Origin of the sequence: Enterococcus sp. OL5 (assembly GCF_006491895.1) — a bacterium.
Lineage (GTDB): Bacteria > Bacillota > Bacilli > Lactobacillales > Enterococcaceae > Enterococcus_D > Enterococcus_D innesii.
On record NZ_VHIL01000001.1, the window covers coordinates 1 to 57,671 of the forward strand.

A 57,671-nucleotide genomic window follows, 5' to 3' on the forward strand; every position below is an offset into this window, starting at 1 on the left:
GAACGGGTTTCTGTTTTTACATAGTTCAAAAAGCGAGGCAATAAATTTTCGTACATAAATAATTCTCCTATCTATAGTCAAATGGATTTGTTGAAGTGGTGGAAGGAACAAAGGTCACAGCCCAGTTCTCTTCTGCTTTCCACTGGTTGAATTTCTCAATAAACCGAGGAATACATTCCTTTTCGATGTTGTGCCCTGGATCGATCCCGATCAACCCATTGGCTTGCATGTCATGGGCGAAATGGTAACTGATATCGCCAGTGATGTAGACATCCGCTTGATGGCGTAAGGCATCCGAATAAAACGATTGGCCACTGCCGCCGCAAATGGCGATTCGCTGAATTTTTCCAGGTGCATCAGGAAAGCTGACGAGGCGTAAAGCAGACAAACCAAAGCATTCTTTGACACGTGCAACAAACTGATCAAGGGAAAGAGGTTCAGCAAGGTTACCAACCCGCCCGATCCCATAAGTCTTCGGCAAATTGTCTAAGGCATACAGATCATAAGCCGGCTCTTCATATGGATGCGCGGCGATCATTGCCGAAAGCACCTTTTTCTCGATCGTTTCTGGAAAAATGACTTCGATTTTCGCTTCTTGCACCTGTTCTTCTTTTCCAATCTCACCAATCGCTGGATGAGCAGCTTGTTGCGGCGTAAAGCGACCGGTGCCAATCAAGGAATAGCTGGTATTTTGATAATTGCCTTGCTGACCGGCGCCAGCTTTACCTAATGCCTTTCGTAACGCTGGTGCCGATTCAACAGGGGTAAAAACAGCTAGTTTCTTCATTTTTACTTGATGGGTTTGCTTCAAATACGTGTCGGGTTCAACTTCTAATAGTTCACAAAACCAATCGTTCAAACCATCTTCAATAATATCCATATTGGTGTGGGCAGCGTAAACGGCGATATCATGCTTGACGAGATCCATCAACATCTTTTGTTGCGGATCATCTGTCAGCAAGCGGTTCAAAGGCCGAAAGATCGGTGGGTGTTTGGCAATGATCAAGTCGATCTTTTTCTCGATGGCTTCTGCCACCACTTCTGGACGTACATCAAGAGTCATCATGACTCGCTCGAGCGGTTTGTTTAATGTGCCAACATGTAGACCAACAGGATCGCCTTCTTCTGCCAACCATAACGGGCAGTATGCTTCAAAGCGTTTGATAAATTCTTGACCAGAAATCATGCCAACACCTCCTTGACCCATTCGATTTGTTCCTTCAATTCATTCATTTTCTCAGCAGGTGGTTCTTTGGCTTTCTCTAACTCTTTGACCACTCGTTGACGCTGCTTCAATTCATGCTGCCATTTTTTTAGGAAAACTGGATTTTTTTCTTTTAATAAAAAAGGACCAAAAAATAATTGCTGGGTCGTGTACGTCGCTTTTCCAGTTTCCGCAACGATGATTTCATAATTTTTATCATTTTCTTCTAACAGCACTTCATGAATGATCGTAAAATTGTGATCAACAAGCCATTCCCGCAAGGTCCTTTCGCCAACATTCGGTTGTAAGACCAAACGTTTGACCCCCGCTAAGCGATTTTTCCGGCTTCCTTCTTCTAAAATCGAACGTATCAGTGTGCCGCCCATTCCAGCAACAACAACCGTGTCGATCTCATCTGCTGGCTGAATAGCGTCCAATCCGTCTGCTAAGCGCACCACGATCTTCTCTGTGAGCCCGTTTTTACGTACTTGTTTACTGGCAGAATCATAAGGTCCTTGAACGACTTCTCCAGCTACAGCATAAGTGATTTTGTTCTGCAGCATTAATGCCACAGGTAAATAAGCATGGTCGGAGCCGATGTCGGCGATACGTGCTTGGTCGGGAATTTGTTCGCCCACGCAAGCCAAACGATCCGATAATGCATGTTCGTTCATATTGTCACTCCTTCTTTCGTAGTATAACACGCTTTCCAAAAATAGAAAAAAATGTGCGTCTTGACTGTGGTGCCATTGCCAAGGCGCACATTGCATTAATCCTTCACTAATTCAACCTTTTGAATCGAGTTGCCGGGAATTTGCGGTGGGATCGACATCGTCATGATCGGGACGCCTTGCAGCGACACTTGGACCTTGTCTCCTTCAACTAACTCCTCGATCTCTCCTGAATAGGCCTCGACTGGGACATGGAGAATGACCCCATCATTTTGAAAACTTTGGACGACTTGATCCTCATCTTCAACAGCCGCTACGTCTTTCAAAAATAATTGAAAGGTATCATCCGAACCTGCTTGGGCATCTTCTTGGATAATACCAGTAAAAACCGTCGCTGTTTCGCTCTCTGAAGAATTATTGGCAACGGAACTAGCATTCTCACTTGATTCAGAAGGCGTGTTATCGCCACTTGATGCATTGTTGTTTTCGGGACTGCCACAAGCCGTTAAAAGCAGCACTGTTGCTAAGGACAAGCCTAGAATCAGTTGTTTTTTCATCATCTTCTTCCTCCAGTAATAGTCATTTTTTAGGCATCATTTCGTCGATTTTTGCCCGTCATTTGGATCTCTTGTGTCAAGTAACGAATACGCTCCATAATACGTTTGGCTTTCAATGGTTCGGATTCGCCGCGTTGCGTTACCGAAAGATGCTGTTCCAACTCATGCATGGTAAAATTCGAGGTGAAGAACGTCGGGAGTTGCTCTTGCATTCGGTATTGCAGAATCACACCGAAGACTTCATCACGAATCCAACTACTCATCGCATCCGCACCGATATCATCCATCATCAAAATGGGGGCTTTTTTCACTGCATTCAGCTTATCCCCCACCTGATCTTTGCCGATTGCTTGTTTCATCTCTACTGCAAATGTCGGGAAGTGAACCAATGTCGTCGTATAGCCTGCCTCCGCTAAATCTCTGGCGATCGCGCCAAGCAGATAGGTTTTTCCGATCCCAAAACTCCCCACAAAGTACAGTCCTTTATGAAACTCCTGTGGATTGGCTGTCAACTCACTAATAAAATCAACGGCAGCTGCGATGGCCTCCATTCGGCCAGGCGTTTGCTGATAATCTGCAAAACTTGCTTCTTGTATATCTTTAGGCATATCCATCGCTTTGATGCGACTGCGGATCTCTTCTTGTTTCTGATATGCCAGTAGTTCTTTCGTTGGTACATAGGTGACGTCAATAAAATGAAAATTTAACGCTAAGCGCGGCTCATAGCCCGGTGCGATCATGGATGGATCATTGATGCGGAATTTCCGCTTTTCTTGGACGAACTCATACAGTTTCGCATAGCTTTTTTGAATATCTGCTTCGGTCAATACCTCTTCATTTTCGGCAATAAACGCTTTAACATCAGGATCTTGTAAAACCTCTGCCATCATTGCTGAAAACTGATCACGGTAATTGCGTTTATCCAATAGTTTTCCTAAGTTTTTCCCTACATCTTCCATTACTTGTCACCAGCTTTCTTATGCAAGTAGTTTTGCAGTTTTTTATCTAATTCTGCTTGTCGCTCTGGTGTTAATGCTGTCTCTTCCACTGGTTTTTCAGCCCAAGAAGGCAGCTTTTCTTCGCGAATGATTTTTTTTCCGTTGGTTTGTGGTCGGCTGCGCTTTTCCTTGGCACTTCGAACAAGACTCCGGACATGTTTGATCGCATCTTCTGCCGTACCGATTTTTAATTCTGACCACTGAGCGGCAATATTATTCACATAATTTCCTGACAAAGCGGCGTTGTTTTGGACTACCAAAACGTAATGAACCAAAACATTGATCACACTATTCGGCAATGGTGATCGTTCGACAAGGCTTTTGATCAACCATTGTTCTGAATCTGTCATAAAACTGTTTTTCTCCGCTTTGATCGCTTTTAAAAAGGCGATTGGCGCATTGTTTTCACTTTCTTGAATCAATAATACATCATTTTCTGAAAAACCATTCTGCTTTAGTGTATTGAAGCGGCGTAATTGGCTTTCTGCTTGAGGATCTTCCCTTTTTGTTGTTTTCGTGAAGGTCTGCCGCGATTTTTTCATGATCGCTTGCTCCAGCTTCTTCTGATCGATCTCGCCTGTTGTCAAAGAAACATTGTCCGCCATCAAATCCAACAATTCCAACACATCATAGCCGTATAAAGAATGGTATAGAACTAACTTTTGTCGAAAACTTGGCGTGAAATTAGCGGCACGGATATACCGGCGCTGCGCTTCATATAAAAGAAAGTCCCAATCCAACTGCTTTTCGTCAAGCACCAAGTTCGCATTGGTTTCCTGAAAAGAATCACTGACTGCCTGTAGCGTTTCTTCCTGGGAAGCAAAACGAGCGGTATTTAACCCATAAGCGGCTGAGAAGGATTGAGTCACTTCCTGATAATCGGTTAAAGAACATTGTTTTGGTTGATACAGCTTGACCAGTTGATTAAATTTACGCTCCCCGACTCTTTCCAACAAAAGATAAGCATACAATTCATCTTGAAAAAACGCTGCTGGATGAACCGGTTCTTGCAACCAATACAGATACGAGCACCCGTTTTGAGCATCTGCTTTCTCATACGACTTTAGCAAGCCGATGCCCTCTAAGTTTTGCTTGGCTTTTATGAAGCGAGGCATTCCGGCATTCATGGCATTCAAGATATCTAAATGCACCGTCGTTATCGCCTCCTCACCATAAAAGGTTTGGGCTTGGACATCACTTGCGAGTGTCAAATACAATGCTAAAGCATCACTTTCAATAATTGGTTGATACAAATAAATGAGGGCGTCTTTTCCTTCCGTTGTAAGTGGACGGCTTTTAAACACTTTGTACGTTTGATTCGGTAAACTATTGCCCACTTGCTGTCCCCCTCTATTCTTGTGGTTCTTTCGCTTTCTCGACAATGTCTTGCAGTTCTTTTAAGAAAACTGACATGTCTTTAAATTGCCGATACACACTGGCGAAACGAATATACGCGATCTCATCTAAATCAACTAAATCTTCCATCACATATTCACCAATTTGCGTAGTTGAAATTTCGTTTTCTCCAAGAGCACGAACACGGCTTTCAACATGATCGACGATCGTTTCCATCTGATCCATTGTCACTGGTCGTTTTTCAGCAGAACGAATCAAGCCCCGTAAAATTTTTTCTCGGTTAAATTCTTCACGGGCACCATTTTTCTTGATTACAAGAAGGGGTGCCTCTTCAATACGTTCAAATGTTGTAAAGCGATAGCCGCAATTTTCGCATTCACGACGACGGCGAATCACACGTCCATCATCGGCTTGTCGACTATCAACTACCCTCGAATTGTTATGATGACATTTTGGACATTGCATAGTTCCACCTCATTTTCTCTCTTATGCGCTTACGTTTTCACGTAAAGTCATCGATTTCTATGATTAATTATAACATGAAATCCATTGGTACAATAGCCAAAGTGGTTTATTCTGTTCATTTAATACAAAATTTAAATAATGTTATAACTGTTGTTTTTTTCAATGTAAAAAAACGACAGAAATCTTTCTGCCGTTTCATTTCGTTATTTATCTTTCATTTGCAGCAAAGAAACAAACTCATGCAAATTCTCCGGCTGCTCCAACTGCTGATTACACTGTTGACTATCACGGCAAATATAATTTCCGCGTTTCGTATACGTCCCATCGCCGTTGCTCTTGGTCAAAGAAAGAAACATTGACACATTTCCTTCCTGCTGGCACAAGGGACAAATTCCTTTTTTGACTTCCGTTGACACATGACCGTGAAGCCCTGTAAACCCTTGTTCAGTGGCTATGATCATAAACTTACTTTGACTACCGATATCATCCCAGGCAAGATAAGTGGTTTCCTTCAAATCCACGGAAGCAAAATCAGGTACTTTCAGTTTTTTTACTTTCCGAAACATTTTTTCAATTTGCTTCGTTGTCGGCACCTGAAAGGGGCGAACGTATTCTTTAAGTTCAGCTAACAGCTCGTTACTCCGGCTGATCGTCATTCCTGGTTGGAAGAAAGCAGTTAAAATGGCTCGGGGTGCGGTTTCTTCTTCAGGAAAAAATTGTTCAATTGCATCTTTGGTCATCGATTCGACCGTTTTGATCGTTCGAGGGTCATTGACCGATTGATAGGTTCGGACTAATTGGTACACTTGGTGTTTAATCGCGTGAAATTGGTAAGGTTCAATCATTGAAAAGCCTTCTTTCTATTTTCTCATTTATTCTCGCGGCTGTTCTACTTTCTTGACAGTCGTACACAATGCATAAATTAGCATTTGATGACCACCTCCCAATTTCTTTGCTTCTCGCTATGCGATCTTAATGGATTATAATGAGATGTTGAGCAATTGTCAACTGAGCAGTAGTCTCTTGACTCTTCATCCACTCTGGTTAACAAAAAAATGCCTCGTCTAGAAGACGAAGGCATCCGTGTTCAGTTATAATTTATCTTCAATTCCAGTATAATGTTTCAGCTGGTCTGCATCTCGACGATCGGCAGAAGAAATTTTATTGGCATCAGGATTTTCAGCTCGCAACAATTCTTCACTGCTGACATTTTCTGGGGTAGTTCGATCATTGCGGGCATCGCGCTCGTCATTTTGATCTTCTAATTCGTTGACTCTTTTTTGATCGTGCTCTTTCTTGATCTGTCCTTCGTGTGCTTGTTCTTTCCCAGAATGGGCAAGTTCTTCATTATTGGTCCATTCACCGATTTTTTCTTTAGCCTTGCCAACGATCACATCTTTTTCGTCTTTAAAAGTACCCATAGTTTTCATCCCTCCTGTATAGTTTCATCATAACAAGCATTCTGAATTCTGACAAAAGATATGAATGCGATACCAACCGACCAGCGAAATTTGGAAGGATGTGTTATAATAGCAGGTATTATTTTCTGAATATTCTTATAAATGGAGGTGAAGAACCTAATTAGGTTCAATTATCGATGACAGTCCTTGATTTTCAACAGGTTTCATTCATTCGCAACCAGCAATTTTTATTAGAAACTATCAATTGGCAAGTGAAAAAAAATGAACATTGGGCGATTTTAGGCCTGAATGGCGCAGGCAAAAGCTTACTATTGCAACTGATAACAGGAAACTTATGGCCTTCTTCTGGTCAACGAACAGTCCTAGGTGAACGATATGGCAAAACATCTGTCCCGGATCTTCAACGGCGCATCGGTTGGGTTAGTTCCGCTTTACAAAATAAATTTTATGGACGAGATCTTACTGAAGAGATCGTTCTATCTGGGCTTTATTCCAGTATTGGTCTTTATGAAACTTATGATGAAAACCAATTAGACCAAGCAAAAGCGCTTTTGGCTGACTTGGGTCTGACTCATCTGATCCATCGTTCCTATCACGTCCTTTCTCAAGGAGAAAAACAATTTGTCATGATTGCACGTGCCATGATGGCACAACCAGAGATCCTGATTTTGGACGAACCTTGTACGGGTCTTGATTTATTTGCGCGAGAAGAACTGTTAGCACGATTGGAGGCTTTTTCAAAGCTGACAAATACACCCACCATTCTTTACGTTACCCATCATACAGAAGAGTTGCTACCGATTTTCACTCATTTGCTGATGCTAAAAAACGGCAAGGTCCATGCTGCAGGTAAACGAGAGGCCATTTTTACTGAGGAGGTTCTCACTACTTTTTATGATCAGCCGATCCTTCTTCACCCCTTCACAGGTGACCGAATCATTGTGACACCCAAGTAAGAGGTACGCATCAATGCATGGTAAACATTAGACACACAATGATTTTTGCCACAAGTCAACTTTTTTCAGAAACGATAGTTCTTTGTAGGATTACGAAGATTTGCTGTTGTACAAAAAAAGACAGCAGGTTTCCTTTGGTGAAAGGGAACCTGCTGCTTTACCTATTTGTTTATAGATGCAAACCAATCATCGATCTGCTGATTGAGTTGGGCGATCGTTCCTTGATTGTCAAAGACAATATCGGCCCGTTGTTTCTTTTTCTCAATTGACAGCTGACTGTCGATTCGTTGTTGCGCTTCTTGCTCAGTCAACTGATTGCGTGCCATCAACCGCTCTTTTTGAATGGCTTCTGGCACATAAATGACTGCGGTTTGATCCATGTATTGGTCATAGTCGGCTTCATAAAGCAAAGGAATGTCAACGATCAACAATGGCACTTCCTGCTTTTTTTCTTCGATCTGAGACAAAATCTCTTGTCGAATAAAAGGAGATAACGTCTGATTCAGTATCCGGCGTTTCTCTGGATCGTTAAAAATCAAAGCACCAAGGGTTTGCCGATCTAGGTGTCCATCATCGGTCAAAATCTGCGGACCAAAGGCTTGCGTCACCGCCTGCAAGCCCTCCGTATTCGGTTCAACGACTTCTCTTGCGATGATATCGGCATCAATAATCGGTAAACCCAGTGATCGAAAATGCGCGACTGCGGTACTTTTTCCGGTGGCAATCCCCCCCGTGACTCCTAAGACAAAACTCATTTGCTGGACCTCACATGCAATTTTTGGCACTGAGGACAAAAATGTGTCCCCCGTTGGGCAACTTTGATCTTGACGATTGGTGTACCGCATCTGCCACAAGGATTGCCCGTCTGGCCATAGACATTTAATGACATTTGGAATTTCCCGGCTTCTCCTAGTGCATTGAGATAGGTACGAATGGTGGTTCCGCCTGCTTCAACAGCTCGTTCTAAGACATCGATAATTGCTTCATGCAGCACATCTACTTCAGTTGGCATTAATGAATCCGCTGGTTGCTCTGGATGGATTTTCGCTTGCCACAGCGCCTCATCTACATAAATATTGCCCAAACCAGTAACGAGCTTTTGGTCAAGCAATAACGGTTTGATGGCTTTTTTAGACCGCTTCAATCCTTGTTCAAATGCTTCTAATAAAAACAACTCAGGCTTAGGCTCAGGACCTAATTGCATGATCCCTTTATAGGCTGCGCTTTGGTCTTTATCCACTAAGGTCATACGACCAAATTTTCTTACATCATGATAATTTAACTGACTGCCATCTGTAAAATGGAAAATGACATGTGTATGTTTATCAACAATTGGTTCTGACTCAAAATATTCATACTTGCCTTCCATTCGCAAATGTGAGATCAAATCATAATCTATCAATTTAAAAATCAGAAACTTTCCGCGTCGTTCGAATTTTTCAAAGCGTTGCCCTTTCAAAAGCGCCGAAAAGATCGGCACTTCAGGACTTTCGATGATTCGCGGCCACAGGATCTCGACCGATTCGATCGTTTTATTCAAAACAAGTTTTTCAAGTCCTTTACGGACCGTTTCAACTTCTGGTAATTCCGGCACCTCTGTTCACCTCATTTATTTAGCATCGTACCATGTTTTGCCCCAATTGCTGTCTGTCAGTAAAGGGACATGCAATGCAACGGCTTGCTCCATCACTTCTTTCACTAAAGCGTCAAGACGAGGCAATTCAGATTCAGGTACTTCAAAGACTAATTCATCGTGTACTTGCAGCAGCATCGTTGCTGCTAATTTTTCTTCTTTCAAACGTTTCGCCAGATCGATCATGGCAATTTTTAAGATATCCGCCGCACTGCCTTGAATCGGTGTATTGATGGCAGTTCTTTCGGCAAAAGTTCGAATATTGAAATTGCGCGAATTGATATCAGGTAGGTAACGACGGCGATGATACAAGGTTTCAACGTACCCTTTGTCCTTCGCCTCACGAACGACATCCTCCATATACGTTTTCACCCCAGGATACTTTTCAAAATACGTATCGATGTATTGTTGGGCGGCTTTTCTGGTGATTCCTAGATTCTGGGATAAGCCATAATCAGAAATACCATAAACGATACCGAAGTTGACTGCTTTGGCTTGACGACGCATATTTGGTGTCACATCTTCTGCTTTTTCGATACCAAAGACTCGCATCGCTGTGCTTGAGTGGATATCTTGACCTTCGATAAAGGCTTCTTTCAAATGGGTATCATCTGAAATATGTGCCAACACCCGTAATTCGATTTGAGAGTAGTCAGAAGAATAGATCACCCAATCAGCTTCGCGTGGCACAAAGGCTTCGCGGATCTTTCGACCTTCTTCTAAACGAATCGGAATATTTTGTAAGTTTGGATCGACAGAACTTAAACGACCAGTTTGGGTCAAGGTTTGCACATATCGTGTATGGACTTTGCCATCTCCTTGGATCACTTTTAATAAACCTTCTACATAGGTTGATTGGATCTTAGCGATTTGACGATAAGTCAAAATGTCTTCAACGATCGGTGCTTGCTCTTTTAGTTGTTCTAACACATCGACTGCGGTCGAATAGCCAGTTTTGGTTTTTTTGATAACTGGTAAGCCCATTTTTTCAAATAAAATCACACCCAATTGTTTTGGTGAGTTTAAGTTGAAGGTTTCACCAGCTTCGGCATAGATTTTTTCTTCAATTTCATGCAACCGTTGCGCAAATTCGCCCTTCATCTGATGCAAGCGAGACGCATCAACTTTGATTCCAGTGATCTCCATCTCAGCTAAAATCATTGATAAAGGCAATTCCATTTCTTCAAATAGCGCTGTTTGATTCTTCGCTGCCAATTCTTCTGTAAGTTTTGGGGTTAGGTTTGTAATCGCCGCTACTTTACGGGCTAAATGAGCAAAGAAGTCTTCCTCATCCGCCGGCAGCCCTTTTTTCGCGCCTTTTCCATAAATCGCTTCATCCGATTGGATCGCATCATAGCCATAGTGAGCGGCAACACCTGCGATGTCATTATTCGTATCATTCGTGTCTAAAAGATAAGCTGCCAATAAAACATCAAAAGCGATTCCTTTTGGTGCTGTCGTGTACCGGTTTAACGCCACGTACGTGCGTTTGGCATCATAGACGAATTTTTTACGTTTCTCGTCTTTTAACCAATCGGTAAAGACTGGACTTTCAAACAATTCTTCACGATTGCTGACATAAATTTTTTCTTGATTGCCCCAAGCAACACCGACGATGTCTTCCAAATGATAGTTATCCCCCATCATCTCGACATACAATGCTGTGTCTCCCTGGAACATATCCTCCGTTACTTCTTCAACGACCGAAAACAAAATGTCTTCCATCTCAACTGGTTCAGCTGTAATCTGCAGCTTATCTAAGAAGCTATTAAAGTTCATTTCTTGGTAGAATGGCACCAATTTCTCTAAATCTTTGCCTTCATATTTGAGTTTGTCGACATCGACCTCAATGGGCGCATCCACATCGATGGTTGCTAATTGTTTTGAAAGAAAGGCGATCTCACGATCATTGATCAAGTTTTCTTTCATCTTGCTTTTTTTCATTTCATCGATGTGTTCATAGATCCCCTCAACAGAGCCATATTCTTTCAATAGCTTGATGGCTGTCTTCTCACCAATTTTGGTGACGCCGGGAATATTATCGGAAGCATCGCCAGCTAGTCCTTTCATGTCGATGATTTGTAAGGGCGTTAGGCCGTCATATTTTTCAGCCACATGAGCGGGCGTATAACTTTCAATTTCGCTAACTCCTTTGACCGTAATGTCAACTTTCACGTGCTCCGTTGCCAGCTGGGTCAAATCGCGATCGCCAGATAAAACGACGACATCAAATAGCTCTTTATCGACTTTATTTGCCAATGTGCCAATGATATCATCGGCTTCATAGTTATCTAATTCGTAGTATTGAACACCTAACGCGTTGATCAATTCGCGAATGTAAGGCATTTGTTCTTTAAATTCCCCAGGGGTTTTTGAACGTCCACCTTTATAATCTTCATACATCGCTGTCCTGAAGGTGGTTTTTCCAGCATCAAAAGCCACTAAAACATGTGTTGGCTGTTCTTTTGCCATCACATTTTCAAACATAGTATGAAACGCATAGATGGCATTTGTGTGCAGCCCATTGGCATTTTTAAACCGTTCTAATGAATTATGCAACGCAAAAAACGCACGGAAAGCCACACTATTCCCATCAACGAGTAGTAATTTATTTTTTGGCATTTGATTACTCCTTTTCTCAAAAAGTTCCTCTTTATTCTATCAAAGAACGGGCACAAAAGCGATGAATTGCTTTGTTTTCTCTCTCATTTTATACAAAAAAAAGCGAGTTCCTCTCGCACTTTTTTTTTAGTTGTTTTTTCCAAATATTCGCAATAACGCAAGGAATAAGTTGATAAAATCTAAATACAGTTGTAGTGCCATGAAAACGGCCACTCCAGTATTTGCGCCACCATTCGTTGCGAAGTATACATTGCGGATTTGTTGATTGTCATAAGCGGTGATTCCCATAAAGACAAAGACGGTCACGATCGATAAAAAGAAATCAACCGGTTGACTGCGTAAAATAAATACATTCAAGAGCGTCGAGATGATGATCCCGATCAACAGACCATAGCCGATACGTCCAACCACACTTAGATCACGTTTGGTCATGATCCCAAATGCTGACATGACACCAAAAGTGACAGCTGCGGAAACAAATGCCCCCACGATCGATCCAAAGTCATAGATCATCAGTGTCACAGACAAGGTCAATCCATTCAAGAGCGAATAGACTAAAAAGCCAGCAACGGTCAAGGACGGATTTTTCTGCGCCTTCACACCTAATACAATAACTAGAATGATCTGTAAGATCCAAAGACCGGTAAATCCTAGCGGAAAATTGTCGATAAATTGCAGGGTTTGCGCTTTGAAGACTTCCCCAAAAATATAGGCCGAGATCGCACTGATCGCAAGCCCAACGCCGAAGAATAAATACACTTTTGAATAAAAGCGATTTAAGCCTTGGGCTTGGACAGTTTCATTGTTTAAATTATTCATCTTGTTCTTCCTCCTCATTTTCTGCTACTGTTTTTGGCGGCTGGACCATGACCACAGCATCTAAAATACGATGATCTTCTGTGTTGATCGCTTCAACCGAAATAGTTACCACGTCTTTCATTTTATCCACTTTGATCACTTCGAATTCAAAGGTCAACGTTTCATAATGATATACAGGTTCAATAAAGTTTACCGAAAAATTGACTACATGAGAGCCAGGACCAGGCAAATGTTTCGATACGGCACTAGTGATGATCCCCATCAACATGATGGATGGCACGATGGGACGCTGATACTCAGTTTTTTGCGTGTAGTCATGTTGTATATACAAAGGATTTGCATCATTAGTAAGCCCTAAATATAACAACAGTTGATTGTCTTCGATCGATTCTGTTAAGGATAACGAATCGCCTTCCTCGATATCTTCAATACTTTTTCCTATTTTTCGCGGTTTCCCTATATTCAAAATTTAATTCCTCCAAAAAGAATAGTTTCATCTGAGTATATTCTATCAGATGCCGACAAAAGTGCAAGTTCGCGGTGCTGCTTTTGCAAAAACTTCAAAGGTAAAAAAACTCTTGCAGCAAACACGCCACAAGAGTCTTTGATTACAATACGTTACGAGTTGTATTGCTTAATAGTTTTTCATAGGCTGTTTCAAATTTTTGCACATCGCCTGCTCCCATGAAAATCACGACAGCATTTTGATGATCCAATAGCGGAGATACGTTCTCTTCTTTGATCACAGTTCCGCCTTTTTGAATTTTATTGCCTAGATCTTCAATTTTAACATCTCCTCGTGATTCACGAGCAGATCCAAAAATGTCACATAGATAGACATGGTCTGCAAGATCCAAGGCTTCCGCAAATTCATCCATTAAAGCGATCGTACGAGTAAAGGTATGCGGTTGGAAGACAGCAATTATTTCTTTCTCTGGATATTTTTGGCGAGCGCCATCGATCGTTGCTTTGATTTCTGCAGGATGATGGGCGTAATCGTCTACGATCGTCATATCCGCTACAATTTTTTCACTGAAGCGACGTTTCACTCCAGGAAATGAAATCATCTCCGCAGCAACTTCTTTCATGTCCAATCCTTCTTTGTAAGCAACAGCGATCACACTGAGTGCGTTGTTGATGTTATGTTGACCAAAAGCTGGCAAGACAAAATGGCCAATATTTTCACCATGGATAAAGACGTCGAACTCTGAACCTTGGGTGGTGCGTTCAATGTTTTTAGCTTGCACATCGTCGTTATCGTTGACGCCGTAATAGTAGATTGGGACATCTGCTTCAAGTTTACGCAAGTATTCATCATCCCCAAAAGCAAAAATGCCTTTTTTCACTTGATTTGCCATCGATTGAAAGGCTGAGAAGACATCTTCAATCGAGTGGAAGTAGTCTGGATGATCAAAATCGATGTTGGTCATAATTGCATAATCCGGTGAATAGGCTAAGAAATGACGACGGTATTCACAGGCTTCAAACGAGAAGAATTCCGCATCGGGTTCCCCATGACCGGTACCATCGCCAATCAAGAAACTTGTGGGACGGATGCCGCTTAAGACATGAGAAAGCAAGCCTGTCGTACTGGTTTTCCCGTGAGAGCCCGTCACAGCAATACTCGTATAGGGCTGAATGAATTGGCCGATAAAGTCATGATAACGAGTAACTTCTAAGCCAAGTTCTTTGGCTCGTACGATTTCTTCGTGGGTATCAGGGAAAGCATTTCCTTGGATAATGACCATTTCTGGTTGAATGTTTGCTTTATCGAAAGGCAACAATTTGATCGCTGCTTTTTCTAGATCACGTTGAGTGAAGAAATATTCTTCCACATCAGAGCCTTGTACTTGGTAGCCTTTTTCGTGCAGAATCAAAGCCAATGAACTCATACCGGAACCTTTGATTCCAACAAAATGATGTATTTTGTTTTGATTTTCCATTATTATAATCCTCTTTTCTCAAATCCGCGTCGTAAAAAAACGCGTGTATTGACAAATATCAGGTTGTCACACGACCTACATTATCATACAAAATGAAAAAAATAGCAACGAGTTTTATTTTTCGACTTGACTTTTCTCATCATTTCCTATTTCTAGCAAACGTCCGCGACATTTTCCACAAACATATTTTTTGATATCCACACGTCGCTGCCGCCGAATCACACAGCCGCAATTTTGGCATTGATAGCGATGTTTCGCTGTCCTTTTGGCAGGAGGTGCATATCGCAAGCCTCCCGTTCTTGCCAGCAATGCCTTGAAGGCAGGGTCTTGGTGACGGTGACCAAGACCTGCTAAATGCAAATGATAGTGACACAATTCATGCTTGATAATGCCGATAAAAACCTCCATCCCGTGTTCTGTGAGCATGGCTGGATTGAAATCCAAGTGATGATCACTTAGATGGTAACGGCCACCTGTTGTTTTTAAGCGAGAATTAAACACCGCTCGATGCGTGAATGGTTTATTGAAAACAGACAGCGACAGCTCTTCTACCAAACGCTGCAATTCTTGTTGGGTCATTTAGCATTTCCTGGATCGACCATGGTTAAACTGATACGGCCTTTTTTAACATCTACTTGCTCGATCCAAACGGTTACGACATCACCGACGGAAACAACATCTTTCGGATGTTTTACAAACGAACGGCTTAGCTTCGACAAATGGACCAGTCCATCTTGTTTGACACCGATATCGACGAAGGCACCAAAGTCGATCACATTTCGAACCGTTCCTTTCAGTTCCATTCCCGGTTTAAGATCTTCCATACTCAACACATCTTTACGCAATAATGGGGCTGGCATTTCATCTCGCATATCGCGCCCAGGCTGCATTAATGCCTTTAAGATGTCCGTGATGGTTTCTTTCCCGACTGACAATTTTGCAGAAAGCTCTGCTGGGCGCAGTTGGGCAAGCTTCGCTTTATTTTCTTCCATTTGTTCTTTCCCTAGTTCCGCTAAAGAAATGCCGGCGATCGCCAAAATTTCTTTAGCAGTGTCATAACTTTCTGGATGGATCCCGGTATTATCCAAAATGACTTTTCCACCAGGAATCCGCATAAAACCGATCGCCTGTTCATAGGCCTTTGGCCCTAAGCGAGGGACTTTTTTCAGTTGATTGCGCTGCGTAAATACCCCGTTTTCTTCTCGATAAGTCACAATATTTTGAGCGGTCGTTTTATTTAGACCAGCCACGTGCTGTAAGAGTGCCGCACTTGCGGTATTGACATCAACGCCTACTTGGTTGACGACTGTTTCAACGACAAAATCCAATTGTTCGGCTAAGCGTTTTTGCGAGACGTCATGCTGATATTGCCCGACGCCCACCGATTGTGGATCAATTTTGACTAATTCTGCCAGCGGATCTTGTAGACGGCGACCAATACTGATGGCGCTGCGTTCTTCCACTTGCAGATCAGGGAATTCTTGCCGGGCGATCGGACTGGCCGAATAAACAGAAGCCCCTGCCTCATTCACGATCACATAATATACTTCTTGATCGATCAATTTTAATTGTTCAGCGACGAATTGCTCTGACTCCCGGCTCGCCGTCCCATTACCGATTGCGACCATCTCGACTTTATAGGTTTGCAATAAGCGACGAAACGCTGGTCCAGCCGCTTCTCGCTTATTCATAGGCGCTGGTTTATGAGGATAGATCACTTCGATCGCTAGTACTTTTCCTGTCTCATCAATGACTGCTAGTTTACAGCCTGTACGATACGCTGGATCAAAACCTAAAACGACTTTGCCCTTTAGTGGCGGCTGCAGCAACAGATTGCGAAGATTTTCGCCAAAAATCGCAATGGCTTGTTCGTCGGCTTTTTCTGTCAATTCGTTGCGGATCTCTCGTTCGATGGCTGGTGAAATAAAACGTTTCAGCGCATCAGCAGCTGCAACTTCAACAAAACTGGCTGCGGGTGAATCACTATTTGTAATCAGTTTACGCCGTAGGTAATCCATGATTTTTTCTTCATCTGCCACAAGTGCGACCTTCAAGATGTCTTCTTGTTCCCCACGATTGGTGGCTAAAATTCGGTGGGATACCATCTTATTGATAGGATGCTGGAAATCGTAATACATTTCGTAAACGCCTTTTTCATCTTTTTCAGCATTTTTGACCGTGCTTTGATACAGCCCCTTGTTTGTGTAATAGCTACGGATCCAACTACGAAACTCTGCAGTGTCACCAACGCCTTCTGCAATGATCTCGTGCGCGCCTGCTAAGGCATCTTCTACAGTAGGAACAGCATCACTCATAAATTCGGCCGCTTTTTCTTGTACGTCACCTGTTTTTGGAAAGCTTAACAGCCACTGAGCAAATGGTTCCAAGCCGTTTTCTTTAGCGATCGTCGCTTTGGTGCGTCGTTTTTGTTTATAAGGACGATACAGGTCCTCGACGGCCTGCATTTTTGTCGCAGCTAAAATCGCCTGAGATAGTTCAGGCGTTAGCTTTTCTTGTTCTTCTATCAAACGCAAAACCTCTTGCTTGCGCTTCTCTAAGTTTTCTAAGTACTGGTATCGCTCTTCGATTTCTCGAATCTGAACTTCGTCAAGTCCATTCGTCATTTCTTTACGGTAGCGGGCAATAAAGGGGACGGTATTTCCTTCTTGCAATAACTGCAACACCGTACTGATTTGTTTTTGGGTAAAAGCGGTCAATTCTTGTTTCACTAAATCAAGTACCTCTTGATTCATTTCTGCCATTTGTTCTCACCTTTCCTTTGTTGCTTTTGCTATTTTAACATAAAAAAGACAGCCATTGAGCGAACAAGATTGCACGAAAACAACGTTGCTTTCACGACTCTTGTTATGGCTGCTTTTGACTTTACAAAAAAGACTTTTAAAAGTCTGGTTGCCAAGGGCCTGCTAAATTTTGGTATTCGATATCCTGAACGATCCCTTTCTCATCAAAAATCACACCATGCACCGATCCACCAAATACTGCCCCGCCATCGATGCCGATTTTGTCATCTTGTTGCCAAAGATCCGTCGTCTGCATATCTCCATGCAGCATTGGCGTGATGGTATGACCAAAAACGATCGTTTTTCCTGTACGGTTTTTTCCTTTATGAAATGGCTCGCGAATCCAGATAAAATCGTGGTCGGCGGTCTTCCGCCAATCTTTTTTACTTAAATCCACGCCCGCATGGACAAAAAGATACTTCCCCCATTCGTAATAAAGCGGCCGCTCCATCAAAAACTCTATTAAGTCTCCATATCTACTTCGGATCATCAAGGCAATTTCCGTTGGAGAATACTCTTCAGTAGCTCCTGAATGTAAAAGACTTTCAATCGTTTCTTTGCCGCCATTGCGTACGTAGGCGGCGAACCAATCCTCTGGGGCATTTAGAAATTGCAGAAAATACTCTTCATGATTGCCACGTAAATAAATCGCTTGATGTTCTTCAACTAATTTCTTTCCGAGCATTAAACACTCTTTGGACTTTGGTCCTCGGTCATTTAGATCACCAATCAAAAGCAACTGATGGATTTTAGGATCATATTCCGCAAGAAGACTTTTAAAAAGATCGGCCATTCCATGAATATCACTGATTGCATAAAGATAGTTTTGCATAGTCATTCCCTCCTTAAAGGCAATTGAGTCTCTTATTATCAATTTTAGCCCTTTGGCTGCAAAATGTCTTGCATTAAAATCAAAAAACAATCATTCGTCTTGAACGGTTCGACAGCATAGAGTCGGGTTCATAAAGACGAATGATTGATTACGATCGGTAAAACCTATTTTCCTGAAACAGCAAAATAATTGCCATCCGGATCGGCAAAATTGAAAACCAGCTGTTCTTCCATCTGAATCAATTCACCGACTTCTGCTTCCATCTCTATAAGCTTCTTATAAAGTGTCGTAATATCTTCTGCAAAAAACATGATCGATGGGGAATTTAATGCGACTTCAGGTGAGTGCGTTTCGATGAACTCACGGTCATATAAGACAAAATGAGCCTCTGCCTCTTTTGATGGCGCGATTTCGACGACGGATGTTCCATCAACGGTTTGTTGTTCAATGATCGCAAACCCTAGTTCTTGCCAAAACTCAACTGCTTTCGTCACATCATCGACGTATAGCATCACTTGCATTTGATTGGAAAACAATGGGCATCCCTCCTCTTTCTCGTTATTTGTCTTCTTCCTTCGCTTCTTGCGCAGCATTCGAATTGGTATTAAAGTTCAATTGTAAACCTGGTTTGTCGGTTACGATCTCTGTCACTTCATAAGTCAAGCGTTTGATGATATCAAACAATGGTTCCACCAAGCGGTCAGTTTCGGCTTTTGTTAGATCTTCTCCGGAATTGACTTTACGATTCAAAATATGATTGACCTGTCCGACACGTCCTGACAAAACATAATCAGGGAACACCAATTGGAATTCTAGCCGAGCGCCAATAATACTATTTTTTCCATATATTCTTCATCTTTGACTTTTAACGGCGCAAAGCCGACATTCAATTTGGTTTCCATTTCTTTGTCTTTCGGTTTCATATCGAAATGATATGCTTCAACGATCGGTTGTTGTCTTTTTAATTCCACTAGATTCACACTCCTTATCTAAAAGTATAGCATAACCTTTTCTTTGAGCCTACTGTATTCTTTAGACAATAAAAAAAACGGCGAGTGCCGTTTTAATTTGCTTCTTTTAGTGTTGCTAGATAATCCAAGGCATCTTGGACATTGGCGATCGGAACGATTTTCATATCCGTGTCTAACTTTTTCGCTGCTGCCACTGCCTCTTCATAATTTGTTTTGATGGAAGGATCTATTTCACGCTCTTCGTCAGTGATCTCATCATCTGGGGCAAAGAAGATTTCTGCACCACTTTCACTGGCACTCGCTACTTTTTTATCGATCCCACCGATTCGACCAACGGTTCCGTCAGCTGAGATCGTTCCTGTCCCAGCTATGTTGTGGCCTTTACGTAGGTTATCTCCGGTCAACTGTTCATAAATTTCAAGGGTGAACATCAAACCAGCGGAAGGTCCTCCGATATTGCCAGAATCGATCACGATCTCTTCATCAGAAGTGATCTCTGTATGATCGACGAGGGAGATGCCGATACCAGCTTTTTGATTGCTCTCCAGTTCAATTAGTTTGCCCGTTGCTTCTTTTTCTTCGCCATCTTGCAAGTAAGTCACGGTGATTTCATCACCAATGGTTTGACTTTGGACGTAGTCGATAAAATCTTGACTGCTTTTAAATTCTTTACCGTTGACTGCGGTGACGGTATCTCCAACGGATATTTTCCCAGCAAAGCTGGAATTTGGATCGATCCCCATGACATAGACCCCTTTATAGGTCATTTCATAAGGTAAGTCTGCCAGCTTTAATGCTTGCTCAATCGCACTATTTTGCGAGGATTCCATATAGTAACGTTGAATGCGGTTGTACTCCTCATCTGTCGCACCGCCTAAAAGTTCTTCCTCACTGATCAAGTCTTGGAATTCATTGAATTTCGTTCCAATCGCTGTGAACACGGTAGCTTGTCGAATCCCAACACTGGTCAAAGAAAAGGAGCCGGCTGAGGTGTCTTCTTTTTGATTGACGGTAATCAGCTCTTTTAAATCGATCGTTGCTCCTGGTTGCTCGATATAATAGGGAATCGGCAAAAAAGCACAAGCTGCGATGATCAGCGCTAAAACAAACAGAAGAAGATATTTGATCGTTGATTTAAGATTCATTGGTATCACGCTTCTTTACTATAGCATCGTAGATATTTTGAGGTAAATACTCGGCAACATCGCCGTTAAAGGTTAAGATTTCTTTCAACAAACTGGAACTGATGAAACTGTGTTTTGCGTCTGCTAAAAGAAAAACGGTCTCTAATGAGGGTTCTAGGTGATGGTTCATCTCCATGATGTCCCGCTCATATTCATAGTCTTTCACACTGCGAATGCCTCTTAGCAGAAACTGAGCACCTAGTTTTTTTGCGATCGTAACCGTCAGCTCCGTTTCTTGTGCCAGAATCTTGACGTTAGGAATATGGGCGAGGGCTTCTTCGATCAACTGAACTTTTTCTTCACTCGTAAAAAACTTTTTTTATTGGTGTTTGTAAAAACGCCGACGATCAATTCATCGAAAAGCGTGGCTCCTCGCTCGATCAGATCGACATGACCGGACGTCAATGGGTCAAAACTCCCTGGAAATAAAGCAATCTTTTTCACGTTATCCCTCATTTCTATAGATCGTCACGGCCGATATGCCATAGGTTTGGGCACGGACCAAATGCAACGAGCCGATTTGTTCTGGTAAGTCGATAGACTTGTCTGTTTCGCAAACTACGTATGCAGACGGGCGAATCATTTCATCCTTCAGCATAGCTTCTAACTGTTGCAGAATCTCTTGCTTTGCGTATGGCGGGTCTAAAAACAAATAATCAAAACTTTGTCCCTCAGCTGCAAACTGCCGTAAAGCTTGATTCGCATCCATTTTTAACACCGTGAACTTTTCGGGTTCTTTGGTTATAGCAATATTTTCGCGGATCACTTTGGTTGCTGGAAAACTACGGTCGACACAAACCGCATGATCAGCTCCCCGAGAGATCGCTTCGATAGCTAAGCCCCCGCTTCCGCTGAATAAATCCAGTACAACACCTCCATCTAAATATTGCCCTAACATGTTAAAAATCGCCCCTTTTACTTTGTCTGTCGTGGGGCGAGTGTTGTCTCCAGCGAGACTTTTTAATCTGCGGCCACCATATTCTCCGGCTACTACACGCATGCTTTTTTCCCTCCAAGATCTTCGTAAATACAAATATAGCACTGTTTCTATAAATAGCAATAAAAAAATGGCGGTGACTCAAGGCACCCCCACTTTTTTATTACACGTTTTCTGCCAATCGAATCATCGTATTTTTTTCTTCGATATCAAACCCTTCATCTTTCACTGGATAGGCTGCTGAAGTACCAATTTTTTCAGCAAAATCCATTTCGACATCTGGTCGATAGGAAGCTTCAACTTGTCGAACAAAGTGAAACTGCTCGATTTTTGCTTTTTTGCTTTCGTATTCTTCTTCGTTCAAATACATGACCACGTATTTCGTCTTACGTGATACATAATGAACAAAACCAAAACGACGCAAATTTTTTAGTTGGCGTAGGCTGTAAACCCATACGATCAATCCTCGACGCTTTTGCATCGTAAAAGGCTCTTTATCCTCGTGCATGACAATTTCCTCCACAACTTGATTTTGATTGAAAAAAGGGACTCCCAGCGTCCACTTTGACAGAGGGAGAAAAACAAGTAGAGATCGCCACAGTCAGTTCATCCAGCAAACGCTGTAGTTGTGTTTCACTCCAGCGATACTCACTTACTTGTTCATTAAGATCCAACTGCCGCTTGGCTGTGCGCAACGCCCGTTTTTTTTCTTTGAAATCAGGCGCATACTCACCGTAAGCTTCAATTCTTTCAAAATCCAGCTTCTTTTCTAAAAACGATCGCATCAATTCCTGAACAACAGGATCTTGATGCATAATTGTTTTCGCTTTTTGATAGGTTCTACACGTTTCACTTGCTTTGATCGCCATCACAAGTGAATCGATTTGATCTTCAATCTCGAAAAATGCTTCATCGTAAATCATCTGACGTACTATCCTCGGTCCCTTCCACATCTTCTTGCACTAAGACTACCATATTTGCTTCAGAAAAAGCAATTCCTATCTTTTCTGATTGTTCATAGGTCAGACGTTCAGCAAATCTTGGGTTACTGAACCAAGACAAAATCGTAAAAGTCGGATCGTAAACAGGCGCTTCGAAGATCGAAGCAGATGCTTCCAATTCCTTATCCGCCAACAACTCTCGCCACTCGTCGTTCGTTAAAACAAAATTACTCGTTTTTTCTGAAGAAAGAGCGCGTTGATAAGAATGGATTCGTTGAGAAGTCAAATAGTCTGATAGATTATTCGTCAAATCAAATAAAAGTCCAGCTGCTTCTTGATGTGTTTGGGTATCCTGTGAGAAGCTTTTTAAGCCGATTTGCTGGCGAATTTTATCGATGATAACAAACGCCAGGGTCTCTTTTTCAAGGTTGGCTTGGGCTTGGTCAATTGTTTGCGAAACTTGAAACAGCGGTCGCTGTCCTTCCGTCAAGGGATAAGGTGCCAGTTTAAGTAGCGTGGTCTGATCCAAGTAAGTAACGGCTTGCAGTTGGGCAGTCTCCTGATCGAAGAACAAAACAGCAAAAGTCCCGTTGTCAAAAGCCACTAATGGACGATAGTTCATATCTTCTTCCATCAATTCGAAACTGATCGCACGATCATTTTGTGTCAAGGTAAAGTTAGGATAAATCATGGTCAACTCCGTCAAGTCAGTCAAGGTCATGCCCATCGTAAAAGGTGCCAGGGAAGAGCCCCCGGCGCCGATAACTTTGATTGCTTGCACACTTTCACCATCGGTATTGATCTCAACATACTGTTGATCGTCTAATTGATTGTAGACCCGAATTTCAAACTCGTAGCCCGAGCGATAGGTTTGAATGGGAAGACCATAGACTTCTTCAAAATCCGAAACAGGCTCCCCAATCATTTCAGCTAACCCTTGGGCTGCGATCGGTTCGTAATTCATGGTTGTTGGCGCTTTGATTGGGTTTTCGATCGTCATTCTTGAATCTGAAGCGTTTTGCATGAATACTGGCTGCAAATACACGATTATTAGGGCCAGGACAAATAAGCCGCAAAACAATAATCCTCTCCGCTTCATCTGTGGATCGACTCCTTACTTCTCTTTGACTTCAATCAAAAGGTCTCCTGACTGAATTGGTTCACCATTGGTTACATACACATGTTCAACCACACCTGAGAAGCGAGCTTCGACAGAAGTTTCCATCTTCATTGCTTCCGTGACCATCAAGGTCTGTCCACGTGCCACTCGGTCGCCTTTTTTGACTAATACTTCTAAGACTGAGCCACTCATGGAAGCACCGATCTGTTCTTTATTCGTTGGCTCTGCTTTACGTTTTGTTTGAACAGAGCTGATGATAGAGTTGTCCTTAACGACGATTTCTCGACGTTGCCCGTTCAAGTTAAAGAAGAGGGTCCGGTTGCCTTCAATGTCTGCCTCACCGATCTCATCGAGACGAATAATCAAGATTTTGCCTTTTTCTAATTCAACATTGATCGTTTCACCTAAGCGCATGCCGTTAAAGAAAGTTGGCGTATCAAGGACTTTCACATCGGCAAACTGATCATAAGCTTTTCGATAGTCAAGGAAGACTTGCGGATACATCAAGTAGCTTAAGACTTCTTCATGTTTTGGTTCATAGCCGATTTTCTCCGCTAGTTCTTGCTTCACTTCAGCAAAATCAACTGGCTTCGCAAATGTTCCGGGACGTTCTGTAAAGGCTGGGCGTCCTTTTAAGATAATGCGTTGCAATTCTTTCGGGAAACCACCAACTGGCTGACCTAACTCGCCTTGGAAGAAGGTGATCACTGATTCTGGGAAGCTCAATGTATCGCCTTTTTCAAAAATATCTTTTTCTGACAAGCCATTTTGTACCATAAAGAGTGCCATGTCACCAACGACTTTCGAAGAAGGTGTCACTTTTACGATATCTCCAAACATCATATTGACTTCATGATACATTTCTTTGATTTCATCCCATTTTTCGCCTAAACCAACGGCTTTGGCTTGCTGCTGGAGGTTGGTATATTGTCCCCCCGGCATTTCATGCTTGTACACTTCTGTTTGAGGTGCGTTCAAGCCATTTTCAAAGGAATGATAGTACATGCGGACATCTTCCCAGTAGTGGTTCAACTGTTGGATGTTGTCTACATTGATTTCTGGGCAGCGTTCGCCGTTCAATAGTGCATAATACAAACTACTCATACTTGGTTGACTCGTTGCTCCACTGACCGCTGACATAGCGACATCCACGATGTCAACACCGGCTTTAGTAGCTGCTGAGTAAGTAATGATCCCATTTCCACTGGTATCATGGGTATGCAGATGAATCGGCACATCGATCGTATCCTTTAGCTCACTGATCAAACGATAAGCTGCTTGCGGTTTTAATAATCCAGCCATATCCTTGATAGCAATGATATGGGCACCAAGGTTTTGCAATTCTTTCGCCATATCTTTGTAGTATTGTACTGAATATTTTTGACGGGTCGGATCATTGATATCCCCGGTATAACAAATCGTTGCTTCTGCGATTTTTCCTGTATCGCGAACGGCTTGAATACTTTTCTCCATTTGTGGAACCCAGTTCAAACTATCAAAGATTCGGAACACATCAATTCCTTGCGCTGCAGATTCTTTGATGAATTCTTCCAATACATTGTCTGGATAATTGGAATATCCCACAGCATTGGAGCCTCTAAACAACATTTGCAACAAGGTATTCGGCATTTTTTTCCGGAACATCCGCAATCTTTCCCATGGATCTTCTGTTAAGAAACGGTAGGCAACGTCGAACGTTGCTCCACCCCACATCTCACTTGAGAACAATTGCGGCAGGCCAGCTTCCGTCAACGCGGCAATTTTCTTAAAGTCATGGGTTCTTACACGTGTTGCTAACAAGCTTTGATGGGCATCTCGGAAGGTTGTATCCGTCAGCAAGACGTTCTTTTGTTGACCGATCCACTCAACAACTCCCTCGGCACCTTTCGTATCTAAAATATTTTTGGCGCTGACAAAATCAGGCGTTGCTTGGATGTGTTGTGGCATCCGTGGTTCATTGTAGAAAGGTTTCTTTTGTTTTTCGATTCCCGGGAATCCATTGATGGTGATTTCACCGATATACTTCATGGTTTTGTTTCCACGGTCACGAATCCGAGGGAAATTGAATAGTTCTGGCGTATTGTCGATAAAGGTGGTTTTGGCTTCACCTGAACGAAAGGCTGGATGAGAAACAACATTACGCATAAAGAGAATGTTTGTTTTTACACCACGTACTCGGAATTCTTTCAGACAGCGCATCATTTTTTGAATCGCTTGATCAAAGGTTGCCGCATGTGTACAGACTTTTACAAGCAGCGAGTCGAAATAAGGGGTTACCACCGCACCGGCGTAAGCATTTCCGACATCCAAACGAACCCCAAATCCACCTGGAGAACGGTAAGTATCGATCTTACCAGTATCTGGCATAAAATTATTGGCTGGATCTTCCGTTGTCACCCGACATTGAATCGCAACACCCTCAAAGCGAATGTCTTTTTGTTCAGGAATCCCGATTTCTTTATGCAAGTCTTTGCCTTGTGCAATTAGTATTTGTGTCGTCACGATATCTAAATTGGTGATCATTTCAGTGATTGTATGTTCCACTTGGACCCGAGGGTTTACTTCGATAAAGTAAAATTTGTCGCCTTCAACTAAAAATTCCACTGTTCCGGCATTGATATAGCCAACATGCTTCATCAGTTGAACAGCAGCTTGACAAATTTTTTCCCGCTGTTCAGCCGTCATTGACACACATGGTGCCACTTCGACTACCTTTTGGTGACGGCGCTGAACGGAGCAGTCACGTTCAAATAGATGGACGACATTTCCGTGCTTGTCCCCTAGAATTTGGACTTCAATATGTTTTGGATTACTAATATATTTTTCAACATAAACTTCATCACTACCAAAAGCCGCTTTCGCTTCACTTTTGGCGCGTTCGTAGCCATCACGTGCTTCTTTTTCATCATGAGCGACACGCATACCTCGACCACCACCGCCAAGGGCTGCTTTGATCATGATCGGATAGTCATGTTCGTCGGCGAATGCTAAAACGTCGTCAATCGATGCTACTGGACCGTCAGATCCGGGAATCGATTGAATTCCCGCATCGATCGCCGCTGCTTTTGCTTTGATCTTGTCGCCAAAAATATCTAAGTGGTGAGTGGATGGTCCGATGAAAATCAAACCTTCTTCTTCACAGCGCTGCGCAAAGCTCAGGTTTTCTGATAAAAAGCCGTACCCTGGATGAATCCCTTCGGCCCCGGCTTTTTTCGCTGTGCGAATAATATCTTCAATGTCTAAATACGCATCAATCGGCCGTTTGCCTTTCCCTACTAAATACGCTTCATCTGCTTTAAAGCGATGGACGGAGTATTCATCCTCCGCAGCATAAATACCGACTGTTTTGATTCCTAACTCCGCACATGCGCGGAAGACACGAATCGCGATTTCTCCACGATTGGCAACAAGAATTTTCTTCATCTAATCCACTCCATTCAATTGATCAATAATTCAAATAATATTGTTTCCTCTTTTCTTCGGCACTGATATTTAATACAAAACCAATACAAATCGACAGCATCAGCAAACTTGATCCTCCCTGACTTAGAAACGGAAATGTGATTCCCGTCAATGGGATCAAACCAGTGATCCCCCCTAAGTTGATAAAAATCTGGGACATAAATAGAGCCCCTATGCCGATACACATCATGGAATTAAAGGGATCTCTTGAACGAATACCGACAAGAAAGATCCGTCCCACCATATAGAACAAAACACCTAAAATGATGATCGATGGGATCAAGCCTAATTCTTCCATAACGATCGAAAATATATAATCGGTGTGCGCTTCGTTTAAGAAACCACGTTTTTGGATACTATTTCCAAGTCCGCGTCCGAAAAGCCCACCGTTGAACATTGCGTAATACCCATTGACCATTTGATGACCAGTATTGTATTCATCAGCAAACGGGTTCAAAAAGGATGAAAAGCGACTGTAGACATATGCTGGCAAAAGCTTACCGCCGGTTAGATTCACAAATAGGACGATCAATGCGCTACCAACGATGCCTGCCACGCCTAATATCAAGGTATACAGGTAATTCAGACCACTAGATAATAAAACGACAAAAGCCAGTAACATGATGATCACAGCATTCCCAAAGTCTGGGTAAAAGGCCATGATCCCGGTATAGACGAAAACGATCCCGATTGGGCGCCAAACCGTTTTCCAAAACTCCTGTTGAATGCCTTTTTGACGATAAGATAGCGTTACAGATAAGAACCAAATAACAATAAACTTCAAGTACTCAGCTGGTTGAATGGAAAAGCCAGCAATCGATAACCAGCCATGTGCCCCGTTTCTTGTTGGAAAGAAGAAGGCAGCGATCAATAAGAATAAGATCACGATCATGGCGATCTGGACAAATTTTTTGTTCCGAAAAACATCCGTTTTCATTTTATACATGACAGTGATCGCTACTAGACTCACCAACCAAAAGATCGTTTGATTGATGACATAAGAAGCAGCTGTAGTTGGTTTTGTAGCAGTCATCGCGACGTAGGACGTGGAGCTATAGACCATCATCAAACCCGTGACACACATAAAAATATACGGCAAGAGAATACTATAATCTAATAAATGTCTTTTCTTTACTTTTTCTGGCAAGTTTATGCCTCCTTGCCGATTTCAGGTGTCCGCTGGTCTTCATAGACCTCGCTGTACAATTGGTTCAAATCTTTTTCAAGATCCGCCATCAATTGTTGTCCTGTTTGATTATCGACGATCCCCAAGCGGATCGCAAATGCCACTTGCCGTGATAGACCATACATCTGAGTATCAACCACTTCTTCAAATGCTTTGCATTGTGCGATACATAAACTATTTTCTTGGTTTCGGATCAGCTTTTTGATTCGTTCTGCGTCATCTCTCAGCAGATCAAGCGCTTTTGTAGAATCGATTTGCTCCATTCCGGTCCCCCCATTTCTTCGTTTCACCATTATAGCATATTCTCCTCCGCTTTTGCATCCTTAGATTGCATAGAAATACGGAAATAACGAACTTTAATGAGCATATATTCTTAACGTTCGTTTTTTTAGGATAGAATGTCCTTTTTTCGTAATTTTTATTCGTTTTATCTTTGACTGCCTTCGACACTTTCGTGAAACAAACACAATTCGTGAAACACCATTCGAAAAACGTTCTTTACAAAAATTTAAGAAAAGCTGTTCTATCAATTTTCCGAAAAAATAATCCTATTACTTTTTCCACAATTCATTTTAAAAAAAGAACAGGTCCAAAAGTCCCTGTTCTTCCACTTTGCATGAAAAGAAAATCCTTTACTGTGTTTCGTCGCCGATTTTGCCATCGCCATTGATGTCCTCATCGGAAAGACGTTCGACTTCTTTAATAAATCCTTCGCTCATTTCTTGATAGTTCTGCTCACCTACGACCGCATCATCAGGGATTTGATCAACATTTGCAAAAAATTCGATATGATTGTGTAGATTTTCAAAGCGCATAGGAGCATCTCCGCCATATTCACCATCAAGGTTGATCATTAAACGATTAACCTGTTCTGGCGCGTCTACTTCAAGAAAAGATGTCTTCGTATAAATCAGACGACGATCGTTGATGTGCTTGCCCCCATTCATCATCAAAGCGACTAAATGGACGATCTCAAAAATATTGGCTGTTTTGACAATAATCAGTGAAAACTTCCCATCGTCAAGCTTAGCGTCAGGGGCAATCTGTTCAAATCCCCCTACAGAATTCGTTAGTCCTAAAAAGAACATTGAGGCTCCGCCAATGTATTCTCCGTCTTCATACTTTAGATGCATTTTGATTGGTTTGACGCGGGGCAGTAATTCGGCTCCTTTTGCTAGATAAGCTAAGTAGCCAAAAACACTTTTCAACTCAGAAGGAACATCATAGGTCAGTTCCGTTAAGTGTCCACCAGCAGCAATGTTGATAAAATACGTATTGGGTGTTTTTCCGACATCCATCTTCACCGTCTGCTGTTTTAAAATCACTTCCGCAGCTGCTTTGATATCGGTCCGAGGAATCTTTAGTGCACGTGCGTAGTCATTGGTGGTTCCTCCAGGAATAATCGCCATCTTCGGGCGTTTTTCTAATGGAGCGATTCCGTTGACGACTTCATTGATCGTACCATCGCCACCGGCCGCTACCACCAAATCAAAACCAGCTTCACCGGCTCTTCTTGCTTCATCACGGGCGGAAAATGGTGCAGCGGTCGTGGCAAACGCACTCGCCTCATAACCGCCTCTTTCCAAAACATCTAAAATGTCTGCTAAATTTTTTCGAATCAATTCTTTCCCAGATGTCGGGTTATAGATTACTCTTGCTCTTTTCATCGCTTGCCTCTTATCGCTTTGCTAGTTCTTCTTGCAACAGCTTGTTCACAACGCCTGGATTCGCTTGTCCTTTGGTTGCTTTCATGATTTGACCAACTAAGAAACCGACTGCACGGTCTTTTCCGTTTTTGAAGTCATCGACGGATTGTTGGTTGTTATCTAGTACTTCATTGATCATTGGTAGTAATTGCGCAGGATCTGATAATTGGATCAATCCTTTGGCTTTTACGACTTCTTCAGCGTCGCCGCCGTTTGTGATCAATTCTTTGAAGACTTTTTTCGCAATCTTCGAACTGATCGTGCCATCGGCGATCAAACGAATCATTCCCGCTAAATTATCTGGTGTCAATTTCGTTTCTGGTAGTTCCAATTTCTCACTGTTCAGATACGCTGAAACTTCACCCATCAACCAGTTAGAAGCTTGTTTGGGATCCGCACCGGCATCAATGGTTTTTTCAAAGAAATCGGACATTTCTTTTGATAAAGTCAAGACCATTGCATCGTATTCTGGTAAGCCCAATTCAGAGATGTAACGGGCACGACGTTTTTGCGGCATTTCTGGCAAGCTTTGACGTACACGTTCGATCCATTCATCATCGATCACAAACCGTGGGATATCTGGTTCTGGGAAGTAACGATAATCAGAAGAACCTTCTTTGACACGCATCAATAATGTTTTGCTGGTTGCTTCATCAAAACGACGAGTTTCTTGTTGGATCTCGCCTCCAGAAAGCAATACTTTGGCTTGGCGTTTTTCTTCAAATGCCAGACCTTTTTTCACGAAGGACATAGAGTTTAAGTTTTTCAGTTCTGTTTTTGTTCCGAATTGTTCTTGGCCGTAAGGTCGCAACGAAATATTCGCATCGCAACGCATAGAACCTTCTTCCATTTTCACATCGGATACTTCTGTAAACAAGATGATTGAACGCAATGCTTCTAGATACGCATATGCTTCTTCTGGTGAACGCATATCCGCTTCGGAAACGATCTCGATCAACGGGGTTCCTTGACGATTTAGATCAACATAAGAATAACCGCCTTTGCCGTGCATGTTTTTCCCGGCATCTTCTTCCAAATGAACTCGCTCGATGCGGATTTTTTTCTTTTTACCTTCCACTTCGATCTCGATCCACCCATCATGACCGATCGGTTGATCGAATTGTGAAATTTGATAGGCTTTTGGATTATCAGGATAGAAATAGTTTTTGCGGTCGAAATGCGTTTCTTTTGAGATTTCACAATTCAACGCAAGCGCAGCTTTCATCCCAAATTCGATAGCCGCTTTGTTCATTACTGGTAAAACACCTGGATAGCCCCAGTCAATCACATTCGTGTTGCTATTTGGTTCAGCGCCAAAGTGAGCAGGTGCTGGAGAAAAAATCTTTGATTCTGTTTTTAATTCTACGTGGACTTCAAGCCCAATGACTGTTTCGAAGTTCATGCCTTATCCCCTCCTAAAATCACTGGTTTTTTCGTGTGGAAATCAGTTGCTTGTTCAAAGGCATAAGCCGCTTTATACATGGTTGCTTCATCAAAATGTTTCCCAATGATCTGCAAGCCGACAGGCAGTCCTTCAGAAAAACCTGCTGGAATCGACATCCCTGGCAGTCCTGCTAAGTTCACAGGAATGGTTAAAATATCATTCAAGTACATGGTGATCGGATCATTGATGTTTTCTCCAATACCAAATGCTACCGTTGGGGAAGCTGGGCCAATGATCAAGTCGTATTGGCTGAAGACCTTATCGAAATCTTGTTTGATCAACGTTCGTACTTGACCGGCTTTTTTGAAGTAGGCATCGTAGTAGCCAGCACTTAGTGAAAACGTACCTAACATGATCCGACGTTTTACTTCTTCCCCGAATCCTTCACTGCGAGAATTAACATAGACATCTTCTAAATTGCTGACATTTTCTGAACGGAAACCGTAACGGATGCCGTCAAAACGTTGCAAATTAGAACTTGCTTCTGAAGAAGCGATGATATAGTAAACAGCTACCCCATATTTTGAATGTGGCAAGCTGACTTCTTCCACGGTCGCTCCTAACGCACGGAAAGTGTCTGCAGCTTTTAAGATCGCTTCTCGGACGCCCGCTTGAATTCCTTCGCCTAAGTATTCTTTTGGCAAAGCGACTTTCATGCCTTTGATATCACCAGTCAAACCTGCTGTAAAATCAGGAACAGCTGCCCCGGCTGACGTACTATCTTTTGCATCAAACCCACTGATGGCATTTAATGCGATGGCATTGTCTTTCACCCCACGGGTCATTGGACCAATTTGATCTAACGAAGATGCAAACGCGATCAAACCAAAACGAGAAACCCGTCCGTAGGTTGGCTTCAACCCGACGATCCCATTGAAAGCTGCTGGTTGGCGAATCGAACCACCCGTATCGCTACCTAATGATAAAGGGACTTGTCCCGCTGCAACGGCAGCCGCCGAGCCACCTGATGAACCACCAGGTACTTTTGTCTCGTCCCAAGCGTTTTTTGTTTTCTTAAAGAACGACGTTTCCGTACTCGCCCCCATCGCAAATTCATCCATGTTTAACTTACCTACTGGAATCATGTCTGCTTGGTAAACTTTGTCCATGACGGTTGCATCGTAGATTGGGTCAAAGTTGCCTAAAATTTTAGAAGCAGCTGTTGTGCGTAGATCTTTGGTAACAATGTTATCTTTGATCCCAATGGGAATCCCTGCCAACACATTGCTTTCAGTGATACCTTTTTGATCGATAGCTTGCGCTAACGCATGGGCTTTTTCTTCGTTCAATGCAAGAAACGCATCGACTTTTGGCTCTGTTTCTTTAATGCGAGCAAAGGTTTCCCTCGTTAGATCTGTCGCAGTAATTTCCTTTGACACTAATAAGCTATGCAATTCTTCTAAGCTTTTATTATATAGTTCAGTCATTAGGCACCCGCCTCCCCATTGTCAATGATTGCAGGCACTTTAATAAAGCCTTCTTCGGATTCTGGAACATTTTTCATTAATTCATCACGGTCCCAGCCACCTGTCGTTACATCTTCACGCATCACATTGATCGTTTCTGCGACATTCGATGTAAAGGGTACTCCTGTAGTATCCACTTCTTCAAGTGTTTCTACCATATCAATAATTTTTCCTAGCTGAGAGGTAAACTCATGTAATTCATCATCTGAGAATGAAAGTTTTGCTAGTTTGGCAACGTGTTTGACTTGTTCTTCGCTGATCGCCATAAAATCCTCCTCTTTCTCGCATCCGTAATCTACGTTTACGTTTTTCCAATGTATTGTATCATTTTTTTAACAAATCATGAAATAGAATTTGAAAATTATCAAATATAATTGCAAATAAAAGCAGAAATCATTTCTTTCCTCGTATTGCAGGGAAGAAATGATTTCAGTCAAACAAGAAAAAACAGCTCTTCTTTCCTAAACATCGCTTAACAGTTATTGTTCTGCCGAATGACTGCCTTCGATCGCAGCCACCATTTGAGCTTCATCCCAAACGGTAACGCCTAGGGACTGTGCTTTGGTCAGTTTGCTGCCTGCTTCTTCCCCGGCAACAACGATATCGGTCTTTTTCGATACACTGCCTGTTACCTTCCCACCGAGATTTTCAATTCGTTCCTTGGCTTCTTCACGGGTGAAATGACTCAATTTCCCTGTCAAAACGACGGTTTTCTCTTTAAATGGTGATTCGACGTCTTCCAACTGTTCATTTCTAAGCCCCAAATAAGCAAAGTTGACACCCGCTCTTTCAAGTTCATCTAACAGGTCGTGAACTTCTTGATTGTCAAAATACGTAACGACACTTTCCGCAATTGTAGCACCAATGGTTTCCAACGAAATGATCTCTTCTTCTTTGGCTTTGCTAAGGGTTCGAAGGTCACCAAAATGTTCCGCTAAAATCCGAGCCGCTTTGGCACCAACATGACGGATGCCTAGTCCGAAAATCAAGCGCTCAACTGAATTTTCTTTGCTTTGATGGATGGCACGCAAAAGGTTATTAGCTGATTTCTCTTTGATTTTATCGAGGGTCAGCAATTGTTCTTCCGTTAAAAAGTACAAGTCGGCCACATCTTTGACTAAGGATTTATCGAACATTTGCTCTAAAACACGTGGCCCTAAACCATCAATATTCATAGCGTTTCGGGAAACAAAGTGGCTTAACCCCTCTTTGATCTGCGCTGGACACTTCGGATTGATACAACGCAAGGCAACTTCTTCATCTAAATGGATCAGCTCACTCCCGCATTCGGGACAATGTGTAGGCGATTCAAAGGGTTGACTTGCTTCCGTGCGTTTTTCTTCCAAGACTTTCGCAACCTCTGGAATAATGTCCCCCGCCTTATAGATGATGACCGAATCGCCAATGCGAATGTCCTTCATTTTAATGAAATCTACATTATGCAAACTGGCACGGCTGACCGTCGTTCCGGCAACCCGGACAGGGGTCATAACAGCGGTCGGTGTCACAACACCCGTTCGTCCCACGGTCCATTCGATCGTTTCGATCACTGTTTCCGCTTCTTCCGGTGGAAATTTATATGCCGCCGCCCATCGGGGTGCTTTTACGGTAAAGCCTAGCGCATCTTGATCTTTAAAATTATTGACTTTGATGACAACACCATCTATCTCGTAAGGAAGCTCACTGCGCTTGTCATGAAACTCTTCGATATATGCCCATACCTCATCGATGGTGTGGCAAACTCTGCGTTCGTGATTTGTACGAAAGCCTAATTGATCTAATTCATTCAATGCCGAAAATTGATCATTGGCTTCAATCGGACCAAAATCAGCCAGTGTGTACAAGAAGGTGCTTAAGTTTCTTTGGGCTGCGATCCGTGTGTCTAATTGTCGCAAGCTTCCAGCAGCTGCGTTTCTCGGATTGGCGAAAACTTCCACCCCTTCTTCTTCTCGCTGTTGATTCAACTTCAAAAACGAAGCCTTTGGCATATAGCATTCGCCACGAACTTCCAACGAGATTGGTTCTTTTAATTTTAGTGGGATCGATTTGACGGTCTTTAGGTTTTCTGTAATGTTTTCACCTACCGTACCATCCCCTCGAGTTGCTCCCCGAACAAAGCGCCCTTCTTCATATTTTAATGAGATAGACAATCCATCGATTTTTAACTCGCAGACATAATCTACCGCTTTCCCCAATGCTTTTTGAACACGGGCATCAAAAGCCACGATTCCTTCTTTATCAAACACATCGTTCAAACTATAAAGTGGGATATCATGGGTGACTTTTTCAAAGCCAGGTAAAATGATGCCACCTACTCGTTGGGTAGGCGAGTCTTCGGTTACTAGCTGCGGGTAGTTGGTTTCAATTTCAACCAGTTCTGCATACAGCTGATCATAGAGATAATCTTCAACAGAAGGTTGATCTTTTACATAGTATTCGTAAGCGTACTGATTTAATTGCGTACGCAGCTCTTCTGCTCGTGATTGGATTTCTTTTGAAGGGACATCCATCCTAATATCCTCCTTATTTTTCAACTTTTTCAATCGGCGCAAAGGCCGCCAACAGTCGTTTGACGCCTTGTTGTGGGAATGCCACATCTAATTCGATGTCTTGCGCGCTGCCAGTCGTCCGAACGACCGTACCGATTCCCCATTTTTTATGTTGAACTTTCTCGCCAACTTGCCATGTATTGCCCGCTGCAGAAGTCTGTTGCTTAGAAGCGACGGTTGTTTGACGCGGCTGTGTATAGCTCGGTTTAAAGACTTTTGGTTGAAACGGTGCAGCAGCTTTAGGCTGTGAACGCTCGCCTAATGATTGCAGCAGATCTTGTTCGATTTCTTCGATAAACCGTGACGGGCGATTGTATTGGGTACGGCCGTATAATGTTCTGGAAAAAGCGTTGGTCATAAAGAGCTCTTCCTCGGCACGAGTGATCCCCACATAAGCAAGGCGCCGCTCTTCTTCGAGTTCGCTTTCTTCCATTAAAGCTCGAGAAAGCGGGAAGATATTTTCTTCCAACCCAATTAAGAATACCACTGGAAACTCTAGTCCTTTTGCCGCATGCAAGGTCATCAAAGTCACTTGACTACTTTCTTCTTCATAACTATCGACGTCTGACAATAAAGCTAAGTCATTTAAGAAAACACTCAACTTCTCATCTGGTGCATCTGCATCGTCTTCGTTTTGCGCCTCAAACCGTTTGTCGAATTCTTGGGTAACCGATAAAAATTCTTCCAGGTTTTCAAGTCTAGCTTGTGCTTCTAAATTATTTTGGTTGACTAACTCTTGACGATAACCCGTTTTTTCTAATATTTCTTTCGTCAGTTCGGTTACTGAGAGGTAAGGAACCATTTGGGCGAAGCCATCCATCATCATCCCAAAGCTTCCTAATTCTTTGCCGGCCTTCCCCGAAATATTTGCTAACTCGACGTTCATGGCTGCTTCTAACAATGACCATTCATGAAGATTCGCAAACTCTCGTAGTTTCTCGACGGATGTCGCACCGATCCCACGTTTTGGTACATTGATGATTCGTTCCAAGCTGATGGAATCACGAGGATTGGCGATCGCCGATAAATAAGCCAAAATATCACGGATTTCTTTGCGGTCATAGAACTTTCTGCCGCCGACCATCGTATAAGGAACGTTGGCTTTTAAAAGCATTTCTTCAATGATCCGTGACTGCGCGTTGGTCCGATACAAAATCGCAAAATCACCGAATTTACGGTTCTTTTCTGCAATTTGTTTCTGCATTTCACTGACGATAAATCGCGCTTCATCTCGTTCACTATCCCCGCGATAATAAGTGATCTTTTCCCCATTACGATTTTCTGTCCACAGATTTTTATCTGGACGGTTGCGGTTATTTTTGATTACTTGGTTTGCCGCATTTAAAATCGTTTGCGTTGAACGATAGTTTTGCTCTAACAAAATCGTCGCGGCATCTGGATAGTCCTTTTCAAAGTCTAAAATATTTTGCATGTTGGCACCACGCCAACCGTAAATACTTTGGTCCGCATCCCCAACAACACAAAGATTTCGAAAACGAGCGGCCAATAAATTGACCAGCGTGTATTGGGCGTGGTTAGTATCTTGGTATTCATCGACATGGATATAGTGGAATTTCCGTTGGTAAAATTGCAGCGCATCTTCATTGTCTTGGAAGAGGCGGATCGTATTCATGATTAAATCATCGAAGTCCATGCATTGATTATTGCGCAGCTCTTTTTGATATTTTTCATAACAACGACCTACGATCTGCTCAAATAGACTACCTTCCATGGCTTGGTAAGCTTCAGGTGTCAATAGCTCGTTCTTTGCATGAGAGATCGTTCCCAAAATGGAACGAGGATCATATTTTTTGGGATCGATATTCAATTCTTTTAATACCCGTTTCATCAGGGTATTTTGCTCAGAAGAGTCAATGATGGTAAAATTCTTCGAATAGCCGATTCGATCAACATCTCTGCGCAAGATTCTGACACACATCGAGTGGAAGGTCGAGACCCAAACGTCTTCTCCACCGGAACCTAATAATTGGCTGACCCGTTCCTTCATTTCCCGCGCCGCTTTATTGGTAAAAGTGATGGCTAAAATGTTCCATGGATTTACATTTTTTTCTTCTATTAAATAGGCGATTCGGTGGGTTAGGACACGGGTCTTCCCGCTTCCTGCCCCTGCCATCAGCAGCAACGGTCCTTCCGTATGCATAACGGCTTCTTTTTGCCGTGGATTCATGCGTTCAAGTAATTCACTTTTGGATGACATGATTTTAAACATCCTTTCTTTCTCAATCTTCTCAATTATAGCATTATCCGGGAAAGGGGAAAACCGAACGCTTTGAAAACTTTTTAATTAAAAGCGCTTTGATTTTTTTCTTTACGATGCCTTCCGTTTTGAAAGAAAAAAGTCAGTCCATATTTGTTTACATAATAAAGAGGCTGTAAACTTACCAGCCTCTTTATTAGTTTTATTAATGAAAATCAGCTAAAATATTTCTCCACTAGCTTTTCATTCACATAGATCGATACTTGTCCATCATTGACCGGGAAAAGTCCTTTTCCGGTGTCATCTAAAACCACTTTCGCTTCATTATTCTTTAATATATCCACGAAGGTCTCTCCACCATGGATCGCGCTGATGGTCATTTCTTTTTCCGCTCCTTGGGCATTGGTCATCACGACCGCTAATCCAGAAAGCTCATGTTCATAATCGCCAGTTAATACCCAGCCGATACAGTTAGGATCATCAAAATAGTCCACTTGATTCCCAAATGCAAGCTTCTCTCGAAGTTTCAGCATATGGACCAAAGCATCACCAACAGGAGCGATTTCTTGCGCGGGAATCCCAAATAAATCCCCCCAGAAAACTACGGGTACGCCAGCTTTACGTAAAAGGATCAATGAATAGGCATGGACTTTAAACCATCCGTCTATCCAAGATTGTAAACTTTGTCCGACTTGCGTATCATGATTGTCTACAAAAGTCACCGCATAATCTTCGCGCGCGGCAGTCAGTGTACCGGCAAAAATTTGACTCATATCATATTCGCCATTCGAGTGAGATGCTTCATATAAATTATAGTGCAAAGGCACATCGAATAAATAAATCAGATTTCCTGAAGAATCTAAATACTCTTCTAATTTTGGCAGATCCCCTGACCAATATTCTCCGACAACAAATAGTGGTTTGCCTTTTTCTTCCCGACGATTCAAGATCCAATCTGCGTAATAGTTGAACTCAATGTGTTTCACCGCATCTAGTCGATACCCATCAACGCCGGTCAGTTCTTGGTACCATTGGCCCCATTTATTGAGTTGTTCCACTGTTTCGGGATTTTCCATGTCCAAGTCACAACCCATTAAATAGTCGTAATTGCCCATCTCATCATCCACTTGGTTTTCCCAGCCCTTATCAGCGAAGTTAAAAATCCCGTGGTCTTTGTTGCGGTCATCATAATCGACACCAGAAAAATTATGCCACGTCCAAACGTAATCATTGTACGTCCCCTGACGTCCTGGGAAGGTGAACTTGGTCCAGGCTTCGATTTCTTCCTCATCACTGATCGGTTCATTCCGGTTTTCGGTATTGTATTTGACCGCCGGAACGACTTCTTTTTCATCGGCACCAATCAAGTGATTGAAGACGATGTCGGCATAAACCTCTACTCCTTGTTCTTGCAGTGCTTTGATAGCTTCTAGATATTCATCCTTTGTCCCATATTTTGTTGGCACCGACCCCTTTTGATCGAACTCGCCTAGATCATAATAATCATAGACACCATACCCAACGTCTTCGGACCCAGCTGTCCCTTTATAGGCAGGTGGCAGCCAAATTGCGGTAAATCCATACTCTTTGATTTCTTTACTCATTTCTTTCAATTTGTTCCAATGCTGGCTATCTGCCGGCAGGTCCCATTCGAACCCTTGTAAAATGACTTTGTTATTCATTTATTTATCCCCCCTTACTTCAATTAAGCCAAATAATAGTAAAAATTGTCAAATATAAGGATAGCGTTCAAATCAAAATGACGGTTATCATGACCGTTTGTGACCGATTGTAATTATTCGCGCTTACATTTTGAATGTTTTTTACTGTTTATGATTGATTTTGGATGAATCATATGGTATTATGGCAAGTGAAGAGGTGATGAAAATGCTTACAGAGGAGCGTCATCAAGCAATTTTGGCACGATTGGAACAAGAAGAGATCGTCAAGGTCAGCGAACTGATTCAACTGTTGAATGCTTCAGAATCAACGATCCGTAGAGACCTGCAAGAATTGGAAGACAAAGGATTTTTAGTCAGAATTCACGGTGGAGCCAAGAAAAGCCAGCAATTAGGCTTCGAACCAAACATGTCAGAAAAAACAGCGAAGTTTCAAACGGAAAAGCAAAAAATAGCAACAGCAGCTGCCCAGACGATCAAAAATGGTGAAGTCATTTACTTAGATGCTGGAACAACGACCCTCGAAATGATTCCTTTCCTATCGGCTATCACAGGCCTTAAGGTGGTCACAAACTCCGTCAAGCACGCTTCCCTACTGATTGATCACGGGATCGACACCATGATTTTAGGTGGAACCATTAAGATAGCTACGAACGCTGTGTTAGGGATCAATGCTGGAGAACAACTGCGAAAACTACGCTTTAATCGTTGTTTTATGGGCATGAACGGGGCTCACTCTGAGGCTGGGTTCACCACACCCGATCCTGAAGAAGCCCTGATCAAGCAGATTGCACTAGAGCACAGTCAACAAGCCTATGTCTTGCTAGACCATTCCAAATTTCAGCAAACAACTTTTGCTCAAGTTGCTTTTATCGAAGGGGCTACGATCATCACCGATTATTGCCCAAAAAACTATTTAGCGAAATTCAGAGCAAAAACAACCATTATGGAGGTAATACAATGATTTACACAGTAACACTCAATCCATCGATCGATTTTATCGTCCACGTCGATCATTTGGAGATCGGTGCCCTTAATCGAATGAAACAAGACTTTAAACTACCTGGTGGCAAAGGAATCAATGTCTCACGGATTTTGAAGCGAATTGGCATCTCCTCGACTGCCCTTGGTTTTGTTGGCGGATTTACTGGTCGTTTTATTGAAGAGTGGCTGACCAAAGAGGAAATCAACAGCAACTTTACACAAGTCGCTGCCGATACCCGAATCAATATCAAATTAAAATCTGGCGAAGAAACTGAGATCAACGGGCTTGGTCCAGTGATCAGTGACAAGGAAATCGGAGAACTAAAACAACAACTAGCCGCTCTTTCTGCCGAAGACATCGTCATCCTATCAGGAAGTAAACCAGCTGGTCTTCCAGCAGACTTTTATAAAGAATTGATCAAAATCGTTAAAGAAGCCGGTGCGGAATTTGTCATTGATACGACCGGTGCGGAACTTTTTGATGCTTTAACGGATCAACCTTTGTTGATCAAACCAAATAATCATGAATTAGCCGAACTATATGAAACTTCTTTTTCAACAATCGAAGATATTTTGCCTTATGGTCAAAAAATGTTAAAGGATGGTGCTAAAAATGTCATCGTCTCTCTAGGTGGTGATGGTGCCCTGCTCTTTACTGGCAATGAGATCTATCGCTCCAATGTGTTGAAACGACCTTTGAAAAATTCAGTTGGTGCTGGAGATTCCATGATTGCTGGATTCATTGGACGTTACGCGAAGACCAAAGATGTGGTTGACGCATTCAAATGGGGTGTCGCTTGTGGCAGTGCTACTGCTTTTTCTGATGATTTAGCTGAGGCGTCATTTATCGAAGAACTACTACCGGAAGTCATTATTGAACAAGTAAATTTATAGGAGGATGGAAAAAATGAAAATCAACGAGTTGATGCTGAAAGATGCCATGATCATGGACTTGCAAGCAACAGACAAAAAAGGTGCCATTGATGAAATGGTCGCAAAATTATATGCTGTCGGACGAATTTCAGATATCGAAGTCTACAAAGAAGGAATTCTTGCCCGAGAAGCCCAAACATCAACAGGGCTAGGTGACGGCATCGCAATGCCCCATGCCAAAAATAGTGCTGTCAAAGAAGCGACGGTCTTATTTGCAAAAAGTAATGCGGGTGTCGACTATGAGGCGTTAGATGGACAACCAACGTACCTCTTCTTTATGATTGCAGCACCAGAAGGAGCAAATGATACTCATTTACAAGCATTAGCAGCTCTCTCTCGCTTATTGATCGATCCAGATTTCGTTGCTAAATTAAAAACAGCGACAACTGCTGATCAAGTACAGCAACTTTTCTCAGAAGCTGAGGCACAGCAAGAAGCCGATGCTTTAGCAGAAGAAGCGGCAAACCAAGAAGCAGCACCTACTAGCGAACGTCCCTATATCGTCGCAGTTACAGCTTGCCCAACAGGGATCGCTCATACCTACATGGCAGAAGATGCTTTGAAAAAGAAAGCCAAAGAACTTGGCGTTGACATCAAAGTTGAAACAAATGGTTCAGAAGGAATCAAAAATCGTTTAACAGAAGCTGATATCGCCCGAGCTACTGGTGTGATCGTAGCTGCCGATAAAAAAGTTGAAATGGATCGCTTTGACGGCAAACATTTAGTAAACCGTCCAGTCAGCGATGGTATCCGTAAAACCGAGCAATTAATCAATGAAGCAATGAGCGGAACTGCTCCTGTTTTTCATGGTAGCGGCCAAGCTTCTGATAAAGAGGACGCTTCTGCTGATGGTTCAGTCGGTCAACGAATCTATAAAGATTTGATGAATGGTGTTTCTCACATGCTACCATTTGTTATTGCCGGTGGAATCATGATCGCTATTTCCTTCATGGTTGACCAGTTCATGGGTGTCCCTCAAGATGCCTTGAGTCAATTAGGAAACTACAATCAAGCAGCTTCTTGGTTCAATCAAATCGGTAGCGCGGCATTTGGTTTTATGCTACCTGTCTTAGCTGGATTTATCGCTTCAAGTATCAGTGACCGACCTGGATTGATCGTCGGTTTCGCAGCAGGTGCTTTAGCAAATACAGGTGGTGCTGGTTTCTTAGGTGCCTTGATCGGCGGTTTCCTAGCTGGTTACGTCATCAAGTTCTTACGTTCATTATTTAAAGGCTTACCAAAATCATTAGAAGGAATCAAAACGATCCTCTTCTACCCTGTTTTCGGTCTTTTGATCACTGGTTTCTTGATGTTATTGATCAACGTACCAATGAAAGCCATCAACGATGGTTTAAACAGCTTCCTGACCGGCTTAAGTGGCACAAATGCTGCTTTGCTTGGTGCGTTGCTAGCAGCGATGATGGCAGCCGATCTAGGTGGCCCAATCAACAAAGCCGCTTATGTTTTCGGTACTGCAACATTGGCAACCACCGTTGCTGAAGGTGGTAGCGTCGTGATGGCATCAGTAATGGCCGGCGGAATGGTTCCTCCATTGGCAATTTTTGTCGCAACACTATTGTTCAAAAACAAATTCACGAAAGACCAAAAAGAAGCAGGTTTGACAAATATCGTCATGGGGCTATCCTTCGTCACTGAAGGTGCGATCCCATTTGCAGCAGCAGATCCACTACGGGCGATCCCAAGCTTTATCGTCGGTTCTGCACTGACTGGTGCGCTTGTCGGTGCCTTTGATATCCAATTAATGGCCCCACACGGTGGGATCTTCGTTGTCCTATTATTATCTAAACCAATTTTGTTCTTGCTATTCATCTTGATCGGTGCAATCGTTTCTGGCGTCGTATTCGGTTTGTTGAAAAAAGCGCCTGAGCAAACAGCCTAATTGAAAAGACCCGCAAGATCCTGGTGATCTTGCGGGTCTTTTTCATTCTTGATTGGTAAAGAGCTGCTGTTCGACTAGCTTTTGGGTATTCATAAAATATACTCGTAGTTTTTTCCCATCCTTCTTTAGGTTAACCCACGTATATTTGCGCGTGCGGTGCAAATACCCAAAATGAACATCCGGCATCGCTGCTTTCAATCCGTCTATCGGCAGCTCCTTCAAGGCTGTTTCTGGTAAATAAAATTGTAAGCAAGCCGTGTAGTCTTTAAAGCGATCCTCTGAGTAATCAATTTCGAGGTGATTCCGAATATAAAAGGCATATGCCTCGACCCCATCATCTACAGTCAATTCCGGTTTTAATACGATATAATCCATCATGCGCAACCGCTCTTGATCAATCCAAGGAAAATATGCTTGTGCATTCAAGTAACCTTTTACCCGACGCTCCTGGTACTCTTCATTCACCAGGTCGAAGCTTCGAGTGACGAAATGTGTCGCGTTACGCTTTGTTGTCGGCTGCATCCGATCATTTTGGTATTGGATGGTTTGGATCAAGTGATCGCCAAAGGCGTATTCAATATATGGTTCTCTTAAAATACCGACGCCGTTATCCCATGTTAATTGATCGATCCCAGTTTGATCACGAAACAAACGCTGGTAAGAAAGATTCAACTCGTGATCCCACTGAAATGGATCGCGATACAATTCCACCATCACGATTCCTTGCTCTCTCACTTGGACTTGCTCAACTTGTTGCGCATCCGTAATGATCACCTGAGGAATGATATGCGCGTAGAATGCCGAAAAGTACATTCGCCAGCAAGAGGTCAGTGTATAGCCATTGTAAAAGACGTCGTAACCAGAAAACTGATTGCAGTCGATGACGATTTCTTGTTCAAAATTTTTCCGCTTCGGTAACGCGTTGATTTCAGCAATCGATTGAAAATTTTGTCTTTTCTCGATTCGCTCGACGTTATGCATCAAGTACTCGTCATATGAACGCAAATAGCCGAACAAGCCATCTCTTTGCATCGTTTCATCGAAGTAACTTAAAACAACTGGTTTTTGCGTAGAAAATACGTCTTTTGTAAACAGATGTCGTTGCAACACTGCTTCTTGAATGACATGGATACTGGACTCATTTTGACCATCTGTCACAATAATTTCTGTATTGATTTCTTCAGGGGCATTATGCAACAACCGACTGATTTCATTAAAATCGTAGGGTTTCTTTTCTTGCTGATTGTAGTAATATTCCGTCGGCTGATAGCTAAGACGAACCAAAGTGAACCAATTCTCAATCAACAAACGCAACTGTGATGCTTCCATTTGTGTCGATTGTAGAAAGCCATAGATTTTTTCAGTTTTGATCATCGCTATCCCTCTTTTCTATCCCCTTTCTTTAATTATAGTTAAGGGAGAAACGATTGAACACTATTTCGCTTTTTTTTGATGAAATCTCACACCTTTCGTGGTAAACTAAAGGCGCTTGGAGGTGAACCTATGGGCTTAAAATTCCAACGAGAAGACTCGCTAGATAAAATGTTTGATGATTTTGCCTTTCTTCCCGATAACGATAAGGACAATAAAAAGGAACAAAACGATATTGAACGTTTCTTAAAAAACGAACCTGATGATGAGAATAAAAAACAACCAAAAGATAGTAAGAAAGCAGACTAATAAAAAAGGCAAAGGACGCTTCCGTCCCTTGCCTTTTTACTTATGCGAATAGAAAATGAGCCACTGAGTCTACTTAAATGCAGCAATCAGAATTGGCATCTAATAGTTTCCTTATAGCTCTTCATACATCATGCTTTGACGTAAGCGCACTAAGCCAATGGTCAACAAGCAGAGAATAAGGAAGACGGCTGCTAAGATCGTCATCACGAAGATCACCACAAAAATCGGTGAATTTGTAAAATGAATCATTGGTTCAAAGATAGTGGTCTTGATCAAGTCAGGGATCTCCGAGGCTAAGAGTTGTTGAATCGCTTGGTTAAAATCCTCTGTGGTTGAATTTGATGGCAAAACAGCCATAAAACTCCCCACACCGTAATTGGCAACCCCAATCCACGCAATTGCAACATTCGCTAGAGCGAGCCAGCCAATGCCAAGATTACCGACAACAATCGAGCCGACAGCAAGATTGCCAATCCCAACTAAAAAGCCAAAACAGAGGTTCCCTATTGCAATAACACCGGTGCTGACTGTCCCAATCCCTACCATTCCGAAGGACAATAAGCCAATCGATAAAAAACCTAAGCTGACAATTCCCAAAGCAATAACCCCTTTGGCTTTGACACCAAGGCTAAACCAGCCGCTGGCAGTTGGTAACTCTTTTATCAGAACAAAAAACTCTCGAACACTCGTCACTTGATTCAGCAATAAGAATAAATTGGGAATCAAAATATGCATTAACGGAAGCCGCAGAACCATCCGTTCACTTTTGTATTCATAATAATAGGTTTCTTTCTTTTCTTTTAGTAACTCTTCCACTGGTGTCCCTAGTAAATCGGCTAGATGAACCAATGTCTCGATATCTGGCAATCCATTCCCTCGTTCCCATTTTGAAATGGCCTTATCAGAAACAAATAACCTTGCAGCTAATTCTTTCTGAGTTAAGTTATGCCTTGATCGATACTCTTTTAGTTTTTTACTCAATGTTTCATGCATTCGACCACACCTCCTTGTTACAAGTTTAACAAATAACAAGGAGATTTTCGCTAAAATTGGGCAAATTTAGCACTCTACGCTGCGTAGAATAGCATAAAACAGCTAATTTCCACTATAAAATGCGAAAAACCGAAGCAAGGGACTTCTTTGCTTCGGTTTCCGAATTAATAATTATTTTATTGCTGCTTCAATCGCTTTCCAGGCTTCTTCTTTTCCTTGTTTGGTAATAGAAGAAAATAGGATAAACGTATCTGCTGGATCAAAGGACAACGCTTTTTTGATCATACTCTCGTGCTTGTTCCATTTTCCACGAGGAATTTTATCTGCTTTGGTAGCAACCACGATCACCGGGATCTCATAATACTTTAAAAATTCATACATTTGAATATCTTCTTGGGAAGGTGCGTGACGTAAATCAACCAAAGATACTACTGCTCGCAGCTGCTCTCTTTGTTCGAGGTACGTTTCAATCATTTTCCCCCATTTCGCTCGCTCGGTTTTCGATACTTTTGCATAGCCATAGCCAGGGACATCGACAAAATGCAGCGTATTTTCAATCAAATAAAAGTTCAACGTTTGGGTCTTCCCCGGTTTTGACGAGGTACGGGCTAAGTTTTTACGGTTAATCAATGTATTGATAAAGGATGATTTACCGACATTGGAACGCCCTGCTAAGGCAATCTCCGGTAAGGGTGTGTCTGGGTATTGTGCTGGTGATACAGCACTGATGACGATCTCAGCATCATGTACTTTCATTGGATCGCTCCTTTTCATTTTTTTTCAAAAAGAAAGCCGGATAGCAATGAAACTATCCGACTTGGTCTCGATTAGACTGCTTTTTTGGTCTCTTCATTGTAAATGATTTTTGGTTCGCCAAGTCCTTTCGCAGCTTCTTCCGTAATAGTGACTTTTTGAATCGACTCATCAGAAGGAACATTGAACATGACTTCCATCATAATATTTTCGATGATCGAACGTAATCCACGAGCTCCGGTGTTTCGCTCAATTGCTTGCGCAGCAATCGCACGTAAAGCCTCTGGCTCAAATTCGAGTTCTGTATCATCTAATGCCATCAATTTTTGATATTGTTTGACAAGGGCATTTTTAGGTTCAGTCAAAATATGCACTAAATCATCTACCGTCAATTTCTCTAAAGCAGCCATCACTGGCAAGCGACCGATAAATTCAGGGATCAAACCGAATTTAAGCAAGTCTTCAGGAATGATCTGTTGCATCACGCTCTCGCCTTCTTCAAGACGTTTGTTGTTTGTACCAAATCCAATAGTTTTTTCACCTAAGCGGTTTTTAACAATTGTTTCGATCCCGTCAAACGCCCCACCAACGATAAAGAGGATATTGGTCGTATCGATTTGGATCATCTCTTGATGCGGATGTTTCCGTCCACCTTGAGGCGGCACACTAGCAGTGGTTCCTTCTAGGATCTTCAATAAAGCTTGCTGAACACCTTCACCAGAGACATCACGAGTAATCGATACGTTTTCACTCTTACGGGCGATTTTATCGATCTCATCAATATAGATAATCCCTTTTTCGGCCATCTCTACATTATAATCAGCAGCTTGTAACAGTTTCAAAAGAATATTTTCCACATCTTCACCGACATAGCCGGCTTCTGTCAAACTAGTTGCATCAGCGATTGCAAATGGCACATTCAGAGAACGTGCTAACGTTTGTGCTAAGAATGTTTTCCCTGAACCCGTTGGTCCAATCAAGCAAATATTGCTTTTTTGTAATTCTACATCTTCAGCTGTCGTTTCTACATTGACCCGTTTGTAGTGATTGTAAACCGCTACAGCCAATGTTCGTTTGGCACGATCTTGTCCAATCACATATTCATTGAGAACATTCAATAGTTCTTGCGGTTTCGGCACTTCAGTAAATTCCCGAACTGCTTCTTCGTAAAACTCTTCATCAATGATTTCTTTGCACAAATCGATGCATTCATTACAGATATAGACCCCAGGACCTGCAACGATCTTTTTCACCTCTTCTTGTGTTTTTCCACAAAAAGAACAACGAACAGCTTCATTACCGTTTGTATTATCGTACATACTGTTCACCCCTTGAAAATTTTCCAACCTATTTAAAGGAGTGGAATTTGGTTTACTAACTTTGCAGTCTTAAACAATCATATCATAACTTTTTTGAAAGAAAAAGTTCTTTTTACTTTGCCTAATGTTTTCTTATCATTTGTTAGTAATTCCCAAAATCTCCATTTTTACTCCCATGAAAAAACGGCAAACACCGGTAGATGTTCGCCGCTTTTAAGAGTTTTGCTTACGCTTCTTTTGCAGTACCTGTTACAAGTTCAACTGCTTTTTTCATTGTGATATCATGTTTCAACATGTCTTCTGTTAAGACGCGTTTGATTTGATCCACTGGCATGTTGTAAGCTTCAGAAAGTTCTTTGATTTCGTTTTCGATATCTTCTTCTGTTGCTTCCAAACCTTCTGCTTTAGCGATTGCTTCGATGACAAGGTTTGTTTTCACGCGTGTTTCTGCTTCGCCTTCGAATTGTGTGTGCAGATCAGCTTCAGTTGATCCAGTTAATTGATAGTACATTTCTGGTGAGATTCCTTGACGTTGCATGTTGTTTAAGAATTCATCCATTGAACGGTGAACTTCGTCATGCACCATTGAATGTGGTAATTCAACGATTTCTGCGTTTTCAACTGCTTGACGAATTGCAGCTTCGTCTTTTGCATCTTCTGCTGCTTTTTCTTTTGTTTCTGTCAATTCAGCACGGTATTTTTCTTTTAATTCAGCTAATGATTCAACGCTGTCATCAACGTCTTTTGCGAATTCATCATCTAATTCAGGAAGTTCTTTTGCTTTGACTTCATGAACCGTTACTTTGAAGACTGCTTCTTTACCAGCTAGATCTTCTGCTTGGTAATCTTCTGGGAAAGTCACGGTAACGTCTTTGCTATCGCCAGCTTTTGTTCCCACTAATTGTTCTTCAAAGCCAGGGATGAATGAGTTTGAGCCAAGTTCAAGTGAGTAGTTTTCACCTTTGCCGCCTTCAAATGTTTCTTCCCCTAAGAAGCCTTCAAAGTCGATAACGACTGTGTCGCCATTTTCAGCTGCTTCGTCTTCTTTGATAACTAATTCAGCTTGTGCTTCTTGTTCACGTTTGATGCGTGCATCCACGTCTTCTTCTGTTACTTCACGGTCTTGTTTTTCAACTGTTAATTCTTTGTAATCACCAAGTTTAACTTCAGGTTTTACAGTAACTTCTGCTTTGATTACCCAATCTTGGCCTTTTTCCATGCTGTCAACGTCGATTTTTGGTTGCGCAACAGGATCGATCCCTGCTTCTTTTACAGCAGCTTCATAAGCTTCTGGAAGAACAGCGTTCAATGCATCTTCATACAACGCTTCTTCGCCATACATACGGTTAAATACTTGGCGTGACACTTTTCCTTTACGGAAGCCAGGTACGTTAAGATTGCCTTTCACTTTATTGAATGCAGTCGTCAAGCCTTTTTGGATTTCTGCTTGAGCGATCGTAAATGTCAAAACACCATCATTGGTGCCTGTTTTTTCCCATTTTGCAGTCATTTATTTCCCTCCGAATATTAATTGATTTACATATGAAATAGCTTCATGCATACCTTTAAATAGTACACTAACGTTGTTTAATTGTAAACATTTTACCATGAAAGTTGCGAATTTTTCTTTCAGCGAATGCTCAATCGTAGGATATTGCGCAAGTGTCGTTTGCGCTCTTCTATTTCATTCGCTGCTTTTGGCTGTTCTTTTTCTTCAAATAACCCGCGATAATCTGCAACGTAGCTTGCCACCCACGCTTTTGCCTCTTCTTTTGCTGGTAAAAATGGGTAGCTGATAGCTAAATGATCATTGATTTCTGCTGAGACACTTTCTGCTAAAATCGGATCCTCTTGGGCGATCGTTTCGTCAATCTCTTTCTTGATCGCCTTAACAGCGTCATCCTCTTGCAAAAGTTTCACCTTTTTCGGAACGATCTGCCGCATTTGACCAAGATAATCGATCAAATCAAATGGTTCGTCTACTTCTAAACGCACCAGCTCATCCACTAATTTAGGCAGTAAATACGGATTTTTGATGGAAGCCAGCGTTTCATGCATCAGCGTGACAAATTGTGGTTTAGTAATGGCTTGGGTAAAAACGTGCCATTCTGTTGCACTCACCGGTTGATTGGCTTCGTCCAGTGCACGTAGATGCTTGCGTTTCCCATGAAAATCTTCCAGCCCTAAAATTTGCTGCACTTCTTCTACTTTAGCTAATTCACTTGCTAACTGTTCCTGGTAGCGGCTCGCAATTTTTGTTTTTTTACCTAATGTAAGCCAGCGCCGAGCTTTTAAATACTGTCCATCCAAGATCAGCAGATGACCAATTTGTAAATACCCATCGGTTTCTTTTAGATAGTCATCCAAATAGTCTTCCGCCAGATCTAACGCTTTGGCAAAATCATTCAGCTGCTGCAGACATTCAACCAGCCATTGATTGATCTCAAAATTGGCGTTTTTTTGATACAGTTCATTGTACAGGCGAAAAGCTTGCAAAAACTCTTTTGACTGGTAGGCTTTTTCTGCCGCCAGACGAAGCCGTTCATTTGGTCCTGGGAAATCAATCGTCTCACCCATTCACGATCCCTCCTTTACTACTTGCTTGATCTGCTGGTTAGTTCTGTGCACCAACCATTACATGATTGGCATCTACCTGTTTATTAAAGGCTTTGATCAGATTGATGGTCACCACACTCGTCTCAGCAAAATAATCCGCAGCTTGTTGCTTATTTTTATTAAAAATGATTGGCAGGTAACCGAGATAAAAGAAAACATTGAATTGCAGCACATAGCGCCCGCAAAGTTCGCGGATCAAGACCGTTTGCCAGCTGAGTTCTTCTTCTACGAAAGAAATAACGCGGATGCCAAAGAGCATTTTCCCAATAGTTTGGCCATGATTAAGCTTTGTCATCAGAACAAAATAGCCGAGATAGATCGCTAAGGCACAGATGTTGTAAAGGCCAAACCGCTGGTTAGTTGCCGTTAGATTCGCTAGATTATAGATACTGCCGATCGTTATTTGCGTGATTGCCCGGATCACTAGAAGATCCACTAAAAAAGCAAACAGACGGATCCAAAAACCGGCAAAAAAGTAACTAGGAAAGTCATTAAAGAACCGTTTGTCTTCGGTCTGTTTTTCAGGTTCTTCAAAATGTTGCCACGCTTTTTGTCTTTCTTCGATCTCGCTTTGGGTATACTCTTCTTCTTGAAAAGACGTCAAGACTTGTTGATAAAAATTATCGGGATGGTTTACTTGTCCGTTTCTCATCGCTTTGCTGGCGTTTACTGGTTCGGTTGTTTCTGAAACCTGTGCTTCAGTTGGCACATCCGTTTGACCGGTTGCCGGTGTGGAGGGTTCCCGCTGTTCCCTTTGATCGAATGGCATACTTGTGTGATTGTCATCCGTTGACGATGCGCCAGCGGAATACTTGTTTTTCTCTGTCATAGTTATTCACCTCCATAGTAATAAAGAGGTTTAGGAGCATCGCTGGTTCCAAGGCTTTCCATCAATTGGATCACTCGCTCTGTGTTTGATTCTTTTAATCCTTGCAGTTCGGCTAAACTTGAACCTAACCAAGTAGAAGCAAATCCAGTAGATGAAACGTCATAGCTGAAAATCTCGGCATCTTCCAAGCCTAGATCTGCTTGCATTGCTGCTAATGTATCTTCAGGAAAGCCGATTTCATCTACTAAGCCAACAGACACTGCTTGCTGACCATCATAGATGCGGCCATCAGCGATTTTTCTGACAGCTTCTTCTGTCATGCCACGTCCTTCTGCTACGATTTTAACGAACCGACCATAGGCATTGTCGACATAAGTTTGCAAGACTTCTTTGTCGGCTTCTGTTGGTTCTCTCGTTGCTGAACCTACATCTTTTAGTGCACCACTTTTATACGTATTGTCTTCGATCCCTAGCTTTTCGAATAAGCCGGCATAGTTGAGCCCTGACATGATCACCCCGATTGAACCGGTAATCGTTTCATCCGTTGCAAAAATTTTATCAGCACCTGCCGAGATATAATAACCGCCACTAGCTGCCATATTTTTCATGCTGACATACATCGGAATCCCTAACTCTTTGATTTTTGCTAACTCACGAGCAATCTCGGCACTTTCATAGACGCCGCCTCCAGGGGTATTGACTTCCATCAAAATGCCCCCAATAGTTGGATCTTCTTGGATCATCCGTAGTTCTTCTAAAAACCGCTGATGATCATAAGATTCTGTCGTGAATAAGCCGCCACTGGAGCTGCTGGCGATCGTTCCTTCTAAAGATAAGCGAACGATGCGATTGTCTTGATCTCCGGCAACTAACGTTGTCTCTTCGATCGCATTACTTCCATAGAACAAAGCATTTAACCCTTGCAGCGTCTGAGTTTCCTCTTGCTCTGGACGATTTGTGATTGCTGAAAAAATCCCCGAGCAGATAAATAACCCTGCTGCGATCGCCACTGCGATCCATCTTCTTTTATTCATTTTCCCACCTAACTTTTCACCTTTCCCATAATTAGTATAGATTTTTAATGACGATCACTGCTTCTTCGTCTCCAACCGCATCAAATTTTCCACTTTTTTCAGCTAACACATAGCCACCAAAAAATTCCTTTGTTAGTTCATCCTGGACTTCGAATGTTTGCGCGGTTTCAACGGTGACTGACCCGGGCAAAATTTCTTGCAAGCTGTCCCAGCCCGTATCCAACATGACCTTTGTTTCATCTGTGACATTAGGATCTGTTTCTATCGAAGCTACCATTTTCTTTAGCTCTGAAAAAGTCATACAATTTACAAATTCTGGCATTTCATTCCCTCACTTTCTTACTTTTTTATTGTATCGAACTTAAAAAAAAAACATAGCTTTATGAGGAAATTTCTTGGGAATCTTATTCGACAAAGCTATGTCAGCTGTTTTGATTCCCTTTAGACAGGTTCAGATCAGCCTTACCAATAACTATACCAATTATTTTTATATAACTTTCAGTTGACAGAAACAGGAATAGATATTATGATATTGCTTGTATTTCTATAAAATATCTCACAAGGAGGATAGATAGACCAATAAGGATAGCGCCTGATCTGGAAACAGATGACGAGGAAAGAGTTTATCGAAACATTCGGCGGATGACTCTAGGGACTGCACTCTACAGGCAAGAACAAATCTCATCGCAAGATGATGACAAAGACTTGCTACGCAGATAGAAATACATAATGTCAAACTAAATTTTTTGAAAGTAGGATTATCATTATGTGTGGAATTGTAGGAATCGTAGGAAAATCAAATGCAGAACGGATTATTTTGAACGGATTGGAACGCTTGGAATATCGTGGCTATGACTCAGCAGGTCTTTATGTCGCTGATCGCACTTCAGATCATTTAGTGAAAGCCCAAGGAAGAATCAAAAACTTGGAAGAAAAAGTGACTTCTGAAGTAACAGGAACGATCGGTATCGGACATACCCGTTGGGCGACCCATGGCAAACCATCAGAAATGAATGCTCATCCTCACACTTCAGCAAACCAAGCACTCGTTTTGGTTCATAACGGTGTGATCGAAAACTTTGAAGAGCTTCATCAAGAATATTTAAGCAACCACCAGTTTGAAGGTCAAACAGATACCGAAATCGTTGTTCATTTGATTGAAGTGTTGAAAGAGCAAGACAACAGCACGACCAAAGCAGCCTTCAAAAAAGCTTTGTCCTTGATTCGCGGCTCTTATGCCTTTGCTTTAGTCGAAAAAAATGATCCAGAAACCATTTATGTTGCCAAAAACAAAAGTCCTTTATTGATCGGTTTGGGAGATGGATTTAATGTCATCTGTAGTGATGCCTTAGCAATGCTTGATCAAACGACTCATTTTGTTGAGATCGAAGATGGCGAAATGGTGACCGTAACCGCCGATGCGATCGAAATCGAAGATCCAAAAGGAAACCTTGTGTACCGTGAATCTTATGAAGCACAACTAGATCTGACTGACATCGAAAAAGGAACGTACCCTTACTACATGTTAAAAGAAATTGATGATCAACCAACCGTCATGCGCCGCTTGATCCAAGAATATCAAGGTGAATCCGGCGAAGTGGTGATCGATGCAGCGTTAAAAAATGAACTTTTAGCGAGCGATCGGATCTACATCATTGCTTGTGGTACCAGTAATCATGCTGGTTGGGCAGCAAAATCCATTTTAGAAAAACTAACACAGATCCCTGTTGAGGTTCACTTATCTAGTGAGTTTGGTTACAACATGCCATTGTTGTCAGCAAAACCCTTCTTCTTGTTCTTATCACAAAGTGGTGAAACGGCAGATAGCCGTCAAGTATTAGTGACGATCAACCAGTTAGGTCTTCCTAGTCTGACGATTACCAACGTTGCTGGTTCTACTCTTTCTCGAGAAGCGAACCATACCTTGTTGCTTCATGCTGGTCCAGAAATCGCTGTTGCCTCTACAAAGGCGTATACTGCGCAGATCGCAGTGATGACGTTATTAGCAAAAGCCATTGGTGATGAAAAAGCCGTCCCTGAAGCATTGGACTTTGATGTCTTCCATGAACTAAGCATCGTTGCTTCTGCAATGGAAGCTCTAGTAGATGAAAAAGCTGTTATTAGTCAATTTGCTGAAGATTTCTTATCTGATACCCGCAACGCCTTTTATATTGGTCGTGGGAATGATTACTATGTATCGATGGAAGCGGCATTGAAATTAAAAGAAATTTCTTATATCCAAGCGGAAGGTTTTGCGGCTGGTGAATTAAAACACGGCACCATCGCGTTGATCGAAGAAGGTACACCAGTGATCGGTGTGATCACGGAAGAAGTGACCGGCTCTCATACGCGAGGCAATTTAAAAGAAGTCGAATCTCGTGGGGCTCATACCCTTGTGATCGTTAGCCAAGAATTAGCAAAAGCGACCGATCAAATCATCTTGCCAAACGTCCACCCATTGGTAACCAGCTTAGTGGCAGTCGTTCCAACGCAACTGCTAGCATACTTTGCTACTTTACAACGTGGATTCGATGTTGATAAACCAAGAAACTTAGCAAAATCCGTTACGGTCGAATAAGTTTTTTAAAAGATTAAAAGCAAATTGATTAGACTCTACAAAATAAAAAGACCGGCTAAGTGGATCTCTCGATCTTACTTAGCTGGTCTTTTTCCCTTGATGCTTGCCCAATAAATACAAAAAGACTTTTAAAAAAACGAACTCCACTTGTTGAAACCGCGACTTACCTTAAATGAGCACCCTTCATTCCGGTGATAATTAGGACGATCCTTTTTCACTTTTTTCTGACTAGCAACTGAAAAAAAGACGATCAAAGCCTTCCTCTGATCGTCTTTTTTTCGTTTAATTATTCCGCACCGATTTCTTCTCGAACGACCGCTGCGATTTTTTCTACATAATAGTCAACTTTTTCAATCGTTGGCGCTTCCGCCATCACCCGAAGCAATGGTTCTGTTCCGGAAGGACGAACTAAGATGCGGCCTTCACCGTTCATTTCTGCTTCTGTCTCTTCTACGATTTTACGGATTGCAGGAACATCCATCGCACCATTCTTATCGGTCACTCGAATGTTGACCAGCTTTTGTGGATAGATCGTTACTTCTCCTGCTAATTCAGACAATTTTTTCCCTGTCTGTTTCATGATATTCAATAGTTGGATCCCTGAAAGTAAGCCGTCTCCGGTCGTATTAAAATCTAAGAAGATCATATGCCCAGATTGCTCGCCACCCAAATTATAATCATTTTTACGCATTTCTTCTACGACATAGCGATCACCAACTTGTGTGATCACATCTTTCAAACCAATGGCTTCGACTGCTTTATGGAAGCCTAAGTTACTCATGACCGTCGTAACGATCGTTCCTTGGTTCAAGCGTTTTTGTTCTGCTAAATATTTTGCACAGATATACATAATTTTATCGCCATCAACAATGTTCCCTAATTCATCAACTGCAATGACCCGATCACCATCTCCATCAAACGCAAGACCAGCATCTGCACCTTTTTCAACGACGAACTCAGCTAATGCTTCGGGGTGCGTTGAACCAACACCATCATTGATGTTCAATCCGTCTGGGGAAGTACCCATCGTGAAGAATTCTGTTTCTAGATCGGCAAACAGTCGATTGACACTGGTAGCTGTTGCGCCATTTGCTGCATCAACGCAAACCGTGATCCCTTCCAAATCGTCAGGAATCGTTTGACGTAGAAATTGAGAGTATTTCAATAACCCTTCTGGGAACTCATCCACCGTTCCTAAGCCATCAGCAGAAGGTCGCGGAAGTGTGTCTTCAGGCGCATCAAGCAATGCTTCAATTTCAGCTTCTTGTTCATCAACTAATTTAAAGCCATCATTTCCGAAGAACTTGATCCCATTGTCTTGTGCGGGATTGTGAGAAGCAGAAATCATTACACCTGCGCTTGCTTTTTGTACTTTCGTCAAGTAAGCCACTCCCGGTGTGGAAATAACACCTAGCTGGAATACTTCGATCCCAACGGATAATAGACCAGCAATCAACGCGCTTTCTAACATCTGTCCAGAAATCCGTGTGTCCCGCCCAACCAATACGCGAGGACGACGGTCGCCGGTTTCGTGCTGACTTAGTACATAGCCGCCATAACGACCCAATTTAAATGCTAATTCAGGTGTCAACTCCTTATTCGCTTCTCCTCTAACACCATCTGTACCAAAATATTTTCCCATTTTAATAACCTCTCTTATTCATTCTCTACAGTCAAACGACTAAGGACTACTTGTCGTTGTGCTGCTTGCGGAATTCTCTGTTTGCTCGTTTGTCGTGTCGACTGCCGAAGAATTATCTTGAGAATTCTCACTATTCTCTGCTTCATTGCTATCATTGTTTGATTGATTCTCCGTAGTAGTTTGTGCTACTGGTGTGATTTGGATCGTCACGACCGTCGGATTAATCGTCGTCCCATCAGGCACTGGAATGGTTACTGTTCGTTCCGTCGTTGTCGTGATCTCACTAACGTCCACCGGCACACCAATCTGCTGTGTTTCATCCAAGATACTTTGTGGTCCTGTCAAAACGGCACTAATACTGCTCATGCGGTAGATATAATGGGAGACCCCTTCTGGTGTCGTCCCTTGTTGCGTAACAAACAACTCAATTTCTTTACTTGGTGCTTCCATCATCAAGGCAACATCTACCGAATCAGGGTCAGCGATGATCGCTAGTGGATTGTTGTCACTATCCCATGCTTCGATCGTTCCACTGACAGTGATTGAATCACCTGTGATATCATCGGGATTGACGATTGCTACCACTCGGTCGATTTCCGCTAACGTTTGATCGCCGGTCGTGATTTCTACTTTCTGCGGATCGACACTCATTGAATCGACGCCGTAGCCGCTGGTTGCTCCGTCGGTGGAGATGACGGGTTCAACGGTAAAGGTTTGGGTGACTTTTTTCTCGATCGTCACAGTGACTGTTTTTGGTTCGATTTCAGCTGTGACACTTGAACTAAGATTTTTTACTTCTAAAGGGACCTCGTGCGTTCCTTCATCGAGCCCAGTCAAATCAGCTACGACTCGAAAGCTCCGTGTTTCCTCACTACGTTCCGCATTCAATTGTACACGATTTCGACTAGATAAGGTCACATCCACTGTTGTTTCAAATCCTTGGATGAAGTATTCATCCGTATCGTAGGTGGTCTGAATCGGTACATTATCGATCTCTTCCTCATAAGGATTTGATGTTCCCGCAAGATTGACTTGCAGACTTGATCCGCTGGCGATGAAAAACAGAACCAGACTAAAGAACAGCGCTAGTATACCATAAAATACGTTTTGACGACGCTCTTTCTTGATCATTTTCTTCCTCCTTTGTTGACCCCTTCAAAGAAAGATTGCAGCAAGTTGCGTTTACCAGGTTTTTCTTCCGGCACTAATTCGCGATTCAACACGTCAAGATACTCTTGGCGAGAAAGTTCGGTCAACATGCGATTATTT

General features: G+C 42.3%; 51 protein-coding genes and 2 pseudogenes (1 of these 53 running past the window's edge). 6 read left to right on the forward strand and 47 right to left on the reverse strand.

Going from position 1 to position 57,671, the window contains the following annotated elements; translation table 11 throughout:
* Positions 1–67: 67 nt before the first annotated feature.
* The 8 genes from FJU10_RS00005 to FJU10_RS00040 form a co-directional block, all read right to left on the reverse strand.
* Positions 68–1,186 (reverse strand): Nif3-like dinuclear metal center hexameric protein, encoded by a 1,119-nt coding sequence (locus tag FJU10_RS00005; RefSeq protein ID WP_223272932.1) that lies wholly within the window; start codon positions 1,184–1,186, stop codon positions 68–70.
* Entirely contained in the window at positions 1,183–1,878 is a 696-nt protein-coding gene (locus FJU10_RS00010; RefSeq protein ID WP_140964788.1) for a tRNA (adenine(22)-N(1))-methyltransferase, read from the reverse strand. The genes FJU10_RS00005 and FJU10_RS00010 overlap by 4 nt, the downstream gene beginning before the upstream one ends.
* Before the next feature lie 95 nt (positions 1,879–1,973).
* Complete coding sequence (locus tag FJU10_RS00015) at positions 1,974–2,435, reverse strand: hypothetical protein (RefSeq protein ID WP_140964789.1); 462 nt, start codon at positions 2,433–2,435, stop codon at positions 1,974–1,976.
* A gap of 26 nt (positions 2,436–2,461) precedes the next feature.
* Positions 2,462–3,391: a primosomal protein DnaI gene (gene dnaI / locus FJU10_RS00020; RefSeq protein ID WP_005226006.1), complete on the reverse strand. Its 930-nt coding sequence runs from the start codon at positions 3,389–3,391 to the stop codon at positions 2,462–2,464.
* Entirely contained in the window at positions 3,391–4,767 is a 1,377-nt protein-coding gene (locus tag FJU10_RS00025) for a replication initiation and membrane attachment family protein (RefSeq protein WP_140964790.1), read from the reverse strand. Before FJU10_RS00025 ends, dnaI begins: the two co-directional genes overlap by 1 nt.
* 13 nt (positions 4,768–4,780) lie before the next feature.
* A complete protein-coding gene (gene nrdR / locus FJU10_RS00030; protein WP_005226004.1) occupies positions 4,781–5,251 on the reverse strand; it encodes a transcriptional regulator NrdR in 471 nt (156 codons plus the stop codon).
* 203 nt (positions 5,252–5,454) lie between these two features.
* Entirely contained in the window at positions 5,455–6,096 is a 642-nt protein-coding gene (locus tag FJU10_RS00035) for a FusB/FusC family EF-G-binding protein (RefSeq protein ID WP_086292325.1), read from the reverse strand.
* 246 nt (positions 6,097–6,342) lie between these two features.
* Positions 6,343–6,672, reverse strand: a complete 330-nt coding sequence (locus tag FJU10_RS00040) for a hypothetical protein (protein WP_008380072.1) — start codon at positions 6,670–6,672, stop codon at positions 6,343–6,345.
* Between the two features lie 176 nt (positions 6,673–6,848).
* Here FJU10_RS00040 and FJU10_RS00045 point away from each other — a divergent pair, with 176 nt between their 5' ends.
* Positions 6,849–7,628: an ABC transporter ATP-binding protein gene (locus FJU10_RS00045; RefSeq protein WP_140964791.1), complete on the forward strand. Its 780-nt coding sequence runs from the start codon at positions 6,849–6,851 to the stop codon at positions 7,626–7,628.
* Between the two features lie 161 nt (positions 7,629–7,789).
* Here FJU10_RS00045 and coaE read toward each other — a convergent pair whose 3' ends face one another.
* From coaE to FJU10_RS00180, 27 genes and pseudogenes are all read right to left on the reverse strand, one after another.
* Positions 7,790–8,383, reverse strand: coding sequence for a dephospho-CoA kinase (gene coaE / locus FJU10_RS00050; RefSeq protein ID WP_086292322.1), 594 nt, complete (start codon positions 8,381–8,383; stop codon positions 7,790–7,792).
* Positions 8,380–9,222 carry a DNA-formamidopyrimidine glycosylase gene (gene mutM, locus FJU10_RS00055; RefSeq protein ID WP_140964792.1) on the reverse strand — a complete coding sequence of 281 codons (843 nt, stop codon included), beginning with the start codon at positions 9,220–9,222 and terminating at the stop codon, positions 8,380–8,382. Before mutM ends, coaE begins: the two co-directional genes overlap by 4 nt.
* 15 nt (positions 9,223–9,237) lie before the next feature.
* Positions 9,238–11,883, reverse strand: a complete 2,646-nt coding sequence (polA, locus tag FJU10_RS00060; protein ID WP_086292321.1) for a DNA polymerase I — start codon at positions 11,881–11,883, stop codon at positions 9,238–9,240.
* Between the two features lie 126 nt (positions 11,884–12,009).
* Positions 12,010–12,702 carry a Bax inhibitor-1/YccA family protein gene (locus tag FJU10_RS00065; protein WP_005235771.1) on the reverse strand — a complete coding sequence of 231 codons (693 nt, stop codon included), beginning with the start codon at positions 12,700–12,702 and terminating at the stop codon, positions 12,010–12,012.
* Positions 12,695–13,168, reverse strand: a complete 474-nt coding sequence (locus FJU10_RS00070) for a MaoC family dehydratase (RefSeq protein ID WP_086292319.1) — start codon at positions 13,166–13,168, stop codon at positions 12,695–12,697. Before FJU10_RS00070 ends, FJU10_RS00065 begins: the two co-directional genes overlap by 8 nt.
* 142 nt (positions 13,169–13,310) lie before the next feature.
* Positions 13,311–14,645, reverse strand: coding sequence for a UDP-N-acetylmuramate--L-alanine ligase (murC, locus tag FJU10_RS00075; protein WP_077454527.1), 1,335 nt, complete (start codon positions 14,643–14,645; stop codon positions 13,311–13,313).
* A gap of 114 nt (positions 14,646–14,759) precedes the next feature.
* Positions 14,760–15,224, reverse strand: a complete 465-nt coding sequence (locus FJU10_RS00080) for a SprT family protein (RefSeq protein WP_077454528.1) — start codon at positions 15,222–15,224, stop codon at positions 14,760–14,762.
* Positions 15,221–17,407: a Tex family protein gene (locus tag FJU10_RS00085; protein WP_140964793.1), complete on the reverse strand. Its 2,187-nt coding sequence runs from the start codon at positions 17,405–17,407 to the stop codon at positions 15,221–15,223. Before FJU10_RS00085 ends, FJU10_RS00080 begins: the two co-directional genes overlap by 4 nt.
* Before the next feature lie 136 nt (positions 17,408–17,543).
* A complete protein-coding gene (locus tag FJU10_RS00090; RefSeq protein WP_077454530.1) occupies positions 17,544–18,278 on the reverse strand; it encodes a metallophosphoesterase family protein in 735 nt (244 codons plus the stop codon).
* Positions 18,279–18,442: 164 nt separating this feature from the next.
* On the reverse strand, positions 18,443–18,814 hold the full coding sequence (locus FJU10_RS00095) for a VOC family protein (RefSeq protein WP_140964794.1): 372 nt from the start codon (positions 18,812–18,814) through the stop codon (positions 18,443–18,445).
* 22 nt (positions 18,815–18,836) lie between these two features.
* Positions 18,837–19,249: pseudogene (locus FJU10_RS00100) on the reverse strand (DUF1149 family protein).
* A gap of 92 nt (positions 19,250–19,341) precedes the next feature.
* Positions 19,342–20,394, reverse strand: coding sequence for a SepM family pheromone-processing serine protease (locus FJU10_RS00105; protein ID WP_077454533.1), 1,053 nt, complete (start codon positions 20,392–20,394; stop codon positions 19,342–19,344).
* A pseudogene (coaD, locus tag FJU10_RS00110) lies at positions 20,384–20,877 on the reverse strand (pantetheine-phosphate adenylyltransferase). Before coaD ends, FJU10_RS00105 begins: the two are co-directional and overlap by 11 nt.
* 1 nt (position 20,878) lies before the next feature.
* Positions 20,879–21,433, reverse strand: coding sequence for a 16S rRNA (guanine(966)-N(2))-methyltransferase RsmD (gene rsmD, locus FJU10_RS00115; protein ID WP_140964796.1), 555 nt, complete (start codon positions 21,431–21,433; stop codon positions 20,879–20,881).
* A 100-nt stretch (positions 21,434–21,533) separates the two neighbouring features.
* Positions 21,534–21,878: a YlbG family protein gene (locus FJU10_RS00120; RefSeq protein WP_140964798.1), complete on the reverse strand. Its 345-nt coding sequence runs from the start codon at positions 21,876–21,878 to the stop codon at positions 21,534–21,536.
* Positions 21,865–22,293 carry a YlbF family regulator gene (locus FJU10_RS00125; RefSeq protein WP_140964800.1) on the reverse strand — a complete coding sequence of 143 codons (429 nt, stop codon included), beginning with the start codon at positions 22,291–22,293 and terminating at the stop codon, positions 21,865–21,867. The genes FJU10_RS00120 and FJU10_RS00125 overlap by 14 nt, the downstream gene beginning before the upstream one ends.
* On the reverse strand, positions 22,280–23,410 hold the full coding sequence (locus tag FJU10_RS00130) for a CAP-associated domain-containing protein (RefSeq protein WP_140964802.1): 1,131 nt from the start codon (positions 23,408–23,410) through the stop codon (positions 22,280–22,282). Before FJU10_RS00130 ends, FJU10_RS00125 begins: the two co-directional genes overlap by 14 nt.
* 15 nt (positions 23,411–23,425) lie before the next feature.
* Complete coding sequence (locus FJU10_RS00135; protein WP_140964804.1) at positions 23,426–26,854, reverse strand: pyruvate carboxylase; 3,429 nt, start codon at positions 26,852–26,854, stop codon at positions 23,426–23,428.
* 22 nt (positions 26,855–26,876) lie between these two features.
* Complete coding sequence (locus FJU10_RS00140; protein WP_140964806.1) at positions 26,877–28,040, reverse strand: FtsW/RodA/SpoVE family cell cycle protein; 1,164 nt, start codon at positions 28,038–28,040, stop codon at positions 26,877–26,879.
* 2 nt (positions 28,041–28,042) lie between these two features.
* On the reverse strand, positions 28,043–28,342 hold the full coding sequence (locus FJU10_RS00145; protein WP_077454545.1) for a YlaN family protein: 300 nt from the start codon (positions 28,340–28,342) through the stop codon (positions 28,043–28,045).
* A gap of 369 nt (positions 28,343–28,711) precedes the next feature.
* Positions 28,712–29,746: a diacylglycerol kinase gene (locus FJU10_RS00150; RefSeq protein ID WP_081118589.1), complete on the reverse strand. Its 1,035-nt coding sequence runs from the start codon at positions 29,744–29,746 to the stop codon at positions 28,712–28,714.
* A gap of 10 nt (positions 29,747–29,756) precedes the next feature.
* A complete protein-coding gene (gene gatB / locus FJU10_RS00155; RefSeq protein ID WP_005225979.1) occupies positions 29,757–31,187 on the reverse strand; it encodes an Asp-tRNA(Asn)/Glu-tRNA(Gln) amidotransferase subunit GatB in 1,431 nt (476 codons plus the stop codon).
* The gene (gatA, locus tag FJU10_RS00160; protein ID WP_140964807.1) at positions 31,184–32,656 is read right to left on the reverse strand and encodes an Asp-tRNA(Asn)/Glu-tRNA(Gln) amidotransferase subunit GatA; all 1,473 of its coding nucleotides are present in this window, start codon (positions 32,654–32,656) and stop codon (positions 31,184–31,186) included. The genes gatB and gatA overlap by 4 nt, the downstream gene beginning before the upstream one ends.
* Complete coding sequence (gene gatC, locus FJU10_RS00165) at positions 32,656–32,961, reverse strand: Asp-tRNA(Asn)/Glu-tRNA(Gln) amidotransferase subunit GatC (protein ID WP_005225977.1); 306 nt, start codon at positions 32,959–32,961, stop codon at positions 32,656–32,658. The genes gatA and gatC overlap by 1 nt, the downstream gene beginning before the upstream one ends.
* A 213-nt stretch (positions 32,962–33,174) precedes the next feature.
* Positions 33,175–35,205, reverse strand: a complete 2,031-nt coding sequence (gene ligA / locus FJU10_RS00170) for an NAD-dependent DNA ligase LigA (protein WP_140964809.1) — start codon at positions 35,203–35,205, stop codon at positions 33,175–33,177.
* A 13-nt stretch (positions 35,206–35,218) separates the two neighbouring features.
* The gene (pcrA, locus tag FJU10_RS00175; RefSeq protein WP_140964811.1) at positions 35,219–37,462 is read right to left on the reverse strand and encodes a DNA helicase PcrA; all 2,244 of its coding nucleotides are present in this window, start codon (positions 37,460–37,462) and stop codon (positions 35,219–35,221) included.
* Between the two features lie 215 nt (positions 37,463–37,677).
* Positions 37,678–39,144, reverse strand: coding sequence for an alpha-amylase (locus tag FJU10_RS00180; RefSeq protein ID WP_081118593.1), 1,467 nt, complete (start codon positions 39,142–39,144; stop codon positions 37,678–37,680).
* A 205-nt stretch (positions 39,145–39,349) separates the two neighbouring features.
* On the opposite strand from FJU10_RS00180, the gene FJU10_RS00185 reads away from it, so the two are divergent.
* The 3 genes from FJU10_RS00185 to FJU10_RS00195 are packed head-to-tail and all read left to right on the forward strand — an operon-like array spanning position 39,350 to position 42,958.
* Complete coding sequence (locus tag FJU10_RS00185; protein ID WP_140964813.1) at positions 39,350–40,105, forward strand: DeoR/GlpR family DNA-binding transcription regulator; 756 nt, start codon at positions 39,350–39,352, stop codon at positions 40,103–40,105.
* Positions 40,102–41,019 (forward strand): 1-phosphofructokinase, encoded by a 918-nt coding sequence (gene pfkB / locus FJU10_RS00190; protein ID WP_086292306.1) that lies wholly within the window; start codon positions 40,102–40,104, stop codon positions 41,017–41,019. The genes FJU10_RS00185 and pfkB overlap by 4 nt, the downstream gene beginning before the upstream one ends.
* 13 nt (positions 41,020–41,032) lie before the next feature.
* A complete protein-coding gene (locus FJU10_RS00195) occupies positions 41,033–42,958 on the forward strand; it encodes a fructose-specific PTS transporter subunit EIIC (protein ID WP_086292305.1) in 1,926 nt (641 codons plus the stop codon).
* A gap of 42 nt (positions 42,959–43,000) precedes the next feature.
* Here the strand turns inward: FJU10_RS00195 and FJU10_RS00200 are convergent, their stop codons facing one another.
* Positions 43,001–44,332, reverse strand: a complete 1,332-nt coding sequence (locus FJU10_RS00200; protein WP_140964815.1) for a hypothetical protein — start codon at positions 44,330–44,332, stop codon at positions 43,001–43,003.
* A 129-nt stretch (positions 44,333–44,461) separates the two neighbouring features.
* Between FJU10_RS00200 and FJU10_RS18955 the strand changes: the two genes are divergently transcribed.
* The gene (locus FJU10_RS18955) at positions 44,462–44,638 is read left to right on the forward strand and encodes an SPJ_0845 family protein (RefSeq protein ID WP_189372193.1); all 177 of its coding nucleotides are present in this window, start codon (positions 44,462–44,464) and stop codon (positions 44,636–44,638) included.
* Between the two features lie 111 nt (positions 44,639–44,749).
* Here FJU10_RS18955 and FJU10_RS00205 read toward each other — a convergent pair whose 3' ends face one another.
* The 8 genes from FJU10_RS00205 to FJU10_RS00240 all read right to left on the reverse strand — a co-directional run bounded on the left by FJU10_RS00205 (position 44,750) and on the right by FJU10_RS00240 (position 52,504).
* Positions 44,750–45,631 (reverse strand): helix-turn-helix domain-containing protein, encoded by an 882-nt coding sequence (locus FJU10_RS00205; RefSeq protein WP_140964817.1) that lies wholly within the window; start codon positions 45,629–45,631, stop codon positions 44,750–44,752.
* Between the two features lie 171 nt (positions 45,632–45,802).
* A complete protein-coding gene (yihA, locus tag FJU10_RS00210) occupies positions 45,803–46,387 on the reverse strand; it encodes a ribosome biogenesis GTP-binding protein YihA/YsxC (protein ID WP_077454549.1) in 585 nt (194 codons plus the stop codon).
* Between the two features lie 71 nt (positions 46,388–46,458).
* Positions 46,459–47,703, reverse strand: coding sequence for an ATP-dependent Clp protease ATP-binding subunit ClpX (gene clpX / locus FJU10_RS00215; protein WP_005235713.1), 1,245 nt, complete (start codon positions 47,701–47,703; stop codon positions 46,459–46,461).
* Between the two features lie 226 nt (positions 47,704–47,929).
* Positions 47,930–49,213, reverse strand: a complete 1,284-nt coding sequence (gene tig, locus FJU10_RS00220; RefSeq protein WP_005225965.1) for a trigger factor — start codon at positions 49,211–49,213, stop codon at positions 47,930–47,932.
* Between the two features lie 119 nt (positions 49,214–49,332).
* Complete coding sequence (locus tag FJU10_RS00225; RefSeq protein ID WP_140964819.1) at positions 49,333–50,280, reverse strand: hypothetical protein; 948 nt, start codon at positions 50,278–50,280, stop codon at positions 49,333–49,335.
* 37 nt (positions 50,281–50,317) lie between these two features.
* Positions 50,318–51,148 (reverse strand): RDD family protein, encoded by an 831-nt coding sequence (locus tag FJU10_RS00230; protein WP_140964821.1) that lies wholly within the window; start codon positions 51,146–51,148, stop codon positions 50,318–50,320.
* 2 nt (positions 51,149–51,150) lie between these two features.
* Entirely contained in the window at positions 51,151–52,182 is a 1,032-nt protein-coding gene (gene sppA / locus FJU10_RS00235) for a signal peptide peptidase SppA (RefSeq protein ID WP_086292300.1), read from the reverse strand.
* A gap of 31 nt (positions 52,183–52,213) precedes the next feature.
* Positions 52,214–52,504: a hypothetical protein gene (locus FJU10_RS00240; RefSeq protein WP_086292299.1), complete on the reverse strand. Its 291-nt coding sequence runs from the start codon at positions 52,502–52,504 to the stop codon at positions 52,214–52,216.
* Between the two features lie 444 nt (positions 52,505–52,948).
* On the opposite strand from FJU10_RS00240, the gene glmS reads away from it, so the two are divergent.
* A complete protein-coding gene (glmS, locus tag FJU10_RS00245) occupies positions 52,949–54,760 on the forward strand; it encodes a glutamine--fructose-6-phosphate transaminase (isomerizing) (RefSeq protein WP_140964823.1) in 1,812 nt (603 codons plus the stop codon).
* Between the two features lie 286 nt (positions 54,761–55,046).
* Here glmS and glmM read toward each other — a convergent pair whose 3' ends face one another.
* The 3 genes in view from glmM to cdaA are tightly spaced (at most 39 nt apart) and all read right to left on the reverse strand, a layout consistent with a single transcriptional unit that may run on beyond the window.
* Positions 55,047–56,402, reverse strand: a complete 1,356-nt coding sequence (glmM, locus tag FJU10_RS00250) for a phosphoglucosamine mutase (protein ID WP_140964825.1) — start codon at positions 56,400–56,402, stop codon at positions 55,047–55,049.
* 39 nt (positions 56,403–56,441) lie between these two features.
* Positions 56,442–57,533 (reverse strand): YbbR-like domain-containing protein, encoded by a 1,092-nt coding sequence (locus tag FJU10_RS00255; RefSeq protein WP_077454555.1) that lies wholly within the window; start codon positions 57,531–57,533, stop codon positions 56,442–56,444.
* Positions 57,530–57,671 carry the final stretch of a diadenylate cyclase CdaA gene (gene cdaA / locus FJU10_RS00260; RefSeq protein WP_005235688.1) on the reverse strand. It continues 740 nt past the right edge of the window, so the window shows 142 of its 882 coding nt (coding positions 741–882); the start codon falls outside the window, past its right edge — the gene reads right to left on this strand; the stop codon is at positions 57,530–57,532. Before cdaA ends, FJU10_RS00255 begins: the two co-directional genes overlap by 4 nt.

Excerpts from the sequence above, each read along its gene's own strand:
- gatB (WP_005225979.1), bottom strand. The coding sequence starts at position 31,187 with ATGAACTTCGAAACAGTCATTGGGCTTGAAGTCCACGTAGAATTAAAA.
- pfkB (WP_086292306.1), top strand. The coding sequence starts at position 40,102 with ATGATTTACACAGTAACACTCAATCCATCGATCGATTTTATCGTCCAC.
- polA (WP_086292321.1), bottom strand. The coding sequence starts at position 11,883 with ATGCCAAAAAATAAATTACTACTCGTTGATGGGAATAGTGTGGCTTTC.
- clpX (WP_005235713.1), bottom strand. The coding sequence starts at position 47,703 with ATGTACGATAATACAAACGGTAATGAAGCTGTTCGTTGTTCTTTTTGT.
- glmM (WP_140964825.1), bottom strand. The coding sequence starts at position 56,402 with ATGGGAAAATATTTTGGTACAGATGGTGTTAGAGGAGAAGCGAATAAG.
- FJU10_RS00255 (WP_077454555.1), bottom strand. The coding sequence starts at position 57,533 with ATGATCAAGAAAGAGCGTCGTCAAAACGTATTTTATGGTATACTAGCG.
- FJU10_RS00180 (WP_081118593.1), bottom strand. The coding sequence starts at position 39,144 with ATGAATAACAAAGTCATTTTACAAGGGTTCGAATGGGACCTGCCGGCA.
- FJU10_RS00040 (WP_008380072.1), bottom strand. The coding sequence starts at position 6,672 with ATGGGTACTTTTAAAGACGAAAAAGATGTGATCGTTGGCAAGGCTAAA.
- FJU10_RS00120 (WP_140964798.1), bottom strand. The coding sequence starts at position 21,878 with ATGCACGAGGATAAAGAGCCTTTTACGATGCAAAAGCGTCGAGGATTG.
- ligA (WP_140964809.1), bottom strand. The coding sequence starts at position 35,205 with ATGGATGTCCCTTCAAAAGAAATCCAATCACGAGCAGAAGAGCTGCGT.
- FJU10_RS00080 (WP_077454528.1), bottom strand. The coding sequence starts at position 15,224 with ATGACCCAACAAGAATTGCAGCGTTTGGTAGAAGAGCTGTCGCTGTCT.
- FJU10_RS00225 (WP_140964819.1), bottom strand. The coding sequence starts at position 50,280 with ATGGGTGAGACGATTGATTTCCCAGGACCAAATGAACGGCTTCGTCTG.
- FJU10_RS00010 (WP_140964788.1), bottom strand. The coding sequence starts at position 1,878 with ATGAACGAACATGCATTATCGGATCGTTTGGCTTGCGTGGGCGAACAA.
- gatA (WP_140964807.1), bottom strand. The coding sequence starts at position 32,656 with ATGACTGAACTATATAATAAAAGCTTAGAAGAATTGCATAGCTTATTA.
- FJU10_RS00045 (WP_140964791.1), top strand. The coding sequence starts at position 6,849 with ATGACAGTCCTTGATTTTCAACAGGTTTCATTCATTCGCAACCAGCAA.
- gatC (WP_005225977.1), bottom strand. The coding sequence starts at position 32,961 with ATGGCGATCAGCGAAGAACAAGTCAAACACGTTGCCAAACTAGCAAAA.
- murC (WP_077454527.1), bottom strand. The coding sequence starts at position 14,645 with ATGGAAAATCAAAACAAAATACATCATTTTGTTGGAATCAAAGGTTCC.
- FJU10_RS00005 (WP_223272932.1), bottom strand. The coding sequence starts at position 1,186 with ATGATTTCTGGTCAAGAATTTATCAAACGCTTTGAAGCATACTGCCCG.
- FJU10_RS18955 (WP_189372193.1), top strand. The coding sequence starts at position 44,462 with ATGGGCTTAAAATTCCAACGAGAAGACTCGCTAGATAAAATGTTTGAT.
- FJU10_RS00035 (WP_086292325.1), bottom strand. The coding sequence starts at position 6,096 with ATGATTGAACCTTACCAATTTCACGCGATTAAACACCAAGTGTACCAA.
- FJU10_RS00185 (WP_140964813.1), top strand. The coding sequence starts at position 39,350 with ATGCTTACAGAGGAGCGTCATCAAGCAATTTTGGCACGATTGGAACAA.
- dnaI (WP_005226006.1), bottom strand. The coding sequence starts at position 3,391 with ATGGAAGATGTAGGGAAAAACTTAGGAAAACTATTGGATAAACGCAAT.
- sppA (WP_086292300.1), bottom strand. The coding sequence starts at position 52,182 with ATGAATAAAAGAAGATGGATCGCAGTGGCGATCGCAGCAGGGTTATTT.
- FJU10_RS00205 (WP_140964817.1), bottom strand. The coding sequence starts at position 45,631 with ATGCATGAAACATTGAGTAAAAAACTAAAAGAGTATCGATCAAGGCAT.
- rsmD (WP_140964796.1), bottom strand. The coding sequence starts at position 21,433 with ATGCGTGTAGTAGCCGGAGAATATGGTGGCCGCAGATTAAAAAGTCTC.
- nrdR (WP_005226004.1), bottom strand. The coding sequence starts at position 5,251 with ATGCAATGTCCAAAATGTCATCATAACAATTCGAGGGTAGTTGATAGT.
- FJU10_RS00150 (WP_081118589.1), bottom strand. The coding sequence starts at position 29,746 with ATGAAAAGAGCAAGAGTAATCTATAACCCGACATCTGGGAAAGAATTG.
- FJU10_RS00200 (WP_140964815.1), bottom strand. The coding sequence starts at position 44,332 with ATGATCAAAACTGAAAAAATCTATGGCTTTCTACAATCGACACAAATG.
- coaE (WP_086292322.1), bottom strand. The coding sequence starts at position 8,383 with ATGAGTTTTGTCTTAGGAGTCACGGGGGGGATTGCCACCGGAAAAAGT.
- glmS (WP_140964823.1), top strand. The coding sequence starts at position 52,949 with ATGTGTGGAATTGTAGGAATCGTAGGAAAATCAAATGCAGAACGGATT.
- FJU10_RS00145 (WP_077454545.1), bottom strand. The coding sequence starts at position 28,342 with ATGGAGCAAATCGATTCTACAAAAGCGCTTGATCTGCTGAGAGATGAC.
- yihA (WP_077454549.1), bottom strand. The coding sequence starts at position 46,387 with ATGAAAGTACATGATGCTGAGATCGTCATCAGTGCTGTATCACCAGCA.
- FJU10_RS00015 (WP_140964789.1), bottom strand. The coding sequence starts at position 2,435 with ATGATGAAAAAACAACTGATTCTAGGCTTGTCCTTAGCAACAGTGCTG.
- FJU10_RS00105 (WP_077454533.1), bottom strand. The coding sequence starts at position 20,394 with ATGAATCTTAAATCAACGATCAAATATCTTCTTCTGTTTGTTTTAGCG.
- FJU10_RS00130 (WP_140964802.1), bottom strand. The coding sequence starts at position 23,410 with ATGAAGCGGAGAGGATTATTGTTTTGCGGCTTATTTGTCCTGGCCCTA.
- FJU10_RS00090 (WP_077454530.1), bottom strand. The coding sequence starts at position 18,278 with ATGCAAAACTATCTTTATGCAATCAGTGATATTCATGGAATGGCCGAT.
- tig (WP_005225965.1), bottom strand. The coding sequence starts at position 49,213 with ATGACTGCAAAATGGGAAAAAACAGGCACCAATGATGGTGTTTTGACA.
- FJU10_RS00240 (WP_086292299.1), bottom strand. The coding sequence starts at position 52,504 with ATGCCAGAATTTGTAAATTGTATGACTTTTTCAGAGCTAAAGAAAATG.
- FJU10_RS00125 (WP_140964800.1), bottom strand. The coding sequence starts at position 22,293 with ATGATTTACGATGAAGCATTTTTCGAGATTGAAGATCAAATCGATTCA.
- FJU10_RS00230 (WP_140964821.1), bottom strand. The coding sequence starts at position 51,148 with ATGACAGAGAAAAACAAGTATTCCGCTGGCGCATCGTCAACGGATGAC.
- FJU10_RS00065 (WP_005235771.1), bottom strand. The coding sequence starts at position 12,702 with ATGAATAATTTAAACAATGAAACTGTCCAAGCCCAAGGCTTAAATCGC.
- FJU10_RS00085 (WP_140964793.1), bottom strand. The coding sequence starts at position 17,407 with ATGGCAGAAATGAATCAAGAGGTACTTGATTTAGTGAAACAAGAATTG.
- FJU10_RS00135 (WP_140964804.1), bottom strand. The coding sequence starts at position 26,854 with ATGAAGAAAATTCTTGTTGCCAATCGTGGAGAAATCGCGATTCGTGTC.
- FJU10_RS00195 (WP_086292305.1), top strand. The coding sequence starts at position 41,033 with ATGAAAATCAACGAGTTGATGCTGAAAGATGCCATGATCATGGACTTG.
- pcrA (WP_140964811.1), bottom strand. The coding sequence starts at position 37,462 with ATGTCATCCAAAAGTGAATTACTTGAACGCATGAATCCACGGCAAAAA.